The organism is Devosia alba (assembly GCF_039938915.1).
GTDB lineage: Bacteria > Pseudomonadota > Alphaproteobacteria > Rhizobiales > Devosiaceae > Devosia > Devosia alba.
Genome location: NZ_JBDUUI010000001.1, coordinates 229,875 through 286,865, shown reverse-complemented (window position 1 = coordinate 286,865; position 56,991 = coordinate 229,875). Strand labels below are relative to the sequence as shown.

Below are 56,991 nucleotides of genomic sequence, written 5' to 3'. Positions count from 1 at the left end.
TGGCCACGGTGGTGCCGGTTACCGACAATTACTACGCGACCCTGAACAGCGCCGTGTTCACCGACGGCTCGTTTGTCTACATCCCCAAGGGCGTGCGCTGCCCGATGGAGCTGAGCACGTATTTTCGCATCAACGAGAAGAAGACCGGTCAGTTCGAGCGCACGCTGATCATTGCCGAGGCCGACAGCTATGTCAGCTATCTCGAGGGCTGCACGGCGCCGTCGCGCGCCGAGAGCCAGTTGCACGCCGCAGTGGTGGAACTGGTGGCGATGGACAATGCCGAGATCAAGTATTCCACGGTGCAAAACTGGTACCCGGGCGACAAGGACGGCAACGGCGGCATCTACAACTTCGTCACCAAGCGTGGCGATTGCCGGGGCGCCAACTCGAAGATTTCCTGGACCCAGGTGGAAACCGGCGCGGCGATCACCTGGAAGTACCCCAGCTGCATTCTGCGCGGCGACGGTTCGCGCGGCGAATTCTACTCGATCGCCATTTCCAATGGCTATCAGCAGGTCGATAGCGGCACCAAGATGATCCATCTGGGCAAGAACACCTCCAGCCGCATCATTTCCAAGGGCATTGCCGCCGGCTTTTCGGACAATACCTATCGCGGTCAGGTCTCTGCCCATGCCAGGGCCAAGAATGCGCGCAACTTCACGCAGTGCGACAGTCTGCTCATTGGCGATAAATGCGGGGCCCATACGGTGCCCTACATTGAAAGCCGCAATGGCTCGGCGGTGTTCGAGCATGAGGCGACGACGTCCAAGATTTCGGACGATCAGATGTTCTACTGCCAGCAGCGCGGCCTCAATGAAGAAGAGGCGGTGGCGCTGATCGTCAACGGTTTCGTGCGCGACGTGCTGCAGCATCTGCCGATGGAGTTCATGGTGGAAACGCAGAAACTGATCGCCATCAGTCTCGAAGGCAGTGTGGGCTAGCCGAACCACCTGAGAACCGTGGTGAGCCCCTCGGGCCACGAGGTCGGGGACACCAACCTGCCACGGCCTCGTCCTTGCACATGCTCGAGATGAGGCCTTTTGAACAACCATCTGGTCGGCGTCTGGAAGGCGACACCGAACCCAAATTGGAGATGAAGCCATGACCACCCCAATCCTTGAAATCCGCAATCTGCACGCGCGTATCGAAGACCGCGAAATCCTCAAGGGCGTGAACCTGATCATTCCGCCCGGTGAAGTGCACGCTGTGATGGGCCGCAACGGCTCGGGCAAGTCGACGCTGAGCTATGTCCTGGCCGGCAAGGCTGACTATGAGATCACCGAGGGCGAAGTGCTGCTCGATGGCGAAAACCTGCTGGAGATGGACCCGGCCGATCGCGCGGCAGCGGGCCTTTTCCTGGCCTTCCAGTACCCGATCGAAATTCCAGGCGTGGCCACCATGACCTTCCTCAAGGCGGCGATGAACGCCCAGCGCAAGGCGCGCGGCGAAGCCGAAATGTCGACGCCTGATTTCATGCGCGCGGTGAAGACTGCCGGCACCGATCTGCAGATTGATACTGCCATGCTGAAGCGCCCGCTCAATGTGGGCTTTTCGGGCGGCGAGAAGAAACGCGCCGAAGTGCTGCAGATGGCGCTGTTGCAGCCCAAGATGTGCATTCTGGACGAGACGGATTCGGGCCTCGATATCGATGCATTGCAGGTCGTCTCCAAGGGCGTCAACGCGCTGCGCAGTGCTGGTCGCTCGATGCTGATAATCACCCACTACCAGCGGCTGCTCAACTACATCGTGCCCGACGTGGTGCATGTGTTCAGTGACGGCAAGATCGTTGAGAGCGGCGACAAGGACCTGGCCCTGCAACTGGAAGCCAAGGGCTATGCCGACTTCGATGGCGCGGCGGCTTGAGCATGGCACAGGTTTTACCCGTCCGGCTCGGTGCAGCCGAAGATACCTTGATCGCCCAGCTCAACAGCGTGGGCGCGACCGCAGCGGCCGAACGGATTACCGTTGCGGGCCTGCCGACGCGCCGGGTTGAGAGCTACCACTATACCGACCTCAAGATGCTGCTGAAGACGGTGCCGCCTTTGGCTGAACCGGCCAACCAGGCAAGCGCACCGGCCCTGCGTGTGGCGGGCGCCTATCAGTTGATGATTGCCAATGGCGTGATCCAGTCCTCGACCACCGCGCCGGCCGGCGTGATGGTCGGTGATGCCCAGGGCAGCGCGTTGAGCACACGCGATGACGTGCTGGTGCATCTGAACGGCGCGCTGGCCAAGCAGAGCCTGACACTGACCCTTGAGGGCAGTGTTGACCCGGTGATCCAGGTTGATCGTCGCATCGAAGGCGCCGCCGCGCATGTCGCAGATTCGCTGAAGATCTTCGTTGCGGACAACGCTTCGGCCGTGATCCTCGAAACATTTTCGGGTTCGGATGCCGCCCATGTCGGCAACCATGCCACCTATCTGGCGGTCGGCAAGAATGCGGTGGTGACCCACATCACCGTGGATCTGTCGGGCAAGGCAACGTCGCATTTTGCTACCAATGAGTATGACCTTGCCGAGGGCGCCAAGCTGCGCACGCTGACCATCCATGCCGGCGCGGCGCTGTCGCGCTCGCAGGTATTTGCCCGTTTTGCCGGGCAGGGCGCCCATGGCGATTTCACTGGGCTCAATCTGGTCGAAGATGGCCAGCACAACGATATCACCATCGATATCCGGCACGCCGTGGCTCACACCACCAGCCAGGAAATGTACAAGCAGATCGCTCGCGGGCGGTCCAAGGCGGTGTTCCAGGGCAAGATCGTGGTTGAGCGCGACGCGCAAAAAGTCGACGCCAAGATGATGATGCAGGGGCTGATGCTCTCTGACGAAGCCGAGATCCTCAGCAAGCCCGAGCTGGAAATCTACGCCGATGACGTGGTGTGCGGCCATGGCTCGACCTGTGGTGAACTGGATGAGGAATCCATGTTCTATCTGATGAGCCGCGGTCTACCCCAGGCGGAGGCCGAGACCATGCTGGTGCGGGGCTTCATCGAGGAAGTGCTGGACCCAATCGAGGACGAAGCCCTGCACGAGGCCTTGGTGGGCATCGTTGATGGCTGGCTGCTGGGGGCTTGATGACCGTCGATCTGGATAAAGTCCGCGCCGATTTTCCGATCCTGTCGGAGCGGATTCATGGCAAGCGACTGGTCTATCTGGACAGCGGCGCATCGGCGCAGAAGCCGGTGCAGGTGCTTGAGCGGATGGATCATGCCTACCGGCACGAATACGCCAATGTCCATCGCGGCCTGCATACGCTGGCCAACCGGGCAACTGACGCCTTTGAGGCTGGCCGCGAAGCGGTGCGGGCCTTCCTGAACGCCGCCAAAGCCCAAGAGATCATCTTCACCCGATCGGCGACGGAGGCGATCAATCTGGTTGCGGCCTCCTTTGCCGGGCCGCGCATCAGCGAGGGTGACGAGATCGTGCTTTCGATCATGGAGCACCACTCCAATATCGTGCCCTGGCATTTCCATCGCGAGCGCAAGGGCGCGGTGATCAAATGGGTCGATGTGCGTGATGATGGCAGCTTTGATATCGATGCCTTCGAAGCCACGCTGACGAGCCGGACGCGGATGGTTGCGGTTACCCATATGTCCAATGTGCTGGGCACGGTAACGCCGATCAAGCAGGTCATTGAAATCGCCCATGCGCGGGGCATTCCGGTGCTGATCGATGGCAGTCAGGGCGCCGTGCACACCAAGGTCGACGTGCAGGATCTGGACGCCGATTTTTATGTCATGACCGGCCACAAGCTGTACGGCCCCACCGGGATCGGTGTGCTGTATGGCAAATATGATCTGCTGGCCGAAATGCAGCCCTTTCAGGGTGGTGGCGAGATGATCGACACGGTGACACTCGATAGTGTGACCTATAACGAGCCGCCGCACCGGTTTGAGGCGGGAACGCCGCCCATCGTACAGGCCATTGGTCTGGGTGCGGCGCTCAATTACATGAGCGACCTCGGCCGGGGGGCTATTGCTTCCCACGAGGCCGAAATTGCCGCCTATGCCAGTGAACGATTGAGCCGGATCAATTCACTGCGCATGATCGGTACTGCGCCAGGCAAGGGTGGAATCTTCTCGTTCGAGATCAAGGGGGCACACGCTCATGACGTCTCGACGATCCTGGATCGTTACGGCATTGCCGTACGAGCCGGGACCCATTGCGCCCAACCACTGCTCAAACGATTTGGTGTCAGCTCTACCTGCCGTGCCTCGTTCGCCCTATACAATGGCAAGGACGATGTGGACGCGCTGGTGGACGGCATTGAACGTGCCCAGACTTTTTTCGCCTAGCTGCGAGGACATCAAGATATGACCGACGAAGCCAAAATCGCTCCTGCACCAGAACTACCAACGACAGGCGTCACTCCAACCATCGCCGGCGATCTGCCCGAGACCGAGGTGGAGCGCATTACTGCCGATCTGATCGGGGCCCTCAAGACGGTCTATGATCCGGAAATTCCGGTCGATATCTACGAACTGGGTCTGATCTACAAGGTGGATCTGGACGATGACCGCAACCTCGTGATCGACATGACACTGACCGCGCCGGGCTGTCCGGTGGCTGGCGAAATGCCGGGCTGGGTGGAAAATGCTGCCCGCAGCGTTGAAGGTATTCAGGACGTGACCGTCAACATGGTGTTTGATCCGCCGTGGGATGCCACGCGTATGAGTGAAGAAGCACAAGTTGCCTTGAACTGGTGGTAATTTTCGACGTTTGCGCCTATATATCGTGAAACGCCGATAGAAAGTTTCCGCCCATGGCCTTCAAGATCATGTCGTTGAGCGATGCCGCTGCGGCCCGCATCAATGAAATCATCGAAGATTCCGACAAGCCCGTCATTGGGCTGCGGGTCGGCATCAAGAATGCCGGCTGCGCTGGCGTCGGCTACACCATGGACTATGTCGCTGAGCCGGTGAAGGGCGACGACCATATCACCGACAAGGGCGTCAATGTCTGGATCGATCCCAAGGCGACGATGTATCTGTTGGGCACGGTGATGGATTTTGAGAGCGCTAAACTGGGCTCGAGCTTCACCTTCAAGAACCCCAATCAGACCGGGGAATGCGGCTGTGGCGAAAGCGTGCAGCTCAAGGCGGCCGACCTCAAAGCCATCGCTGAGGCGCGCGCTTCGGCTTAGCGGCCGGTTGCACGCCGGGGCGCTATGGCCTAACAGGTCTGGGCACTTCGGCTCCAGCCTCTGAGATCCCCGCATGACTGCTCTGCCCGCGGCATACGCGATCACGCCGCCTTCCCATCCGCTGGTGGGGCGCGTGTCCCCGCCAGGCTCCAAATCTATTACCAATCGGGCCTTGTTGCTGGCGGCCCTGGCCAATGGCACCAGCCATTTGTCCGGCGCGCTGAAAAGCAAGGATACCGAGCTGATGGCTGCGGCGCTGCGCCAGATGGGCGTGCAGGTGGAAGAGCCCGACGCTACCAGCTTTGTCGTCACCAGCACCGGTACCTTGCAGGCGCCAGACGCGCCGCTGTTTCTGGGCAATGCCGGCACCGCCACGCGGTTTCTCACGGCAGCAGTGGCGACCGTGAATGGCACCGTTGTGGTCGATGGCGACGCAGAAATGCGGGTGCGCCCCATCGGGCCGCTGGTTGAGGCGCTGGTGTCGCTCGGCATTGACGCCAAGAGCCCAACAGGCTGCCCGCCAGTGACCATTCGAGGTACGGGCAGCTTTGGCCAGGGACGCGTCGAGATCGATGGTGGGCTGTCGAGCCAATATGTGTCGGCCCTGCTGATGGCGGCGCCGCTGGGCGCCGGACCCGTCGAGATTGCCTTGACCGGCAGCGATATCGGGGCGCGGGGCTATGTCGATCTGACCCTGGCGGCGATGCGCAGCTTTGGCGCCAAGGTCGAGCAGATTGATGCCGGCACCTGGCGGGTAGCGCCAACCGGCTACACGGCGAGCGACCTGCTGATTGAACCGGACGCCTCGGCGGCAACCTATCTGTGGGGCGCAGCAGCGCTGACGGGCGGCAATATCGACCTTGGGGTTGAGGCAGAGGCCTTTACCCAGCCAGATGCCGCCGCACAGGCCGTAATCGCACAGTTTCCCAACATGCCTGCGGTGATTGACGGCTCGCAGATGCAGGATGCCGTGCCGACCCTGGCGGTGTTGGCTGCCTTCAACAATTATCCGGTGCGGTTTGTCGGCATTGCCAATCTGCGGGTCAAGGAAACGGACCGGGTGCATGCCGTAGCGACCGAACTGTCGCGCATTCTACCCGCTCTGGGCACTGAGGAGGGCGACGATCTGCTCGTCGCGTCTGATCCCGATCTGGCCAGCAGGCTGGCGCAGCGCAACAGTGTAGTGAAAATCGAGACCTATCACGACCATCGCATCGCCATGGCGTTTGCGCTAGCGGGTCTGCGGATACCCGGCATCGTGATTCTGGATCCTGCTTGTACCGGCAAGACATATCCGGGTTATTGGGACATGCTGGCCGGCCTGGGCGTGAAGTTGACGCCGGCGAGCTAGTTCAGGCGGCCGACGCACCCTGCTTACGGGTCGGCGTTACGGTGTTGACCAGCTCAGACTCGTTGATCACCCGGTTGCGACCGGCGTGCTTGGCGGCGTAAAGGCATCGGTCGGCGCGCTCGATCAACGAGGCGGCAGTGTCGGTAGGGCGGAAGGCCGCGATGCCAAACGAGGCCGTGATACGGCCCAGTTTCTGATTGGTGGAGCGCTTGAGCAGTTCCTTGGCCTGAAGGGCCCGGCGGATATTCTCGGCAATGATGACGGCGCCTTCGATATCGGTATGGGGCAGAATGGCCACAAACTCTTCGCCACCGTAGCGGGCTGCCAGATCCTTGCCCTTGATGTTGGACTTCAATGTCATGGCGACTAACCGTAGTACCTGATCGCCCGTCTGGTGGCCAAAGCTGTCATTGAAACTCTTGAAATTGTCGATGTCCACCAGCATCAGGCAGAGTGGATCATGGCGCCCCCTCACTTCGGCGATGGCCGCAGCGAGTCCGTCATCAAAGCTCTTTCGATTGGCAATCTTGGTGAGCGGATCGAGCATCGACTCGCGCCGCACATCATCAAGGTCCCGCTGCAGCGCGGCGATGTCGTCGCGGGAGGCCAGCAATTTCTCCTCAAGCGCGCGATTGGTGTATTGCATGTGCCGGGTTTCGGCCAAGAGCTTTTCGGACAGGGATTTCATCGCTGCCGGCGAGATGCCGAGGCTGAGGTCGCCGCTGGCCGATTGCAGCAAGCCTGAATAGGCATTGGCCGTCGTCATGGCCGTGTCGATGGCGCCATGCACTGCCTCTATGCGGGCATGCATGCGCTGTGAGACAGCGGTCATGCGGTCATTGACGTCAGACTTCAGGAACTCGTTGTACAACTGCTCCGCAAGGCTTTCGCTGGGGGAGTCACCGGCACGGAAGATCGCGTTGATGCGATTGTTCAGCGTTGGATTGACGCCGGTAGCATAAGTATAGAACAGTTCGTAAAACTGTGGATAGGGCGGAACAGTGCTGCGCTTGAGTAGGTCAAACGCCGAATTTGCATAGCCCAGCGCTCGTTTGAATTCCTGGTCCGACAACTCGTCCCCCGCGTTCTACCAGCAGCGCCGCAGCGCCCGCAGAATCATTGGCGTTAAATACAGTGAAGCCGTTAATGAACACAACAGCACAGCCGCAATAAACGCGCAGCGGGTAAAGTTACTTACGCGATGGACTAGGGGTCGAGGCGCGCTGAGCGAAGTAAAAAGGCCGGAACCGGACCGTCATTGCCGAATGGCGAACTGCCATCGGTATCTGTATCAGCATCGCGCGTTTCGGCTGGGCGGCGGTTGCGGCCACGCGCGGGGCGGGCTTCGGCTTGCTCTGCTTTGGGCTTTGGCTCCCGGCGCTGTGCCGGCTTGGCTGGCGCAGCAGCTTCTTTGCCCTCAGCTTCTGGCGCAGCCGGTGCGGCTGCTGCTGGCGCCACAGCTTCGGCTGGTGGGCGGGTGCGTGGGCCACCGCGACGCGAGCGCGCTGGACGGGCGTCGCCCGCTTCGGGATCTGCTGCCGCGGCGGCAGCCGGCGCCGACTTGGCGGGCGCGGCATCGGCAGACCCGGCCTTGGCAGGCGTAGTGGCCTCGGCTGAGGGCCGCGTCCGTGGACCACCGCGACGTGAGCGAGCGGGACGAGCGGAACGCTCCTCGCCAGCTTCGGTGGTTTCGGAGTCGGCGGGGGCCGGTGCAGTACGCTTGCCGGTGTCCAGATATTCGATGGGCATGTGGATCAGCTTGAGAATGGCATCGAGATGCTTGCCGTCGGCGGGCGATACCAGCGTGTAGGCCACCCCGGAACGACCGGCGCGACCGGTGCGGCCAATCCGGTGCACATAATCTTCGGCGTGCACGGGCACGTCAAAGTTGAAGACGTGGCTCACGGCGGGGATATCCAGGCCGCGGGCAGCAACGTCGCTGGCGACCAGCAGCGTCAAACGATTGTTCTTGAAGGCGTCGAGCGTCTCGGTGCGGCTCTTCTGATCCATATCGCCATGCAGCGCACCAGCACTGAAGCCATGGCGTTCCAGTGAGCGGGCCAGTGTGGCGACGTCACGTTTGCGATTGCAGAAAATAATAGCGTTGGTCAGGCCGTCAGCCGCAGTGATGCGCTCGCGCAGGGCGGCGCGTTTCTCGTCGGGCTTGGAGCCCACACGGACCAGCTTCTGATCAATGGTTTCGGCCGTTGAGCTCTGGCTGGAAGACTGGATATGGACCGGGTCCTTGAGGAACTTCTTGGTCAGCCGTTCAATCTCTTTGGACATGGTTGCCGAGAACAGCATGGTCTGGCGCCGGGGCGGCAGACGGCCACAAATTCTCTCAATGTCGTCGATGAAGCCCATGTCGAGCATGCGGTCGGCTTCGTCGATCACCAGGATCTCGACGCCGTTGAGCATGATCTTGCCGCGCTCGATCTGGTCGAGCAGGCGGCCGGGGGTAGCGATCAGCACGTCTACGCCGCGATCAAGCTTCTTGTTCTGCTCTTCGAAGGACACGCCGCCGATGATCAGGGCCATCGAGATGCGGTGGTTCTTGCCGTATTTTTCAAAATTCTCGGAAACCTGCGCTGCGAGTTCGCGCGTTGGTTCGAGAATGAGGGTGCGGGGCATGCGCGCCCGGGCGCGGCCGTTTTCCAGCAGCGTCAGCATGGGCAGCACGAACGACGCCGTCTTGCCGGTGCCGGTCTGGGCGATGCCGATAATGTCCTTCTTTTGCAGGACATGAGGAATTGCCTGGGCCTGAATCTCGGTCGGCTTGGTGTAGCCTGCAGCGGCAACTGCATCGGTTACTTTGGTGGACAGTCCGAGCTCGGAAAAATCGTCAGTCAAATTGGGTAATCCACGTCTGAGGCGTCGCCCGGGGCCAGATCCAGTTCGAGACATTCGAACGGTGCGCCGGGGTGGTCAGTTGGGGTGCAGGACCGCGGCTGCGAGACGCATCCACAACTGGGATGGCCACCGGACGGGATGCACGATGTGCATGTTCGACGGAGTGGCCCTGAGGCACTATAGCAAGGGCGGGCATTGTCTATGTGACAGGCCCCAAAAACTTTGCCCCAGCGGCGCGGACCATAGCGCAAAGGCCTTGTCTGTCAACGGTGTTGCGCCGGTTAGCCTTAATTGGCATCTACATCGACCCCGTCAATTCGGCCAAGGCTGTTGTCCATGTCACAATCGCGGCAACAGATTCGCTAAATATCGAGATCGGTGACGAAGGCCGCATTTTCCTGAATGAAATCAAACCGGGCTTCCGGCTTGGTGCCCATCAGCCGATCAACGCTGATGCGGGTAGCGTCCAGATCGTCACGGACCTTGACCTGCAACAGGGTGCGACTCTTTGGCGACATGGTGGTCTCGCGCAAATGGGCGAATGGCATCTCACCGAGGCCCTTGAAGCGCGTGACGTCGACTTTGCCCTTGCCGGTGAACTCGGTTTCCATCAGCTCGAGGCGATGCGCGTCATCGCGGGCATAGAGGGTCTTGCCGCCCTGGCTGATACGATAGAGCGGCGGCAATGCCAGGAACAGGTGCCCGCCGTCGATCAGCTTGGGCATTTCCTGAAAGAAGAACGTCATCAGCAGCGCGGCGATATGGGCACCGTCCACGTCAGCGTCGGTCATGATGATGATCTTGTCGTAGCGCAGATCCTCCTCGCGATAGCGATCGCGGGTGCCGCAGCCCAGGGCCTGGATCATGTCGGAAATCAACTGACTGGCGGCCATCTTCTCGCGACTGGCGCCGGCCACGTTGAGGATTTTGCCGCGCAGCGGCAGCACGGCCTGGCTGGCACGGCTGCGCGCCTGCTTGGCGCTGCCACCAGCGGAGTCGCCTTCGACAATGAACAGTTCGGCGCCCTGCGCGGCGGTCTGGGTGCAGTCAGCCAGCTTGCCGGGCAGGCGCAGTTTGCGCGTTGCACTGGCGCGGTCGATCTCTTTTTCCTTGCGGCGACGCATGCGCTCATCGGCGCGCTCTACAGCCCAGTCGAGCAGCTTGCCGGCCTGGTTGGGCGAGGCGGCCAGCCAGTGGTCAAAGGCGTCACGAATGGCGGTGTCGACGATGCGCGTGGCTTCGCTGGAGGCCAGCTTGTCCTTGGTCTGGCCGACGAATTCGGGCTCGCGCACAAACACCGACAACATGGCGTTGCACTGCGAGAAAATGTCCTCGGCGGTCAGATTGGCGGCAGCCTTGTTCTTGGTCAGGTCGGCATAATTCTTGATGCCGCGCAGCAATGCCGAGCGCAGGCCCGCTTCATGGGTGCCGCCGTCACGCGTTGGCACGGTGTTGCAATAGGATGACACGCCACCATCGCCCAGGGTCCAGGCAATGGCCCATTCGACTGCGCCCTGCGTACCCGGCTTGCCGTGGCTGCCTGCGAACAGGTCGTCGACAATGCGCGTTTCGCCCTCGATGCGCGCGGTCATGAAATCCTTGAGCCCGTTCGGATAGTGGAACACCGCCTTGGCCGGGGCATCATCGGTGACCAGGGTTTCGTCGCAACTCCAGCGCAGTTCGACGCCGGCAAACAGATAGGCCTTGGCCCGCGTCATGCGGAACAGGCGCGCGGCGGAGAAATGTGCCGTCTCGCCAAAGATCTGTGGGTCGGGATGGAACCGTGTGGTGGTGCCACGGCGATTGTTGACCCGGCCCATTGCTTGGATCCCGCCGACCGGTATGCCGCGGGAAAACTGCAGTCTGTAGAGCTGCTGCTCGCGCGCCACCTCGACAACCATGTCGTCGGACAGCGCGTTGACCACAGAAATGCCGACGCCATGCAGGCCGCCCGACGTTTCATACGCCTTGGAGTCGAACTTGCCACCGGCATGGAGTACGGTATGGACGATCTCAAGCGTCGAACGGCCGGGATATTTGGGGTGGTTTTCCACGGGAATGCCGCGGCCGTTATCGGTGATCGTGAGGTACCCATCGGCGCCCAGATGCACCTCGATGCGGCTGGCGTGGCCGGCAATGGCTTCATCCATCGAGTTGTCGATGACTTCGGCAAACAGGTGGTGCAGGGCATTGGCGTCGGTGCCGCCAATATACATGCCGGGGCGACGCCGCACGGGCTCAAGGCCCTCGAGAACTTCAATATCAGCAGCCGAATAGGAACCCGTCGTCGGGGTGACGATTGGCGTTTCAGGGGCCGGCCTGGTGGCCTCGGGCTGACTGGTTGCAGGGTCAGCTGCGCCGAAAAGGTCTTCTGCTTGCGACATGCACGGTCCGTCTCTGGTGCCCGAATCAGGCGTTCTTGAGTTCTATCATATCCGGGGGCCGGGTCGGCACGGGGCGCCGGCGCCGGGGCCGCCCCGATTTGCCCACGAAGCTGAACCGCCGATGAACGCATAGTTCTGGTTCGGTTCAAGGGCAGGGGACTAGACCGGGTGCAATGACGTCAAGTCACCCAGGCACTGGTTCAAGGATTATCCACATGGCTTTCAACGGCACCGCCTTCAAGTCTTTCACGCGCGCCGCCGTGCTGGCCATGGCGCTGGGCGCATCAAGCCTGATGGCCGCCCCCGCTTTTGCCCAGAGCGGATCGACGGGGTTCAGCATAGAATTCAACACGGGCGGCGCCAGCCAGAACTTTGGCGGGCAGCGTCACGACCGGCGTACCGGCTGGGATGATGACTATCGCCAGCGCTGCCTGACCAATCGGGACGTGGCGCGTGCCATCAACGGCTATGGCTATCACCGCGTCGAGATCGTTCGGGAATTGCGCCGTGAGCGGGTGGAGGTAGAAGCCACCAGGGGCAACTGGATCTATGCCATGCGCGTTGACAAGTGCACCGGGCAAGTCGACCAGGTGCAGCGGACCGGACGGGCTTTTGGCGGCGGTCGCCGCGACGATTTCTACAATGGCGGGTTCGATGGCGGGGGCCTCACCAATGGTGGGTTCGGATTCCAGTTCAATTTTGGCAACTGAGGGCGCCCACGGGCGCAGCAAGGAGGCGGTGATGAGACCATTTGCGGCGGTAGTGGTGGTGGCGCTGACGCTGGGCGTTGGTCTGGTAGGACCCGCGCAGGCACAGCGCTTCGGGATATTTTATGGTGACCAGCGGTCGGATTTTTTCCCCGAGCGCATCTCTTGCCTCAACGATTTCCAGATTCGTCAGGCCGTGGCGGAACTGGGTTATCGCGATATCTATCTCAACGTGCCCAATCAGAAGCACATCGAGGTGCGCGCGAGCAAGGGTGATTGGGTCTATCTGCTTGATTTCAATTATTGTTCTGCCCGTATTGAGAGCCGGACAAGGCTGCGCCCTGCGCGCTGACGGCTCAGATCGGGACAGCTCTGTCCCGGAATCGGGCGCCAAGTTTACCCCGTGTTTGCTTCTTGAGAGCACTTTCTTAATCGCACACTGCTAGATCAATCGTCATACGGTTTTTGTTTGGAGTGTCCGTATGCGAGCCACTCGAGGTCTAAGTTCTGCGTTTCAGAATTCGGCTGGTTCGGTTGCTATAGGCGTTTGGCCGCAAGCCGGGTTTATTGGTATTGCGTACCGGCTGGCCAAGCTCTCTGTCCCGCGTTTTGGGGCGATTTTTGTAGTCTCCACCTTGTTTTATCTGGTCTGATCGGCAGCGAATTGATTTTCGCGGCCGGCAAGGCTATTTTGATGACCGTTCTGAGATTCACATCAAACAGAAGGAGGGCTGCATGACCGTTATCGAGCGTCACCGACAGTGTGGCCCCGTCTTCGCCCTGTGGCAGCAGCTGCAGGGCTGACCAGGATCTGGTTCGGACGCTTTTCGATATCCCCCAAATCTGGTTTGCCCTTCATGGCGGTCGTCTGACCGCTGTCTGATGGCATTTGGCGCGCTTTTTCTCGCGACGCCGCTCCAGTGAGATACCAAAATGGGTTCGATCAGCCTCCGCAATGCCGGCCTTGTGGCCAGTGACGCTCTATTTTCCAACCTGAATTTCGTGATCGGCGCGGGCGACCGTGTTGGTCTGGTGGCCGGTAATGGCCGGGGCAAGACAACCCTGTTGCGGGCCATGGCCGGGCAGGGTGAACTGAGCACGGGCGAACTGGTGCGCTCGCGCGGCCTGCAGGTGGGCTATGTCGAACAGGACATGCCGCCGGCCAGTATGGGGCTGACCCTGTATGAGATGGTGCTGGCAGCGTTGCCGGAAGCCGAGCGGGCCAGTGAGAGCTGGCGCGTCGATGTTGTGCTTGATGAGTTCGAGACCCCAGAGGCCTTGCGGCATCGTCCGCTCAGCCAGCTCAGTGGCGGCTGGCAACGCATTGCCCTGATTGCGCAATGCTGGGTGCTGCAGCCCGATGCCCTACTGCTGGATGAGCCGACCAATCACCTGGATCTGGGCAAGCTGTTCCAACTGGAAAACTGGATCAATCAGGCTGCGCGCAATATTCCGGTGGTGATCGCGAGCCACGACCGGCAGTTTCTCGACGCCACGACTACGCGGACCCTGTTCCTGCGGCCCGAGGTGTCGCCGCTTTTCGCCCTGCCGTACAGCAAGGCCCGCCTGGCATTGGCCGAGTTGGACGAGGCGGCCGAGCTCAAACGCGAGCGTGACCTCAAGGAGGTCAGCAAGCTGCGCAAGCAAGCGGCCAAGCTGACCAATATCGGCATCAATTCGGGTAGTGACCTACTGGTTGTCAAATCCAAATATTTGCGGGAGCGGGCCGAAAAGATTGAGAGCACTGTCCGCTCGGTCCACAAGGACCGCAGCGGCGAGATCCGGCTGGGTAATAGCGGCGCACAAGCCAGGGTGATGCTGGCCTTCGACAATGTGACGGTCAGCAATCCGGTGGGTGAAAAGCTGTTTGTCATCGACAAACTGCATGTGTTTCAGGGCGACCGATTGGTGGTCCTGGGCCGCAATGGCGCGGGCAAGTCGCAATTCATGGGACTGCTGCACCGGACCATCAACGGGCAGGAAACGCCGGGTATCCGCGTCAGTCCGCAGATTGTGCCGGGCTATATCGATCAGGCGATGTCGTTTCTGCCCGACAGGATCTCGCTGCTTGATTACATCACCAGCCGGTTTGATGTCGGGGATCAACGCAGCATGAGCCTGCTGGCTGCGGCGGGGTTCGCGCCCGAGAGGCAGGATCGGCCAATCGGTACCCTGTCATTGGGTCAACGGGCCAGGCTAGGTCTACTGGCGCTGCGCCTGCAGGCACCCAATTTCTATCTGCTGGATGAGCCGACCAACCATGTCGACATCGCCGGTCAGGAGCAGTTGGAAGCCGAAATCCTCTCCCATGGCGCTAGCTGCGTGCTGGTGTCGCATGACCGCAGTTTTGTGCGTGGACTGGGTGAGCGCTTCTTGCTGATCGACAAGTGCAAGTTGGTCGAAGTCGAGACCCCCGAACTATTCTTCTCGAGCATGGCGCAGGAAACAACCCTATAGAATTATCCGACGTGTCAGGCAATTAGCTAGATCTGGTAGGTAAGTCTTTATCATTTTGACTGCAGTCTTGTGTTGTTTGCCCGGGGGAGGTTTTCGATGTCTGTGCTGTCAGATGTACGACGCCATGACGATGTGCGCTATATTGGGGCATTGACGGGCTGCTACACTCTGGCGGAGCGGCGAGAGACTGCGCAAGATGCGGTGCCGGTCTATGCCTGCCGTCTCTGTTCGATCTCTCCGGTCCAGGCGGTCATTGTTGCGCCGGTGATTGCACAACAAGCAGAGCCAGTATCGATGCATTTTCAGGATTTCGGGGTGTTGCGCGGGCCGGTGGTCCGACCGACAAGGACCGGCTTCGTGCTTGACCTCGAACTGGACGAAGCTGAACGTGCCAAACTGGCCGCGAAAATTCGTTGGAAAAAGAACAGCGGGCGCAGTCAGTTGATCGACAAACGTGAGTTCAAGCGTGTGTTGCCCCGACACCCGAGGACAGTAATGACGATGGCGGATGGCAGCATGACGCCATGCTTTGTCATCGACATATCGCAATCGGGTGCTGCAGTGTCGTCGAGCATTCTGCCGGCCAAGGGAACGCCGCTGGCGATCGGTGGCTTGCTGGGCCGCGTTGTACGGCGGCTCGATGTTGGCTTTGCGGTAGAGTTCATTGCTGTTCAACCGCTGGAGGGCCTGGAAGCCCGAATGGCGATGCATAGTCCCGGCCTCGTGACCTAAGCAGAAAACCTTATCTAGTCGCGTCAGCAAGTTTTAACGAAATCTCCCTAGTCTTTGTTGGTATTCTGATTGCTTGCAGGCGTAGGCCCGCTTTCATTTGAATATTTCTCATGTCTTGGCTCTTACTGGGGCGTGGGGGAGGGACCTATCCATGTCGCTAGACGTAGATTGCGCGGACGTATCGTCGCGCTCCAATTTTGACTGGCACGACGTGCGCTTCATTGGTGCCATCGGGGGACGCTACGCCATGGCCAGTCGCCCGCACCGCGGTGCGCACAAGGCGCCGGTCTATGCTTGCCGCCTCTGTTCGGTATCGACCCGGCTTGCTGTCGTGGTCGGGCCGGTGGTGGGCCGACCGGGTGAAGATATCATTGCGCACTTTGATGGCTTTGGCTTGCTACGCGGGTGTATCACCCGCCAATTGCCTAGTGGTTTCGTCATGGATTTGCGGTTGAACGCGACAGGGCGCGAGAAGCTGGGCCGCAAGATCGTCTGGCACAAAAAACACTTCTACGAACAGTTGGAGGACCGGCGCGAGCATAAGCGCATCCAGTTGCGCGAGCCGCGCACGGTCGTCACGCTGGGCGATGGCACACAGATGCCCGGTTTTGTGATCGATGTGTCGTCCTCAGGCATAGCCTTGTCGACCCGATCCGCTCCGCCGCTGGGGACGCCGCTGGCTGTCGGGCGGCTGGTGGGCCGGGTGGCGCGCATTCTTGAGGTCGGGTTTGCCGTCAAATTTCTCGCCTCGCAGGATATTGACGAGATCGAGACGCTGATCGTGCCGCCCCAACTGGCGCCAATCACTGCCGCAGACGGCGATCGCGCCTGAACGGCTAGCGTGGTGGGGTGACCCACCTGGCGCTGGCGAGTGGGCCCTCAGGCGATGGCGCCCTCAAACTCCCCTGCGGCCATGCCGGGCAAGGCATGCATGTCGCGCGCATAGCGGGCCGGCGATACGCCGACTTCGCGCGTGAAAGCCACGCTGAAGGCGCTTGACGATCGATAGCCCACCTGCCGGGCAATTTCGCCCACGCTCGCTTCCCGCTTGCGCAGCAGGTCCTTGGCCAAAGCCAACCGCCAGACCTTCAAGTATTCCATCGGCGCCATGCCCACCGCGCTCTGGAACCGCTCATGGAATCCCGAGCGGGACAAAGCCGCCTGGCGCGCCAGTTCGACCACCGTCCAGCCGCGCTCGGGCCTTGCATGCATGCCCCTTATGGCAACGGCTAGCCGATCGTCCGACAGGCCCCGCAACAATCCCGGCGCATCGCCCAGCTCGACCGTCGACCGCAGCGCTTCGATCAGCAGAACTTCCAGCAAATGCTGCAACACCACTTCGCGCCCCGGCTTGCTACCCCCGGCCTCGTCACCCAGCAATTGCATCAGCATGGCCAGGCGATACTCGCCCCGCACCACCACCAGCTCAGGCAGTAGAGATGAGAGCAAGGTCGCATCGTCGGACTGGAATATGCAGTATCCCACCAAGGCCCGCATATCGACCGGCCCATCAACACTACCGACCCGATAGCCACCTCCCGGCAGGATCACAGGATCGATCACCATGTCATTGTCACTGCTTGGGACATCACTCCACATCATGAAGTCCTGCGCCGAGGGGATCAGAATGAAATCCCCTGCATTGACGATGACCTCGCCGCTTTGATGATCCCGGTAACGCAGGCTCCCTTTGAGCACCGCGACATAATAGGGGTTTGGCGATTGTGTCCGTCTCACCCGCCACGCCCCTGATCCGGTTACACATTTGGAGAACGGCGCGCCGGGCTGCAGCAAGCCAACGATCTGCGCCAGGGGATCAGTCATTCTGGACTCATTCGAAATTATCCTGGACTTTTGGATATAGAACGTCCAGCTGCTGATGACCACCTCCTGTTTGGCCAATCAAGAACAGGATCATGCCATGACTGAAGACTCACGCATCGCACTCGTCACCGGCGCCAATCAGGGCATCGGGCTGCAAATCGCCACCGATCTCGCTGCCAAGGGCCTGACAGTACTGCTCGCCTCGCGCAACCTTGACCGGGTCACCGCAGCCGCCCAGACCATTGCCGGGGATGTTCATCCCCTCCAGCTCGATGTCACCGACCCGGCCTCCATCCGGGCCGCGGTGGCGCAGGTCGAGCAGCAGTTTGGCCGCCTCGACATTCTCATCAACAATGCCGCCATCTCCCGGGCCAATGGCCAGGAAAGCGAGACCATGCAGGACTACATCCAGCGCTCGCGGGCCACGCTGATCTCGGTTGATGAAGTGCGCGCCATCTGGGAGACCAATGTGTTTGGTGTCCTGGCCGTCACCCAGGCCTTCGTACCCCTGCTGCGCACGTCGACAGGCGCCCGGATTGTTAACATTTCGAGTGGACTCGGTTCGCTCACCGTCAACGCCACGCCGCATCCCTACCGAGCGACCTTCAACCCCGGCTACGGCGCCTCCAAGACCGCGCTAAACGCCATTACGCTGGCCTTTGCCATCGATCTTGAAGCGGAGGGCATTGCCGTCAACGCCGTGACCCCCGGCTTCACCAGCACTGCGCTCAACAATTACGAAGGCACCGAAACCGTCCAGCAGGGCGCCGCCGAAGCCGTCCGCGTCGCCCTCATGGGCAGCGACGGCCCGACCGGCACCTTCACCGCGTCGGTCAACGAAACCCATCCCTGGTAGCCGCCTCCATTATCACAAACAAAAAGGGCGCCTGGCGGCGCCCTTTCTTCGTTCAGACCTGTTCGGCTTAGGCCGAATAGTACATTTCGTATTCGACCGGATGCGGGGTCTGCTCGAACTTGACGACTTCGGTCATTTTCAGCTCGATATAGCTGTCGATCTGGTCCTTGTCGAAGACGCCACCGGCCAGCAGGAACTCGTGATCGGCTTCCAGGGCACCCAGTGCTTCACGCAGCGAACCGCAGACATGGGGGATTTGCATCAGTTCCTGGCGCGGCAGTTCGTACAGATCCTTGTCCATCGGGTCGCCGGGGTGGATCTTGTTCTTGATGCCGTCGAGGCCAGCCATCAGCATGGCCGAGAAGGCCAGATATGGGTTGGCCAGCGGATCGGGGAAACGGATCTCGATGCGCTTGGACTTGGGTGACTGGCCGAACGGGATGCGGCATGAGGCCGAGCGATTGCGGGCCGAATAGGCCAGCAGCACGGGGGCTTCAAAGCCGGGGACCAGGCGCTTGTAGCTGTTGGTGGTCGGGTTGGAGAAGGCGTTGATGGCCTTGGCGTGCTTGATGATGCCGCCGATATAGTACAGCGCATCCATGCTCAGACCAGCATACTGGTCGCCGGCGAACAGCGGCTTGCCGTCCTTCCAGATCGACTGGTGGCAGTGCATGCCTGAACCGTTGTCACCGAAGACCGGCTTGGGCATGAAGGTCACGGTCTTGCCGTAGGCATTGGCGACCTGGTGGATGACATATTTGTAGATCTGCACGTCATCGGCAGCCTTGATCATCGGCGCAAACTTGATGCCGAGTTCGTGCTGGGCCGAGGCCACTTCGTGGTGGTGCTTTTCAACCACAACGCCCATGTCGGCCATTGCGGCCAGCATTTCGCCGCGGATGTCCTGTGCGCTATCGAGCGGCGGTACCGGGAAATAGCCCTTCTTGAGACCGATATGGTGGCCGCTATTGCCGGCTTCATAAGCGGTGTCATTGTTGGACGGCAGTTCGGGATGGTCGACTTCAAAGCCCACCTTGAACGGGGTATTGGAGTACTTCACGTCGTCGAACATGAAGAATTCCGGCTCGGCACCGAACACGACGGTGTCGCCGATGCCGGTCGACTTCAGATAGGCCTCGGCCTTCTTGGCCGTGGTGCGCGGGTCGCGGCTATAGGGCTGGTAGGTCAGCGGCTCGAGAATGTCGCAGTTCACCACCATGGTGGACGCGCTGAAGAACGGATCGATGTAGTGCGAATTGGGATCGGGCATCAGCACCATGTCGGACTCGTTGATGGCCTTCCAGCCACCGATAGAGGAACCATCGAACATGGTGCCTTCTTCAAACAGGTCTTCATCGACGATGGAAACGTCGAGCGTGACGTGCTGCAACTTGCCGCGCGGGTCGGTGAAGCGCAGGTCGAGATACTTGATGTTCTCGTCCTTGATGCGCTTGAGGAGGTCAGCTGCGGTGGTCATTAGGTCTTCCCCTGTCTGGATCGGAATGCTTGGGTTGATATGGCGGCGCGTCGCGGTCAGGGCAGGGCCCTAGAGCGCGTCGTCGCCGAATTCTCCGGTGCGGATGCGGATGGCTTGCTCGATCGAATAAACGAAGATCTTGCCGTCGCCGATGCGCCCGGTCTGGGCGGCGCTGCGGATCGCTTCAATGGCCTTTTCGGCGAGTTCATCGGGGCACACGACCTCGACTTTCACCTTGGGGAGGAAATCCACGACATACTCAGCGCCACGATAGAGCTCGGTATGACCCTTCTGACGGCCAAAGCCCTTGGCTTCGGTCACCGTGATGCCCTGGAGGCCAACTTCCTGCAGCGCCTCTTTGACTTCGTCGAGCTTGAACGGCTTTACGATAGCCTCGATCTTCTTCATTTGAGCCTCCACGGGTCATTTGGGCGGGTACGCCAGAGCAGTATGCACGGCTTGTGCCAGCTCGGTTTGTCAGTTCAAACAATAGCATAAACAATGTGTTATGACGACCTGATCCCTTCGGGCCCGCGGCTGCGGCCATAGTGAATGATTAAAATCTAGGCAGCGTGGGTGTTTCGCGAGCAAAGCTGCGCCATTTCACCCGGTCGTTGCCGCCGGCCGCCGTTACATTGTGCATATTGGTGAGCGGTGCCAGGTGGCTTTGCCGCACTTTGGGCTCGCGGGACCGCAATCCGCGCAAATCGAGCAGCAAGGCTTTGACTGGCTTTGTGTCTTCCTATAGATGCAAGCCAACCCGGCCAACGGGTCCTTCAGCGGGTGTGGCGGAACTGGTAGACGCACTGGATTTAGGTTCCAGCGCCGCAAGGCGTGGAGGTTCGAGTCCTCTCACCCGCACCAAATGGGATCTGGCCCTCTAGAGATAATGATTACGGGATTGATCCGAATGCAGGTTACCGAGACCCTCAATGAAGGCCTGAAGCGCAAGTTGAGCGTTACCATTCCGGCTGCCGACTTGAATACACGTCTGGACGTCAAGCTCGAAGAGCTCAAGGGCCAGGCCAATATCAAGGGCTTCCGTCCCGGCAAGGTGCCGATGGCGCACATCAAGAAGATGTATGGCCGTTCGGCGATGTCCGAGGTGATGACCGACGCGATCAACAACACCGTGTCCGAGACGCTGGACAAGCGCGAAGAGCGCGCTGCGGCGCAGCCCAAGGTGGATCTGCCCGACGATCAGGCCGTGATCAACGACGTGCTGGACGGCAAGGCCGATCTGGCCTTTGAAGTTGAATATGAAGTGCTGCCACCCGTCACGTTGATGGACCTGAAGGGCGTGGCGCTGACCAAGCCGATCATCGACATCAGCGATGACGAAGTGACGGCCGAAGTGAACCGTGTGTTTGCCCAGAACCGTGGCTATACCGACAAGGGCGACGACGCCGTTGTGGAAGATGGTGATCGCCTCGGCCTGTCGTTTGTCGGCAAGATCGATGGCAAGGAATTTGACGGCGGCAAGTCCGACCATGCGCATCTGACCGTGGGCTCGAAAGAGTTCATCCCCGGCTTTGAAGAGCAGTTGATCGGCTTCAAGAAGGGCGAGACGCGCGACATCGAGGTGACCTTCCCCAAGGATTACCAGAGCGACGAACTGGCCGGAAAGAAGGCGGTTTTCACCGTTACCGTGCTGCATGTCGATGGTCCGAACGCCGGCGAACTGAATGACGAGTTTGCCAAGAGCCTGGGCATGGATGACGTGGCCGCGCTGCGCGAGGCCGTAAAGACACAGATGGAATCGGCGCTGGCGTCGATGAGCCGTCAGCACATGAAGCGTCAGGTGCTTGACGCTCTCGATGATGGCCACAAGTTCGACGTACCGGCACAGCTGGTCGAGGCCGAATTTGCCACTATCTGGCAGCGCGTCGAGCATGAAGTGCAGAGCCACGGCAAGTCCTTTGAAGACGAAGGCACTACCGAGGAAGCGGCGCGCGCCCAGTATCGCACCATTGCCGAACGCCGCGTGCGTCTGGGCCTGGTGGTTGCCGAAATCGGCAACAAGAACGACGTCAATGTGACTGAGGAAGAGCACCAGCAGGCGCTCATCGCCGAGGTGCGCCGTTTCCAGGGCCAGGAACAGCAGGTTTATGACTACTACCGTCAGAACCCGCAGGCACTGGCTGGTCTGCGTGCGCCGGTGTTCGAGAACAAGGTCGTTGATTTTGTCATCGAGCAGGGCAAGATCACCGACAAGAAGATGACCCGTGAAGAATTGGCCAAGCTGATCCAGGCCGACGAAGACGATGTTCCCGAAGAGCATCACCACTAGATTGCTTAGAGCGATCACTGCACGGCCGCCCAGAAATGGGCGGCTTTTTGCTTTCTGGGTGTAGTTGAGTTTACCGCATGGTGAGCTTGTCGAACCGCGTGGTGACCGGGCACAATGCCACCACCTCGTTCTTTGACAGGCTCAGGATGAGGTCTGTTGAGAGATTTCCATGACCGTTGCTCCCGCTGATATTCTTCTCACCCCGCAACAGATGGGTGAGGCCGACCGGCTGGCGGTGCAGGCCGGCAGCCGGTCACTCAAGTTGATGGAGGCCGCGGGCCAGGCGGTCGCGGAGGCCGTGCATGAGCACTTCTATCAGCGCTCGGTACTGGTGCTGTGCGGGCCGGGCAATAATGGCGGCGATGGCTTTGTGGTGGCGCGGCTGCTCAACCAGAAGGGCTGGCCGGTGCAATTGCGCCTGGTGGGTTCACCCGAGGCGCTCAAGGGTGATGCAGCGGCCATGGCCAGGCAGTGGACGGGCCGGCTGGCCGCGCCGACCCTGCAGGACATCGAGGATGCCGATCTGATCATCGACGCCCTGCTGGGTGCCGGTCTTGACCGCGATGTCGAAGGCGCATTTGCCGAGATTATCGAGGCGGTCAATGCCAGCACAAGGCCGGTGGTGAGCATTGACATGCCTTCGGGGCTTGATGGCGCCACCGGTGCCGAGCGCGGCCCCACCATGATCGCCGAGCTCACCGTGACCTTTTTCCGCCTCAAGCCGGGGCACTTGCTGCAGCCGGGCCGGGAGTTGTGCGGCGAGGTCGTGCTGGCCGATATCGGTATTCCGGCAAGTGTGCTCGACCTGATCGATGCGACTACCTGGCAGAATACGCCAGCGCTATGGTCGGTACCGGTGGCCGATAGCGCTGGCAACAAGTTTGACCGTGGCCATTGCGTGGTGGTGTCGGGCGGGCCGTTGCAGACCGGCGCGGCGCGGCTAGCGGCCATGGCGGCATTCCGGGTGGGTGCCGGGGTGGTGACGCTGACAGGCAGTGAGGCGGCGCTGATGGTGCATGCCAGCCACGTTACAGCGGTGATGCTCAAGCCCGCGGAGGATCGCGCCGCGCTGGCCGCGCTGCTAGCCGACAAGCGGATGAATGCCGTGGTGATCGGGCCCGCCGCGGGCGTTGGGCCAAAGACGCGCGACAATGTCCTGGCGGTGCTGGAATCGGGCGCGGCCGCCGTGCTCGATGCCGATGCGCTGACCAGCTTTGGTGGCGATGTTGACGCCATGGCGGGCGCCATCAAGGCGCAGGGACGGACTGTGGTGCTGACCCCCCATGAAGGCGAGTTCGAGCGCATGTTCGGGACGGTGCCAGGCAGCAAGCTGGAGCGGGCGCGGGCGGCAGCTGTCCTTTCCGGTGCTATCATCGTGCTCAAGGGCAGCGATACGGTGATTGCCAGTCCCGACGGGCGAGCCGCGATCAATGCCAACGCGCCGGCCTGGCTGGGCACGGCGGGCTCGGGTGACGTGCTGGCCGGTATGGTGGCCGGTTTGCTGGGGCAGGGTATGGACGGCTGGGAAGCTGCCTGTGCAGCTGTCTGGCTGCACGCCGAAGCCGCCAACCGGTTTGGCTCTCCGGGGCTGATCAGCGAAGATTTGCCCCTGCTGGTGCCGGGTGTGCTGGCCAGTCTTTGATACCGGTCGCGGACCAAACCGCTGCTTGAAAAAAGCTGGCTGAGCGCGGAAGGTCGCCGCCGCAATGCAATGGGCGGGTTGCCCTTGCTGGAAAAACCGCTAGTGGAGTGGCAACGAGCCATGGAGTGCCGATTTTGAGCGAGCTGACCCTGACCCAAGCCATCGACAATATCTATGCGTCGATCAAGAACGACAATGACGAACTGGAAAGCCATATTGCTGCGCTCAAGGCGGCCATGGCGCGTGAAGGCGTGAAGGAAGCCGTCTTCGAGCCCGCCAAGCTGGCGCAGTCCAATCGTCAGGGCCGCAAGATCATGCAGTCCTATTTCAAGAAAAAGGGCGTGGCCGTCAGTTTCTCGGCCTAATTCGGTTTCGGTTGAGCGTTGTGGCCCATCGCTGGTGATTCCGCTGAGCTGCAAGGCTCACCGGGTAATCACCGCAAGAGCCAGTTTTGGTTTGCATTTTCCGCAACGCGCAATTAACCCCGCGCCATGAGAATGGCCGACGCGGCGTCCGGCCTATTGAAGCGCGCCGCATTGCCGCCTATCTGTGCCCGTACCGCACAGTGATGCGGCGGCTGCAGGTGCGCAGTCGCGCTGATTCGAATTGACACGATCCCCGGGGCTACAATTTCTGGTCCGGGTGGCCACCGTGTCCCAACCAACGACAATGCTAGCCAGTCTCGAACTGGCGCAGCAAAGGGGCAGTACATGCGGGATCCGCACGATATCTACATGAATACGCTCGTTCCGATGGTGGTGGAGCAATCCAACCGCGGCGAACGCGCTTTCGACATCTATTCGCGCCTGCTGCGCGAGCGCATCATTTTCGTGACTGGTGTGGTCGAGGACAATATGGCGTCGCTGATCGTGGCGCAGCTGCTTTTCCTCGAATCAGAGAACCCGAAAAAGGAAATCGCGCTCTATATCAATTCGCCTGGTGGCGTGGTGACCTCTGGTTTGTCGATTTATGACACCATGCAGTTCATCCGTCCGGCCATCGCCACCATGGTGATGGGGCAGGCCGCTTCGATGGGCTCGCTACTGTTGGCCGCCGGTGAAAAAGGTATGCGTACCAGCCTGCCAAACTCGCGCGTCATGGTTCACCAGCCCTCCGGCGGGTTCCAGGGTCAGGTCACCGACATCATGATTCATGCCAAGGAAGTCGAGGGTTTAAAGCGACGCCTTAATCAGATTTATGAGAAGCACACCGGCCGCACATACGAGGAAATCGAGAACGCTCTCGAGCGTGATCGCTTCCTGTCACCCGAGGAGGCCATGACCTTTGGCCTGATCGATAGCGTGCACGACAAGCGCATCGTGCCCGAGACCGCGAGCTAATTGGCTGCGTTAAGCACAATGCTGATGCGCCGTGGACTGTGATCCATGTGCGATTGCACCAAGCCGGATCGGTCTTTAGGATCGGTTCGGCTTAGACTTTCTTTAGGCCCAGGCGTTACCCTTGAGGATACGCTTGGTTTTGGGGGCGCTCTGCCCCCGGGAGTGAACAGATGTCCAAAGAGACGACAAACGGCGAAACCTCAAAGAACACGCTTTATTGCTCGTTCTGCGGGAAATCCCAGCACGAGGTTCGCAAGCTGATCGCCGGCCCAACCGTTTTCATCTGTGATGAATGCGTCGAGCTGTGCATGGACATCATCCGCGAAGAGAACAAGACCTCGATGGTCAAGTCCTCCGAGGGCGTGCCGACACCGGCAGATATCTGCAAGGTGCTCGACGATTACGTCATCGGCCAGTTCCGCGCCAAGCGCGTGCTCTCCGTGGCCGTCCACAATCACTACAAGCGCCTGCACCACTCGTCCAAGAACCAGGATATTGAACTTTCCAAGTCCAACATCCTGCTGATCGGCCCAACCGGTTCGGGCAAGACGTTGCTGGCGCAGACCCTGGCACGCATCCTTGATGTGCCCTTCACCATGGCCGATGCCACCACGTTGACCGAAGCCGGCTATGTCGGCGAGGATGTGGAAAACATCATCCTCAAGCTGCTGCAGGCTGCCGACTACAATGTTGAAAAGGCCCAGCGCGGCATCGTCTATATCGACGAAGTCGACAAGATCAGCCGCAAGTCGGACAATCCGTCCATCACCCGCGACGTTTCGGGCGAAGGCGTGCAGCAGGCACTGCTCAAGATCATGGAAGGTACCGTTGCCTCGGTGCCGCCCCAGGGTGGTCGCAAGCATCCGCAGCAGGAATTCCTGCAGGTGGATACGACCAATATCCTGTTCATCTGCGGTGGTGCCTTCTCGGGTCTGGAAAAGATCATCTCGGCGCGCGGCGAAGGTTCGGGCATCGGCTTCTCGGCCGTGGTCAAGGACCCCAATGATCGTCGCGTGGGCCAGATTCTGGCTGACGTTGCCCCCGAGGATCTGGTCCGTTTCGGCCTGATCCCGGAATTCATCGGCCGTCTGCCGGTGCTCGCAACGCTGGAAGATCTGGATATTTCCGCGCTGATCGAAATCCTGACCTCGCCCAAGAACGCGCTGGTGCGCCAGTACCAGCGGCTGTTCCAGATGGAAGACGTGGAACTGACCTTCAAGGACGAGGCCCTCAAGGCGATCGCCGAGAAGGCCATTGAACGCAAGACCGGTGCGCGCGGCCTGCGTTCGATCATGGAAGGCATCCTTCTCGACACCATGTACGACCTGCCCTCGCTCGAAGGCGTGGAAGAAGTGGTGATCAGTGCCGAAGTGGTGAACGGCAAGGACGTGCGTCCGCTGTACATCTACTCCGAGCGCAAGAAGGAAGACCTGCCCGCCGGGGCATAGGTTTTTCGTAGACAGAATTGAAAGCGCCGGGCCCTTGGGTCCGGCGTTTTCTGTTTGGGCGGTTTCAGGCGGCCGCTTGCGGCTGTGGCCCCACATAGACCGAGCTGGGCCGGATCAGCTTGCCGGTTTCGGCCTGCTCGCGGGCATGGGCGACCCAGCCGCCGACGCGACCCATGGCAAAGACGCCGGTGAAGGCCGCGCGCGGGAAGCCGAGGGCTTCGAGCAGCAGGGCGGTGTAGAATTCCACATTGGTGTCGAGCGGTCGGTCGGGTTTTTTGGCCTTGAGCTGGGCCAGGGCGGCGGTTTCGACCGCTTCGGCAAGGGCCAGTCGGGCCGGGTCGATGGCGCCGGCACTGGCGAGGCGGCGCAGGGCGGCCTTGAGGGCATCGGCGCGCGGGTCGCGGACGCGATAGACGCGGTGGCCAAAGCCCATCAGCCGATGGCCGCGCGCCAGTTCGGCGGCAATCCAGGCCGGCGCCCGCTCGGGACTTGCCGCGGCGTCAAGCATGTCGAGCACCGGGCCGGGGGCACCACCATGCAGCGGGCCCTTGAGGGCGCTGAGTGCGGCCAGTACCGAGGAGGTCAGCCCGGCCTGGGTGGAGGCCACGACGCGGGCTGCAAAGGTGGAGGCGTTGAGGCCATGGTCGGCGACGGTGACCAGATAGCAATCGAGCGCGGCGGCCTGTTGCTGGGTGGGCATGGCGCCGGTCAGCATGCGCAGGGCATCGGCGGCGTGGGGCAGCGATGGGTCCGGTGCAAGGGCGGCCTGGCCTGCCTTGAGGCGCAACAGGGCAGGGATGAAGACGGCAGGGGCCGCAACCAGGCGCAGGGCGCTCTGCAGATCATCACCGTCGGCGAGGCGAGCGAGCAAAGCACGCATGCCATCGACCGGTGGCAGGGCGACCAGCGCGGGGTCGGCGGCGGCGAGATGCTCGAACACCGCCAGACGGGCCGTCCCAAGGGCGCCGGGCATGGCGCCGGACAGCGGAAAGAAGCCGTCAAACAGCAGGCCAAGCACATCTTCGTAGGTGCTGGTGGCGACCAGATCATCAAGTGAGACCCCACGCACGACCAGGCGGCCATTCTTGCCGTCGACATCGGACAATACCGTCTGGGCGGCGACGACATCTTCAAGGCCAGCGTTCATCTTGTTCTCCTATGGTTGTTGCCCGCCAAATTAGGAGCGTCTAGATTGACGTCAATCTTGACCAATTGGATCAATGTGTAGCGATGGACTGGCTGACTGCCCCAGAGGCCCTGACATTGTTGGGGACCCGGCCCCAGACGCTATACGCCAATGTCAGCCGAGGGCGGATCAAGGCGAAGCGCGACCCCGATGACAGCCGCAAGAGCCTCTATCGCGGCGATGATGTGCGGCGGCTGGCCCAGCGCGCGGCGGGACGGCGACGGCAGGAAGCCGTGGCAGCGGAGGCGATCCGCTGGGGCGAGCCGGTGATGCCCTCAAGCCTGTCGACCATTGTCGACGGCCGCTTGCTGTATCGCGGTCAGGATGCGGTGGAACTGGCCGAGCATGGCACGCTGGAAGGCATGGCTGCGCTGCTGTGGGGGGCCGAGCCGTTTCAACTGCCGGTGCGGACCCGCGGCGCGGCACCATCGCTGCAGGCCGCGTTTATGGCGCTGGCCGAACGTGCGGCCAATGATGCACCCAGTATTGGCCGCTCCGAGCTGATCCTGCGGGTGGAAGCCATTTCGGTATTTGCCAGCGTCGCCAGCGCTTTGGCGGGCGGGCGATCGGCAACCGATCCGTTACACGTGGCGTTGGCCCTGGCTTGGGACCGAGTGGGAGCCGCCGATATCATCCGCCGGGCGCTGGTCTTGCTGGCCGACCACGAACTCAATGCTTCAACCTTTGCCGCGCGGATCACCATTTCCACGGGCGCGCCCTTGTCGGCCGGGGTGCTGACGGGGCTGGCGACGTTGAGCGGGCCGCTGCACGGCGGTGCCAGCGTCGCGGCGCAGGCTCTGGCGGGGCAGGCCAAGAGCCTGGGGGCCGAGGCGGCAGTGCTGGCGCGGCTGGGGCAGGGCGTGAAACTGCCGGCCTTCGGCCACCCGCTCTATCCCGATGGCGACATTCGCGCGGCGGCGCTGTTCGGGCGCTTTACGCCCCCCGAACATTATGCGGCGCTGCATGCGGCGGCCTACAAGATTACCGGCGAGCGGGCCAATATCGATTTTGCGCTGGCGGCGCTGAGCGAGGCCCATGATCTGCCCCATGAGGCGCCCATGGTGCTGTTTGCGCTGGCGCGCAGCGTTGGCTGGCTGGCGCATGGGCTGGAGCAGGTCAAAGGCGGCCAGCTGATCCGGCCGCGCGCGCATTATGTCGCGGCCGCTGCCGACCACTAGAGCGGTCAATGCGACCTCAAATGCCGCGGACGGTGGCGTCCACGCCTGTGCGCACGCTCTGGCGTGGCATGATCTGGCGACCGAATAGACTGGCCGTCAAATCCACCAGCAGGCGTGCGCTCATGCTGGCATTGTCGAGATAGGGATTGAGCTCCACCAAGTCGAGCGAACCCATGGTGCCGCTGTCGTGGATCATTTCCATCACCAGATGCGCCTCGCGGAAGCTGAGACCGCCTGCGACCGGGGTGCCAGCGCCCGGGGCGATGGCAGGGTCGATGACATCGACATCGAGACTGACATGCAAATGACCGCCGACCGCCTCCACGCGAGCCAGCACCTCACGCATCAGGGCGACCACGCCCATTTCGTCAATGCGCCGCATGTCGATAACCTCGACGCCGCGATCTTCCAGCAACTGGCGCTCGGGACGGTCAATCGAGCGGGCGCCGAACACGGTGACATGGCGCGGATCAATCGTGCCGCGCCAGGGGCCGGAGAATTCCGGTCCGAAATCGGGTTCGCCGCAGAGCAGGGCCAGCGGCATGCCGTGGATGTTGCCGGTCTCCGAGGTGGCGGGGGTGTTGAAATCGCCATGCGCATCAACCCACAGCACGAAGAGCGGCTTGCCCGTCGCGTCGCAGTGCTGCGCGACGCCCGACAGGGTGCCGATGGAGAGGCTATGGTCGCCGCCGATGAATACCGGCAGGCGCCCCGCGCCAAGCGCTGCCGCGGCCTGTTGGCTGCTTTGGGCCGCCATGGCCAGCACAGCAGCCTGGCGGCGCTCTGGCAATTGCCAGACGGTGTGGGGTGTAGCGGCGGCAGCGATGTCGCCGTGATCGGTGACGGCGTGACCGAGGCCCGATAGCACATCGGCGAGCCCGGCAATGCGCATGGCGTCTGGACCCATGGTGCAGCCGCGCCGCGATGCGCCAGCGTCGCAGGCAATGCCGAACAGGTCGATGGCGAGAAAGTCCGGCTGGCTCATGGCATGGTCCTGCTCTGGTCGGGGTGGTGGGAACGGCGACGTCGACCACACTATGCAGGAGAGGAGGGCGCGGGAGCCAGCCCGTTGGCAGGGTTATCCGCCGTGCTGCGTGATAGCGGTACACAAACCCGCCAGCGCGCTTGATCTTGTGGGCCAGCATGCGCATCTAACGGTGCATGGGGCACGGTATCCGGTCGCGCCCGCATCCACCCTGCAGTCAAGGCACACCGGTGTTTCCGGCCCAATTGCATATCTTGTGTGCATGTTGACATTAACCGTCAGTTTTCCGGCACAGTTGACTTGCGGCAGCGGTAGATGGACCTATTTATTAACTGGAATCAGCCCAGCCTCAATGTCTGGAGCTGTCTACTACTACGGGCGCGCACCTCTCTTCCTCTCCCCGCGCGCCCCGGAAAGGATACGAGATGACGGACGTTATTCCCACAGGCGGCGAAGCAAGCCGGGATCGCGTTTACCCGGTACTCCCGCTGCGCGATATCGTGGTGTTCCCCGGCATGATCGTGCCGCTGTTTGTCGGCCGCGAAAAATCGGTCAAGGCAATTGAGGAAGTCATGCGCGACGACAAACACATCCTTGTCGTAACCCAGAAAAATGCCCAGGACGACGATCCGGCTCCCGATCAGATCTACGACACCGGTACCATTGCGACGGTATTGCAGTTGCTCAAGTTGCCGGACGGCACCGTCAAGGTGCTGGTCGAAGGGCTGCATCGCGCCACCATTGATCGCTATTTGCAGACCGAAGACTATTTCGAGGCTGAGGGTTCCATCCTGCCTGAGCCGGCTGAAGACGCGGTCGAGATCGAGGCGCTGTCGCGTTCGGCGCTGGCCGAGTTCGAAAACTATGTGAAGCTGAACAAGAAGATTTCAGCGGAAGTGGTTGCGGCTGTCGGGCAGATCGAAAATCACTCCAAGCTGGCCGATACCATTGCCAGCCATCTGGTGATCAAGATCGCCGAAAAGGAAGACCTGCTGTCCTGCGTCTCGGTGATCGAGCGGTTCGGCAAGATCCTTGGCCTGATGGAAGGCGAAATCGGCGTGCTGCAGGTGGAAAAGCGCATCCGTGGCCGCGTCAAGCGGCAGATGGAGAAGACCCAGCGCGAGTACTATCTCAACGAGCAGATGAAAGCGATCCAGAAGGAACTGGGTGACGGTGAAGAGGGCTCCAACGAGATCGCCGAGATCGAGGAGCGCATTGCCAAGACCCGCCTGTCCAAGGAAGCCAAGCTCAAGGCGGAAAGCGAGCTGAAAAAGCTCAAAGCGATGAGCCCGATGTCGGCTGAAGCCACCGTGGTGCGCAATTATCTTGATACATTGCTCGGCCTGCCTTGGGGCAAGAAGAGCAAGGTCAAGCGCGATCTGGTGCTGGCCGAGAAAGTGCTCGACGAAGACCACTATGGCCTCGAAAAGGTCAAGGAACGCATCCTTGAGTATCTGGCCGTGCAAGGTCGTACCGGCTCGCCAAAGGGCCCGATCCTGTGCCTCGTCGGCCCTCCGGGCGTCGGCAAGACCTCGCTTGGCAAGTCGATTGCCAAGGCGACCGGTCGTGCCTTCGTGCGCATGGCGCTGGGCGGGGTACGGGACGAAGCCGAAATCCGCGGCCATCGCCGCACCTATATCGGCTCCATGCCCGGCAAGGTGATCCAGTCGCTCAAGAAGGTGGGCAAGTCCAACCCGCTGTTCCTGCTCGACGAGATCGACAAGATGGGCCAGGACTTCCGGGGCGATCCGAGTTCAGCACTACTTGAAGTGCTCGATCCGGAACAGAACCACACCTTTGCCGATCACTATCTCGAGGTCGATTATGATCTGAGCGATGTGATGTTCGTCACCACTTCGAACACGCTCAACATTCCCGGCCCGCTGATGGACCGCATGGAGATCATTCGCTTGTCCGGTTACACCGAGCAGGAGAAGCATGCGATCGCCAAGCAGCACCTGATCCCGGAAACGCTCAAGGAAAACGGCCTCGCCCATGGCGAGTTCGAACTGAGCGACGAGATGCTGACGGCCTTGATCCAGCGCTACACCCGTGAAGCAGGTGTCCGCAACCTCAAGCGCGAAATCAGCAAGCTGATGCGCAAGGCGGTGACCGAAATCGTCAAGACCAAGGTCAAGAAAGTGGTCATCGACGAAGAAAAGCTGACCAAGTTCCTGGGTGCCGACATCTACACCCATGGTGAGATCGAAGCCGAGGCACAGGTCGGTCTGGTGACCGGGCTGGCATGGACCTCAGTGGGTGGCGAGCTGCTGACCATCGAAGGCGTGATGACGCCGGGCAAAGGTCGGATGACCGTGACCGGCAACATCAAGGAAGTGATGAAGGAATCGCTGACGGCGGCCACGGCCTATGTCCGGTCCAAGTCGATCGAGTTCGGCATCAAGCCGCCCATGTTCGACACGCGCGATATCCACGTGCATCTGCCCGAAGGCGCAACGCCCAAGGACGGTCCATCGGCGGGTATCGGCATGGCGACGGCTATTGTCTCGGTGATGACCGGCATTGCCGTGCGCAATGATGTCGCCATGACTGGCGAGATCACCCTGCGTGGCCGGGTGCTGCCGATTGGTGGCCTCAAGGAGAAGCTGCTTGCAGCGCTCCGTGGCGGCATCAAGACAGTGCTGATCCCTGAGGAAAATGTCCGCGATCTCGCCGAGATCCCGGACATCGTGAAGGAAGGCATGGAGATCATTCCGGTCAGCCGGATGGACCAGGTGATCAAGCATGCGCTGGTCAGCCAGCCTGTGCCGATCGAGTGGGACTTTGAAGCTGCGGCTGCCGCTGCGGCCGCCAAGGTCGATGCGCCGACGGACGACACTACGACCGGCCTGCCGCATTAGGCCGGGCGATGTAATGAATGCAAACGGCGGTCCGCAAGGGCCGCCGTTTTTGTTTGAGCGCTTGATGGAGATCAAATTCACTGCCGCGCTCCCGACTTACGCTCGTTCGACACGGAAGTCGGAGACATGTGGTGACGCAGGCGGTGGGAGATTATGCCGATACGGCGGTCATTGACTGGCTGCTGGCTGGCGATGTCGCCATAGCCTTTCAGGCCCGGCGCGACCTGCTGGACGATAAGGACCAGCAGTTGCAGGCTCGGATAGCAGGTGAGGGGTGGGGTAGGCGCTTTCTTGCCGCACGTCATGCTGACGGCAGCTGGGGGCAGGGGTTCTACCAGCCCAAGTGGATCAGCTCGCATTATACGCTGCTCGACCTCAAGACGTTGGAGATCGACCCGCACAACGAACGAATTCGGCAGAGCATTGCCAAGATCGCTTCTGAGGAGAAGAGGCCCGATGGCGGAATTGGCCCGGCCCGGTCGATCCCGGTGAGCGATGTCTGCGTCAATGGCATGTTTCTCAACTATGCATCCTACTTCCAGAGCCCGGAGACCGATCTGCAGTCCATCGTCGATTTCATCCTTGCGCAGCGGATGGACGATGGCGGGTTCAACTGCCGCAGGAATATGTCGGGCGCGCAGCACAGCTCATTGCATTCCAGCCTGTCGGTGGCTGAGGGAATTCAGCAATACGCCATGAGTGGCTATGCCTATCGGCTGCCTGAGCTGGTTGAGGCGGCAGCGTCGGCACGCGCGTTCATGCTCCGGCACCGCCTGTTTCGCTCGCAACGCACTGGTGAGATCATAAGTCCGCAAATGTTGCGCTTTGCGTTCCCGCCGCGCTGGAGGTTCAACATTCTCCGCGCGTTGGACCATTTTCGGGCCGCCGGTCAGCCCTGGGATTCCCGCATGTCGGATGCACTGGTGATCGTGGCCTCAAAGCAGCGGTCGGATGGAAGATGGCTCTTGCCGGCGGCACATCCCGGCCAGGTCCATTTCCAGATGGAACAGGTTGGGCTGCCCAGCAGATGGAATATGCTCCTGGCACTACGTGTCCTACGCCGGTTTGGTGCCGAGATGGTGGCAACCCCCCAGGCGGTGTGACCGGATGAGCAACGGCAGTCCGAAAGGGCCGCCGTTTTCTTGGTCAGTGCGGTAGGTTCGCCGAGCGTTATCCCGCCATGCGCTCGAACCTCTGCACCGACGGATCGATCACACCCCAGGCATGACCACGCATGCTGTAGGTCAGGGCCTGTGGGTTGAACTGACCGGGATCATCCAGGGCACTGGCATGGACCGCGATCAGGTCCGGCATGGCGGTGAAGGTCAGGTATACCGGCGTGCCACAATTGGGACAGAAGGCATGGAGCTTGTCATGCCCGCTGTCCGCAGTGACGCGCCATTCCGACGCCTGGCCGGTGATCCGCATGTCGCTCCGGCGCGGAAAGGTGAGGTAGGAGCTGTGGTCGGTACCACTGCGCTTCTGGCAATCCAAGCACTGGCAGTGGTTTTGGAAGATGGGCCGCTGACCTGTCTCGAAACGGATCGCGCCACAGGCGCAGCCGCCAGCATAGGATATTGTCATAGGTTGGGGCGCCTTGCGTCATACAACCGGCCCGGCCAGCTCTGGCAGATCCGCCTTGCCGGTTTCGATCAACTGCTTGAGGCTGCCCTGGATCAGTGCGGTCCAAGCGTCCGTACAGGTGTCGTAGCACTCTACCTCGGGCTTGAGGCCGACATGGGTAAAAGTGACTTCGGTCCGGCTACCGGTGCCGACTATGTCGAAGGCGATCGTGGTGCCGGTCCATTCGGAACGATCCTTGAGGAAGCTGAGGTCGGCGTCCAGGACATCCCAGGCGACGCATTGGCCTGGCACAAGTTCGGTGACCTCCTGCCGCGAATAATGCAGGTCCTGGTAGCGATAGGTGAACACATCGCCGAGTGCGGCCGTATCTCCCTCGAAGGCGCCGCTCCACCAAGCGCGGGGGTTGATAATGGCGGCAAAGGCGGCCTCCGGGCTCTGGTTCACCCTGAATGTGGTTGTGTAGCTTTCGGTCGTCGTCATGGGTTGCTCCCTGGCTCGTTGTGGCCGGCGCGCACCTGTCCATGCCCTGGGTGAGCACTGACTGCGGCCGGATAGAAAGTTGATTGCGCTACTGGCGGCCGTCAGGCGGCCTTGGGTTTGGCGAAGACGTCGAGCGCACGGCCCGTCTCGAGGAAAGACTTCAGACTGGAAAGGACCAGCGGCCAGCCCTTGCTGACGCCCTTGGCCATGCCGCCGCCGGCCAGCAAGTCGTCATGGGCGACGGTGAGCCGTACCATGTCCTCATATTCCTCGATGTCGAATGTCACGCGGCTGTAGCTGTCGGGGTCTGCTTCCTGCGACGCATTCGTCCAGGTCATGACAAGACGTTTGGGTGGGGTTACCTCGACCACCTTGCCGACCAGCTCGACGGTGCGATCGTCATTGGCGCGGATATGTTCCCAGCGGGACCCGGGCTTCCAGTCCGACACATTCTCATGGCCCCAGTAGCGCCTTGCCAGGTCTGGTCGGGTAATGGCTTCGAACACCTTCTCCGGGGTCGACTGGATATAGGTAACATAGACAAAGCTGATGGTTTCTTTGGCGGTCATTCCTGGTTTCCTTCGAGTTCCGTCTTCAGGTCGTGCAGCGCCTTAAGTCGCTCAAGTTCGAATTTGCGTACCCAGCGCTCGTAGATGTCGTGCAGGGGCACGGGGTTGATGAAATGCAGCTTCTCCCTGCCGCGCTTCGCCGTGCTCACCAGATTGGCGTCTTCCAGCAAGGCGAGATGCTGCGTTGCCGATTGCCGCGTCATCGCCAGATTTTCGCAAAGCTGGCTGAGCGTCTGGCCATTTTTCTCGTGCAGAAGGTCGAGCAGCCTCCTGCGGGTCGGGTCGGCCAGAGCCTTGAAAACCTTGTCTGCGTCCATCGTTCTCTCAAATCTGCAATAGAATATGCAGGCAAATGATTGCATGTCAAGGGCAGGCATCTGCCTGCCTTTTTTTTACCGGTACGACGCGAAGGGTGGGGGCGCAATTGCTCCAGCCGAAATTTGTCAGCACCGGTCGCTATTGTGGTAGCGGCACGTGTTGGAACAAAAAAGGAACAAATCTTGTAACGGCGCTGTGAAGTGGTTACAACCTTGTGCCCGGAACGGCGGAACTGAGGAGGAACGAAGCTTGAACAGAGCCCTTGTCGTCATTCTGACCGCCGTCACGCTTGATGCGGTGGGGATCGGCCTGATCTTTCCCATTCTGCCGGCCCTGCTGCGCGATGTCGGCCATATCAGCGAAGTGGCGACCCTGCTGGGCATCATGCTGGCGCTGTATTCGGCCTGCCAGTTCCTGTTCTCACCCATTCTGGGCGTGCTCAGCGACCGTTTTGGTCGGCGTCCGGTCCTGTTGATCTCGCTGGCCGGCGCGGCGATCGACTATCTTGTCATGGCCCTGGCGCCCGAATTGTGGATGCTGGTACTGGGGCGCGCCGTTTCCGGGGTGACCAGTGCCAATATGGCCGTGGCGACGGCCTATATCACCGATATTTCCAGCGAAGGTGAGCGGGCCAAGCGCTTTGGGCTGTTTCACGCCATGTTCGGCATTGGCTTCATCATCGGGCCGGTGCTGGGCGGGCTTTTGGGCGACTACTGGGTGCGGGCGCCCTTTGTGGCGGCAGCGCTGCTCAATGGCCTCAATTTCGCGCTGGCGCTGTTCGTGCTTCCCGAATCGCGACCGGGCCAGCCTGGCGCCCGGTTCGACCTCGATACTCTGAACCCGTTCAAGCCGCTGCGCTGGGCATTCTCCTTCGCGGCGCTGATTCCCCTGATGGTGATTTTCGTCATCATGAATTTCGTCGGCACCATGTACGGCACGATGTGGGCGCTGTTCAGCGAGGACAGCTTCCAGTGGAATGGCCTGACCATCGGCCTGTCGCTCGGGGCTTTTGGGGTATTCCATGCTGGCGCACAGGCGTTTCTTACCGGCCCGGCCGTGGCCATGCTGGGGGAGCGCTGGGCGCTGATTATAGGCATGGGCTGCGAACTGACGGCGCTGATCGTGCTGGGTTTTGCGACGCAGGGCTGGGTATTGTTCGCGCTGGCGCCACTGTTTGCCCTAGGCGGTATCGGCATGCCGGCCCTGCAATCGCTGGTGACCACACAGGTGGGGCCGGACAAGCAGGGCCAGCTGCAAGGCGTGCTCGCGAGTCTGGTGAGCCTGGCCGCGGTGGGCGGGCCACTGTTCTTCAGCTTCGTGTATTTCGGCATCAGAAACGAGTGGCCGGGGCTAATCTGGATTGTCGGAGCCGCGATCTATCTGCTGGCCCTGCCGCTGATGCTGGGAATCCGGCGGCGCCCGATTGTGGCACCAAAGGTCGGTGCATAACCTTGATTTGGGCGGAAATCCCCCGGAAAACCTGCCCAAACTGACATTGCGGACTTGTGGGACGGGTATTTCCGGTCCATTAACAGTTCTGCACCGTCCGGCCTCGCCAAAAGCCCGGAAATCCTTGCGTTTCACTCAGAATCGACCAAGGGTTGCCGTGTTTTAATATTTGCCAGCGAGGGCGGGCAATTCACTCTGAGGAAACGCAATGAACAAGAACGATCTGATTGGCGTTGTCGCCGACAAAGCGACGATCACTAAGGCACAGGCCGGTGAAGCGGTTGACGCAGTGTTCGCCGCAATCACCGACACACTCAAGGCCGGCGACGAAGTCCGTCTCGTTGGTTTCGGCACTTTTGCCGTGTCGCAGCGCAAGGCCTCGACCGGCCGTAACCCTGCTACTGGCGCCGAGATCCAGATCCCGGCTTCCAACCAGGCCAAGTTCAAGCCCGGCAAGGGCCTGAAGGACGCGATCAACTAAGTTCAGTCATCTTGACTGATGCTGTGATCGGCCCCGAGCGCCTTGCGCCGGGGCCTTTTCATGTCCAGCGCATTTCATGGTTGACGATAGCGGGCAGGGACCGTAATCAGGGCCACCTTGCAACGGTCGACGCGACCGAAGCGGGCGATTAGCTCAGTTGGTAGAGCGCTTCGTTTACACCGAAGATGTCGGCGGTTCGAGCCCGTCATCGCCCACCATTCTTCCCCCGTTCGCAGAAATGGCATTCACCGTGCACAATCTGCCAACCGATCGGCCCGATATGGTGCCGGCGGTCGAAGGGGGTGTGATTCTAAAATTTCAGATTAAAAAACCATCGTTAACGGCTGATAGCGTGTCCTTTTTCCACAGTGGACGACCCATTCTCGAAAATGTCGCAGCAATCTGGATTTGCTTGCTTGACTTGACCCGAGGGGGTCGGTAAACGAACCCCACGTTGCGCAGATGACCAGTTCATCCGCCGCTGCGGGAGTAGCTCAGTTGGTTAGAGCGCCGGCCTGTCACGCCGGAGGTCGCGGGTTCGAGCCCCGTCTCTCGCGCCACCCTTTTCCCAGGGTTTGCGCGTTTCACTCCCAGAAAGTTTCAACTTTTGGTCAGACCGAGTTTCAACTTCTTGAACTCGTCGTGTTTCTCGTTCAAAGGTTTGCGCCCGTTCTTGTGCGCTGCCTCGGCTACTCGAACCGCTGCCGCATAGACTGCATCTACGTTTCGAAGCTTTCGGTTCTGGTCGATCGAGTTCTCCATCTCATACAGAACAAGGCCCTGCGAGTTGAAATAGGCACGCCGCTGATGACGGGCTGCTGGCGTAAGGTAACGACAATCGATAGCAGATAATTGCGTTTCCGAAGCCGCCGCTATTGTGCGCTCGATCCCAATCCTGCCGGTTCGGATGGCGGCCTTGCTACGGACTTGGCGTCTTCTGACGTATTGTTGCTGCTCTAAGGACTTCTGGCGGAAGCAACCTTGCGTTGATCCCATGCATGGTCCTTCCGGCTGCCCTTGGTGCCCAAAGCACCAAGCAGCCACATGTGACGCACCGATGGAAGTCAACATTCTTAGGGCCCCAAGCGTAGCTGTCCGTGGTACCGGAACCCGGCATCCCCTGGATCTCGTTCACCTCGTAGTACGCCCAGAGCACGCCGTACCGTCGACACAAGCTGCAGTGACATTCGACGACCTCTGTCGGTGGGCGGACCAATGTGAGTTCGATGCCACCGCAGTGGCAACCGGCACGCACAGGTGTTGTTTGAGAGCTCACGTTGACCTTCATCGTCCTACTTTCGGAACACGTTTGTCGCAAATGTCGAGATGGCCTGCACCGTCGACCACCAGCATCGGGACGTCGAGCCTATCGTTGTGACTGTTGAAGAACACGGCAGTGACACTGCCTCACTCGCGCACAGCTCGGCGCTAAACGCTCACGCCGAAAAGACGACCAATGAGCGCGGTGACAGCCATTGCGGCCGCGCCCCAGAACAGGACGCGTGCGGTGGGGCGCAGCTTTGGGGCGCCACCCGCTTGAGCACCCAGCGCGCCCAGCCCCGCCAGGCAGATCAGGGTTGTGACCACCACTACTGGAATAATCGTGCCCGCAGGCGCCAGCACGGCCGCGATCAGCGGCAAGGCGGCGGCGATGGTAAAGGTCAAGCCCGAGGCCAGTGCCGCCTGCAGGGGATTGGCACTTATGGACTTCCGACAGGCCAAGCTCGTCTTGCACATGGGCACTCAGAGCGTCTCTTTCGGTCATTTCCCTGGCGACCAGCGCCGCTGTGGCCGGCGATAGCCCGCGCGACTCGTAGATCGAAGCGAGTTCGGCCTCTTCCTCGACAGGCGTGTCTATCAAAGCCTGTCTTTCGCGCGAGATGTCGGCGCGTTCGATGTCGGATTGCGAGCTGACCGAGACATATTCTCCTGCCGCCATGGACATGGCACCGGCGGCCAGCCCCGCCACGCCGGCGATCAACACGGCACCAGGACTTGGATCGGCAGCTGCCACGCCAACGATTAGCGAGGACACCGAGACGATACCATCGTTGGCGCCCAGCACGGCGGCCCGCAGCCAGCCGGCGCGGTTGATGAAGTGGATCTCCTCATGGGCAGATTGGTAAGGAAGGCTCATGTCGTTCTACCTTGAGTTCTGCGCCCGTTTGGATGCGCCATGGGCAGTTTGATACTCAGCGTCGTGTTTTGGGAAGCACCAACACGACTTCAAAGCCATCAATCGCACCGGGGGCGGGAGAATGAAGGGATAAGGCACCGCCGGCCTGCTCGATGATCGACCGCGCAATGGATAGGCCGAGGCCACTGCCGTCCGCCGTGGTGGCGCCGCGCATGAAGGGCTGCCCGAGACGGCTCAGTTCAGCTGCCTCGACCAGCTTGCCGGCATTGCGAACACGCACCGTCCCGTTGTCGTACAGAATATGCACCGGATGGGTCGGTGCCCCATGCTTGAGCGCATTTTCGATCAGATTGCGCAGTGCGATGGCGAAGGCATCGGGATCCATGGGCGCCATGAGATTGGCGGTTGCGGTATCGATCCGTACCCGGTCATGCCAGATCGTGGTGGCATTGATGTCGTCAACCACCATGGTCAGCACGGGCCGCAGATTCGTTTCAAGGTCAGAACGGGCGAACCCGGCCTCGATGCGAGCCATTTGCAGCAGTTTTTCCGACAGTGTGGCCAGGTGCTTCAGCGACCTTTCGATTTCTGCAAGCCGCGCTGCGCCCGGGCCGTGGCCTAGCTCCGCGGCCAGCTGCTGGGTCTGTGCCAGGGCACCGGCGATCGGGGTTCGCAGTTCGTGGGCGCTTCGGGCCGCAAAGGAACGCTCGGCATCGAGAGCTGACTTCAAGCGGGACATCAGGGCGCCGATAGCCTCGGCAATCGGGGCGAGCTCGGCTGGATGGCCGTCCGATTGGAGTGGCTGCAGGTTCCGGCTGTCCCGCTTGGCAATATCGCGGCGCAGCGCCTCAAGCGGCCGGAGCGCCAGGCGCATGGCCAGCCAGACACCGCCGGCCATCAGGGGCAGAAGGGCGAGCAGGGGAAATCCGAGAGCGTAGATGGCGTCCATCAGCCCATTGAGGCGCCGGTCGCTGGTTTCGACAACGCGGATGGAAAAGCCGCTGCGATCCCTCAGGCCGAAGCTGCGCTGACCATCGATATCGGCGAAGCCATCCGGCAGGTCAGCGGGCACAACGAGGTCATCCGCGTGTTGATCGCGCAGCACGATATCGCCCAGACTATCGAATACGATGTAGGTGAAGCTGGAATCGTGCGGCACGGGCCTGACGCGCTCCTCGTCACCGCCCGGCTCTTCGCGGTCGCCGTCGCTGGCTTCCTCTCTGTCGGTGCCGACGACCAGGCGCCCGCCTTCGCGCCGTTCGCGCAGGTCGTGCACGGCAAGTGGCAGCAGCCGCTGAGCGCTCTGCTCCAAGCTGTCGTCATAAGCCTCATTGAGTTCGTGCTGCATGACGCCGACCGAAATGGCCGCTGCGCCGATCCACAGCAAGGCCATGCCGGCGGTGAGGCCGAGCGCCAAGCGGAGGGCAATCGAGGGGCGCCGCTTCATGCATTCACCTGATAGCCGAGTCCGCGAATAGTCTGGACGAAGTCTCGCCCCAGCTTCTTGCGCAGCCGGCTGACATAGACCTCCACCGCATTGCTCTCCACTTCTGCGCCAAAGGCATAGAGCGAGTCCTCGATCTCCGACTTGGTGACGATACCGCCGCGGCGCGCCAGCAGGCGCTCGAGTACCGCCCATTCCCGCGCCGTCAGACTGGCTTTTTCGCCGGCAACGCTGACGGCGCGTCGCCCCAGGTCGATGGTCACACCGGCAGAGGTGATTTCGGGCGCAGGGTTGCCGCCATAGCGGCGGGCCACCGCGGCGATGCGGGCCCCCATCTCGGCCAGATCGAACGGCTTGACCAGATAGTCGTCGGCGCCGGAATTGAGACCCTCTATGCGGATGGCGACCTGATCCTGCGCCGTAGTGATGATTACCGGCACCGCATTGCCGGTCGACCGCAGTTCCTTCAGCAAATCGAGACCACGGCCATCGGGCAGGTTGAGGTCGAGCAGCACCAACTCGTAGGGAACGCTGGCAAGGGCCAGCCTTGCATCGTCGAGCCGTCGCATCCAGTCGACCGCATGGCCGGTGGACAACACATGATCGCGGATGGCGCCGCCCAGCACATGGTCATCTTCGATCAACAGGACTCGCATGGTTGGGCTCCCCGGCACCGCATAGCGGCCTAACCTTACACCAGGCTGAACAAGAAACCTTGCCTGCTTCAGGCTGCCGTCAGCTTGGCATGATGCAAGTGCGGCATCGACCAAATGGATCAGGAGTCCGATCATGAAGAAACTCGCTACCATGCTGATGCTGGCAACAGCCCTCGTTGCCCCAACTGTGGCCATGGCCCGGGATGTCACCATCGAAACGAGCCTGGTGCAGTATTCCGGACCCGCAGCCTATCTGGCGGTGTATCTGACCAATCCGGACGGGAGCTACAATTCCACCCTTTGGGTTTCGGGCCAGAAATCAAAATACTATGGCGACCTGCGCGGCTGGGCCCGCGCTGCGTCCACCGCCGGATCACTCAACCTCGATGGCGTCACCGGCGCCAGCGTCGGCGGCGGCCAGACGTTGACCGTCCATGCCAACCTCGCCGACACACTGCTCGACGCTGGCTATCAGATCCACGTCGATAGTGCGGTCGAGCATGGCGGCCAGTATGCCGACGATGCGGTGATCGCGCTCACGTCCACGTCCGCCACGGCAACCGGCACGGGCTACGTCGACACCATCTCCCTCGGTCTCTAGCGAGGTATGTCCATGCGCCGCTTCCACTCTTTTGCAGGTCTTGCTGCTGCCTTGCTCGTCATCTTCATGGCGACTACGGGCTTCGTGCTCTCGCTGCAGCCAATCGCTGATGCCGTCACCACGATCCCGGCGACTGGCAGCCTCAGCGTTGCGACGGTGGCCGATCGAGTGGCGCAGGATCTGCCCGGGGTCGAGCGGCTCGTGCGTTCGGCATCGGGGCAACTTGTCGCCTATACGCTGGACGACGGGGTTCGCAGCGCTGTCGTGGTCGATCCCGATAGCGGCGCTGCCGTGGGCGCCTATGCGCCATCGGCGTTCTTCAGTTTCATTACCGATCTGCATCGCTCCTTCCTGCTCGGCAGCTTCGGGCATGGCATGGCCGGGCTTGCCGCCCTTGCCATCCTGGCGCTCGCTGTCAGCGGCATGCTGCTGCTGGTCGCCAAAATGGGTGGCTGGCGCAAGCTCTTTGCCAGTTCGCGCGGCACCGGCTCGCAGCGGCTGCACACCGATCTGGCCCGCATCGGGGTGGTCGTGCTGCTCCTGACCTCGCTGACCGGCGCCTATATGTCGGCGGTCAATTTCGAGCTGCTGCCCGAGAGCGCTGGCGAGATGTTCTCGTTCGCCCCTGCAAGCGCTGGTGAGGGTGCTGCCCCCATCGCGTCCCTCGATGCGCTCGCCGCTCTCCCGCTCTCCGACCTGCGCGAACTGAGCTTTCCGGCGGTTGGCGACGCGAGTGACGTCTTCACCGTGACCACCAGTGCCGGGCAGGGCTATGTCGATCAGGGCACGGGGGCGATGCTTGCGTTCACGCCCAATAGCGTCTGGCAACAGGCCTATGAGTTCATCTACTTGCTGCACACCGGGCAGGGGGCGCCTGTCATCGCGCTGCTGGTTGGCCTCGGCGCGCTGACCGTGCCGCTGCTGGCCGTGACCGGCACCATCATCTGGTGGACCCGCCGCCGCAGCACGCCGCACATCGCCGGCAATGCGCCCTGGCGCGCCGCCGATACGATTGTCCTTGTCGGCAGCGAGGCGGGCAGCAGCTGGGGCTTTGCCGCAACCCTGCATGCTGCCCTGACCCAGCAGGGCCAGCGCGTCCATGTGGCCGCCATGAACGACCTGCGCGGCAGCTATCCCCAAGCCGCCCGGCTGATCGTGCTAGCGGCCACCTATGGCGACGGCGCGGCACCGGCCTCGGCGCGCCAGTTCCTGGCCAAGCTCGAGCGTTTTGCCTCGACGCCCAGTTTTTCCGTGCTGGGGTTTGGCGACCAGAGCTTTGCGCATTTCTGCGGCTTTGCGGCCGAGGTCGATGCTGCTCTCGCGGCCAAGGGCCTGCGCCGTCTGGTCCCGTTCACTGGCGTTGATCGCCAGTCGGCAGGAGACTTCGCTGCCTGGGGCAGCCTGCTCGGCCAGCAGCTTGGCATGTCGCTGGTGTTGAGCCACGTCCCCAAGCTGCCACCGACAAGCAGGTTGGTGCTGGCCGAGCGGACCCTTTATGGCATGGAAGTCCAGGCCCCCGTGGTGGTCCTCAAGTTCAAGGCCCCCAAGCCCAATGGGTTCTTGGGTGGCCGGCTGCCCCGCTTCAACGTCGGCGACCTGGTGGGCATCGTGCCGCCTGGCAGCGACGTGCCGCGTTACTACTCCCTGGCCTCGGCATCAAGCGATGGCATGCTGGAAATCTGCGTGCGCAAGCAATCGGGCGGGCTGTGCTCGGAGTTCCTCCATTCGCTGCCGCCCGGCGGCGAGATCGACATCTTCATCCGGTCCAATCCGGACTTCCGGCCCGACGGCGGGCGCCGGCCGCTGATCCTGATCGGCGCCGGAGCCGGGGTCGCCCCGCTGGCGGGGTTTGTGCGCCACAACCGCAATCGCCGCCCCGTGCACCTGTTTTTCGGCGGACGCGATCCAGCGTCGGACTTCCTCCATCGCGACGACCTTGAGGTCGCGCTGGACGATGGGCGCCTGGCATCGCTGAACGCGACTTTCTCCCGTGTTCTGGGCGGCGGCTATGTGCAGAGCCTGCTGACGGACGAGGCGGAGACGCTGCGCCGGCTCGTCGGGCAGGGGGCGCAAATCATGGTGTGTGGCGGTCGTGACATGGCCGATGGCGTACGGGCGGCGATCGACACTTGTTTGGCGCCGCTGGGCCTCAGCGTGGATGCCCTAAAGCAGAAGGGAATGTACCTTGAAGATGCGTACTAAGCGAAGCGAATGGCCGCATCCCGACCCGATAGCCTTGCCGCTTATCCGGCAGGTGGTCAGCGGCCCGACGATGGGAACGCGCTATTCAGCAGTGTTCTACGCTCCTGCCACTAGCGACCTGCCAGGGCTGCGCCATGGCTTGCAAGCGGCGGTCGATGCAGTGGATGCCCAGATGTCGACCTGGAAGCCGGACTCCGACCTGATGCGCCTGAACCGCGCGCCGACAAAGGCCTGGTTTGCCGTGCCCAGCCAGCTTGGCAGGGTATTGGCCGCAGCGATCGATATTGGTCGCCAATCGGACGGTGCCTTTGATATCGGCGTCGGTGATCTCGTTTCGGCATGGGGATTTGGCAGCGCCGGGAGCCAGGGTGACCAACCCCGCTGCGCCGCCCTGCGGGCAGAACCGAGAGTGCCTGCCCATCGGTGCCTGGAGTTGGACGGTGCGCTCGACCGCGTTCGCAAGCATGCCGAGATCACGCTCGATCTTTCCGGCATTGCCAAAGGCTTTGGCGTCGACGAGCTGGCCCGCGTGCTGGTGGCGCACGGCATTGACCATTTTCTCGTTTCTATAGATGGCGAATTGCGCGCGAGTGGGGGCAAGCCCGACGGCTCGCCTTGGCGCGTGGCCGTCGAAAAGCCCATCGTTGGGCACCGGGCGGCGCAGGGCGTTATTGAGCTCACCAATGGCGCCGTCGCTACATCGGGCGACTACCGGCACTTCGTCGATAGTGATGGCATACGCTATGGCCACACCATGGACCCGTGCTCTCAGGCGCCGCTCGCTGACGGGCCGGCCGCCGTAACGGTCCTCGCCGAGACCTGCATGGCCGCCGATGCCTGGGCCACGGCACTGCTCGTCCTGGGCCCGGCTGCCGGCGGCGCGACCGCGTCCCGGCAGGGTCTTGAGGCCCTGTTCATCGAACGGCCACACATCCTGCCATCCCACCCGACCAAAGACCCCATATCCAAGGAGGATAGACCATGAAATCGCAGACTATTGGACTTGCCATCGCCCTGTGCAGCCTGGGCGCCGTGCTGCCCGCCAGTGCAGCCGAAATGAGGGACCAGCTGACGCCGGATCTCATCTACAATCACTGCCAGACGGCTGGTGTGGGCAGCCACACCGAAGGTACGTTCATGCTGCCGAGCGGCCGCGTCACCGGCACGGTGCTGTGCACGGCGGCCGATCTTGCTACCGTCAATATGCCCGCGCCAGCGCGAGGGGATGATGACGACGACGACGACCATCGCGACCGCCATCAAGACGACGGTGACGCGCGTGGAGACGATGACGACTGAGTCAGCCAGTTGGCGCGCGGATTGCAACGCGCGCCATTTCTGTCGTTGCGCAGATTGGAACTGACTTCCAAAAGCCGACATGGATGCGCCACGTTTCACAATCTATCCGTACCTCGTGATAGACAGGCTTGCATTCAACAACGGTCAATGCCTATGGTGCGCCCATCCACAGGGGTGCTCCGTAGGTCGGGGCTGAGATGAGGGCGGGAAGCCTTCGGACCCTATAGCTGATCTGGGTAATACCAGCGGAGCGAGGCGGTCGATGTTTTCTGGCGCACAGATTTCCCTTTATCCCATGGCCGACGATTTCGTCGACGTTATCATGAGCGCATTGGGTGCGCTCGATCCCTATCGTGACCAGCTGCGCATCGAGACCGACGACGTCTCGACGCTGCTGGTGGGTCCGCCTGAAGTGCTGTTCCGGGCCATGCGCGATCTCTTCAGCGCTGCGGCCCGTACCGGCACGCATTGCGTGTTCTCGGCCACCATTTCGCGCGGCTGCCCGGGCGAGTCGGACGACGCTATTTGCACCTCATCGCACTTTGATGGCCCGCTCGCCCCTCTTGCCGAACGGCAGGAAAGCGCCCTTGCCGCCGTGCGCAAGGCCCCGGATATGGACGTGTTTGCCGTGGGCCAGCTCTCGCTTTACGTGCTGGGGCAGGGCAACCATATGGACGAGATCTATGGCTGCATCGACTTCCTCAAGCAGTCGGGCACGTTCGATAAATCCAAGCATTTCGCGACCAAGCTCAAGGGCGATACAGGGGCCCTGTTCGCCACCCTGGAGCAGGCCTTCTGCCACTTCGGACCGCCCGAGGGCCATGTCACGATCGATCTGACGGTTTCGGCCAATAGTCCCAGCGCCCGCTGACGGAAGGTCGATTCATGTCGAACGCCTCCGCCATGCCGCGCCTGTTCGCGCGCATTTTCAACCATGCCGGCCCAGCTGTGGCGTCGGTGTCGGCGCTTGTCCTGGGCTGGGAAGCCTATGTGCAGCTCTCGGGCATTTCCCCTACAGCACTGCCCGCGCCATCGCGCGTTCTCGCCCAAGGCTTCGAGAACCGTGAGGCACTGGCCGGACACACGCTGGCGACGCTTCAGGCGACACTATTTGGGTTCGCCTCGTCGCTCAGCGCGGCGTTCATGTTCTCGACATTGATCGATTTTTTCAGGTCGCTCCGAAGGGCGCTATTTCCCGTCTTCATCATTACCCAGACCCTGCCTCTGGTGGCCATCGCGCCGCTGATCGTCCTGTGGTTCGGCTTCGGCCTGACTCCAAAGATCGTGCTGGTTGCGCTGGTAACGTTCTTTCCTATGCTGGTCGCGCTGGCGCAGGGTTATGAATCGACGGACCGGGACTTGTCGGAATTGCTGGCCTCTATGGGCGCCTCTCGCTGGCGCATTTTCATCATGGCGCGCCTGCCATCGGCCCGGCCCTACTTCTTCGCTGGCCTGCGCATCTCGATCACCTACGCGGTGGTTGGAGCGATATTCGCCGAATATGCGGGCGCCGCACGGGGTCTCGGCATTTACATCCTCAATGCCAAGAACAATTTCCGACCCGACCTAGTGCTTGCAGCAGTGTTCGTCAGCTCAACGCTGACGCTGCTGCTATTCGGGGCGACCGTTTTGATTCAGCGCGCCTCGATGCCCTGGCTGCGTCTTTCGGAGCCCACCCGATGAGCCGGCCATGCCTTGAACTCCACCGCTTGCGAAAAAGCTTCGGCGCTGTCGACGTTCTCACCGATATCAGCCTGACGGTGCTGCCCGGCGAGTTCGTCTCGATCCTCGGCCCCTCGGGGGCTGGCAAATCGACAATCCTCCAAATGCTCATTGGCGCGACGGACCCTGACATGGGTACCATGCTGCTTAATGGTGCGCCGCTCGTGCCGAAGCGCGATCGCTTCGCCTTCATGCCGCAACGCGATGCGCTGATGCCGTGGCGCCGGATCATCGACAATACCACGCTCGGCCTCGAAGTTGCGGGCCTGAGCCGCGAGGCTGCACGTGCGGAAGTTACGCCGCTTTTCGCCGAGTTCGGACTGGCCGGTTTTGAACAGCATTATCCTGCCCAGCTATCGGGCGGCATGCGCCAGCGCGCCGCCTTGCTGCGCACGGTGGTGCAACAGCGCCCCATGCTGCTGCTTGATGAGCCCTTCGGCGCTCTCGACGCGCTGACCCGCACGCAGATGCAGCGCTGGCTTGCCAAGATGTGGAGCCGGCACCACTGGACCGTGCTGCTCATCACCCATGATGTACGCGAAGCGGTGCTGCTGTCCGACCGCATCTATGTGCTGTCATCCCGGCCGGCCCATGTCGTCCATCAGTTTCGTGTCCCGCGCGATCATCCCCGCCAAGGCGTCGGATCGCCCGCGCTTGCGGCGATCGAAGCTGAAATCTTGCAGACCCTATTACATCCGGAGGACTAATCATGCCGCTTTCCCGCACCATAATGGCGCTCGGCCTCGCAATCGGCCTAGCCGCAACGCCAGCCCTTGCCCAACCCATTCCCGTTACTGTCGCCTTGGATTGGACGCCCAACACGAACCATGTCGGGCTTTTCGTGGCTCAGGCCAAAGGCTTCTATGACGAGGCCGGTCTGGACGTTGAAATCCTGCCTTATTCGGATACTTCCGCCGGTACACTGGTTGCCAATCATGTGGCAGATTTCGGGATACTGGGCTCGATTGGCCTTTTTACCCAGCGCACGGCGGGTGCCGACCTCGTTGCGACCTATGCCCTGGTCCAGACCGAAACCGGCCGCCTGGTCTTCAACGCCGATCGGCAGGATATCCAGTCTCCAAGGGACCTTGATGGCAAAGTCTATGGCGGCTTCGGCAGCGCATGGGAAAATGCGCTGATCGGCACGATTATCCGCCATGACGGCGGGACGGGCGATTTCGAAACCGTCACCCTCGGCACCTCCGCCTACGAAGCCCTGGCCAATGGCGCGGTCGATTTCACCCTCGAAGTCTATACTTGGGAAGGCGTCAAAGCAGAGCGCGACGGCCCGGCGCAACGCGCTTTCCGCTATGCCGATTTCGGCGTACCCGACCAGCACACCAATTTCATCGGCACCAGTAGCGCCTACCTCGCCGACAATGCCGAAACGGCAAAAGCGTTCATCGCCGCCAGCCAGCGCGGCTATGAATACGCCGTCGCCAACCCAGACGAGGCCGCCGGTATTCTGGTGACAGGCAATGCCGATGCAGCACTTGATCGGGACTTCGTGCGGGCATCGCTGCAGGCCCTGATCGACGGCCACTATCTGAAGGCAGAAAATGGCGCCATCGGCACCATCGATCCCGCCAAGATGGATGCGGTCGGCACCTTCCTGTTCGAGACCCACATTCTCAAGGACGGCAATGGTGCGGCCGTAGCGGTGAAGCCCGACTTCACCACCTACTATTCCAACGCTTACCTCGACTCTGCACCATGACGAAAAGCCGGCGCATGGGGCTCAACGCTGTCATCTTCGGCCTGGGCAGCCATGAGGCCGGCTGGCGCATGCCCGAAAGCAATGCCGTTGCCTCGACCGACCTCGACTATTGGATCGATGTTGCACGTCGCGCCGAGAATGGTGGCTTCGATGCCCTGTTCCTCGGCGACGTACTGGCCCTCCAGCAAAGTGCCGACCGGCACCTGTCCGATGCCATGGATCCGCTGGTCATTCTGTCTGCCCTTGCGGCGGTGACCACCCGCATCGGGCTGATCGGCACGGCCTCGACGAGCTTTGATCATCCGTTTCATCTGGCCCGGCGCTTCGCATCGCTCGATCACATCACCAAAGGACGGGCAGGATGGAATATCGTCACCTCATCCAATCCGCTCGAAGCCTATAATTTCGGCCTCGATGCCATGCCCGATCATACCGAGCGCTATGCCCGCGCCGCCGACGTCACAGAAGCCGTGCTGGCCCTCTGGGACTCCTGGCAGATAGATGCCCGCATTGCCGACAAGCAGACGGGCATCTATCTCGATCCTCTAAGAGTACGATGCGTAGATCACGACGGTCCTTTCGTGCGCAGCCGCGGACCGCTCAACGTCCCACGCTCGCCGCAGGGTCGCCCGATCCTCGCGCAAGCCGGCGCCTCCGAAGCCGGACGCGATTTCGCCGCCCGTTATGCCGATATGGTTTTCACTGTGCAGTCTGACCTTATGGAGGCCCAGGCATTTTACCGGGACATGAAAGGGCGCGCCGCCAACCATGGTCGAGCGCCAGAAAGCCTCATGATCTATCCCGGCATCGTACCGATCGCAGCGCCCACGAGACATCAGGCCGAAGATAGGCTGGCGCAGATGAATGGCTTCATGATCGTAGAACACGTCCTGGCCAAACTCTCAGAGTTTTTGGGCGTCGACCTGTCGCAAGCCGACCTCGATGACACGTTGCCCGAAACCATCGGTGCCAATGCGGCAAAGAGCCAGTCGAGCCAAAGCCGCGTCGCGGTTCTGGTCGGCATCGCCCGGCGCGACAGACTGAGCTTGCGGCAGTTGTTGATGCGTTTGGCTAGCGGAAGGGGCCATTTGCTTGCAGTGGGCACCGGAGCGGACATCGCAGATATAATGCAGGACTGGTTCGACAACGGCGCTGCTGACGGCTTCAACGTCATGGCCCCGGTCATGCCAGGCGATCTGGCACGGTTTATCGACTTTGTAATTCCCGAACTCGCTGAAAGAACGCTGTTTGTAGTGGACCACCAGCCCACTCTTCGCCAACGCCTGCGCTTGCCCGCAACCCCAGGCATCGTGTGGTCTCAATAGGCTTCAGCAAAGCTCCTCGCCCGGTCGTTTGGAGTCCTTTGGCGCCTTTTCGAGAACGGACCTCCGCCAGGTGCCGTGAGAGGCAGCCAAAATCCGACGATCAAATCCATCTGCCGACAGCCTGCGCGCTGGTGCTGTGAAAACTGTCTCCGTGCCATCGTGACGATGGCACGGAGCGACAACAGGTTATTCGGCTGCGGCAACACGCTCCATACCGGCACCTGAAGGCAGGTCGTACATGCCTTGGCTCAGGCCGTTGAGGTGGTTGATCACTTCATCGGACGGCATGACGTTGGCGTATTTGGCATGCATGTCGCACAGGTTGATGGCGTGGTTGGCCTGGGCACGGTCAAAGCAACCGTCTTCGACCACTGTGACGCGGTAGTTGAGCGAGAAGGCGTCCAGCACGGTGGCGCGGACGCAGCCAGAGGTGGTGGTGCCAGTGACGATCACGCTATCGCAGCCCAGCAGCTGCAGGTAGGAGACCAGGGGTGTGCCGGCAAAGCCCGAGGGCTTCTGCTTGTGGATGACGATGTCGCGCGGACCGGGTGCGATTTCGGCAACGATCTCATTGCCGTCCAGCCCGTCGCTGGTGAGTAGGGGTGCCGTCGAATGGGCCTCGTCCTGGCGGCGCGAACTCTTCCAGGCCCAAGAGCCGGCGTCCCACTTGTCAGCGCGCTGGGTGCCGGTGGTGTAGATCACCGGGATGCCCTTGCCGTGGCAGGTGTCGATGAGCTTTTCTAGCACCGGCATGGCGTCCCACGCATATTCGCCGCAGGACGTGCGCCACTTCTTGATGCTTTCCAGGATCGGCGTCGGCTTCTCGTCGCAGAAGGCGTAGTTGACGTCGATGACCAGCAGGGCAGGGCGCTTGCCCCATTCGGCCAGCGAGCCAAAGCCCGAGGAGGCAAAAACCGCCTTGTCTTCTTCACTCAGATACTTGTCCCAGATACGGTCCGTCATGGTCAGAGGTCTCCTAGGTTCGAGGGGGTGGGTGTGCTCGTGAGGTCGGGTGATCAGCAGGCGCCGTCCGCCGAGCACGAAGACGGCGCCAAAGGCAACAAGAAGCAGGGCATTGATGAAGAGGCCGCCGTCGTAGCCGAGCTGGCCGACATCGACGAGGGTGCCGATGGCAAGGGGCCCGACGAGGTAACCCAGATCGCCGGCAAAGCGCAGCATGCCCATAGCCGAGCCCTGCTGGCGGGCGGGAACGACGTCGACTGCATAGGCGCCGATGGCGGGACCGCCGATGCCGGTGGCAAGGCCGATGGCGATCATGCCGGCGAACAGCATTGCGGCGCTGTCGGCCATGGCGATGCCGGCCAGGGCGGCGGCCGTGGCGAGCAGCGAGAAGGCGATGATGGAAGCCCGCGGCAGGCGGTCGACGATATAGGCCGCGACCGGCAAGGCGACGAGATTGGCCACGGCGGAAAGCGACATGGCGAGGCCGAGCTGGTCGGGCCCGATGCCATAGCGCTGGTCGGCCAGCAGCGGGATCATTTGCCATTGTCCGGCGGTGCGGGTGAGAAAGAAGCCGAAATTGGCGAGCAGGACGCAGAGGAAAGGCAGGATCAGCAGCAGACCAAGCATGCCGCGCGATCCGGATTGCTGGGGGTTGTCGCGCTGGCTCGCGGTCTCCTTGAAGAGGATCAACGGCAGCAGGCCGGTAACGAGACCGATGACAGCGGCGACCCAGAAGGGACCCGATAGGCCAAAGAGATTGGCGGCGAGGCCGCCGACGCTGGGACCGAAGGCGCCGCCAACGAGGGTGGCGCCCTGGAACATCGACATGACCTTGCCGCGACTGCGGCGATCGCTGTTCTGGGCCAGGTAGATCATGGCGGCGGTCATGAACAGACCCGAGCCGATGCCTTGCATGACGCGGCCGGTTAGCAGCATGGCGTAGCTGGGCGCGAGGGCGCCGAGGACGGCACCGAGCGAGCAGAGCAGCAGGCCGAAGCCGAGCAATGGGCGGATACCGACGCGCGAGGCGAAATGGCCGGCTGGCAGGTCGGCGGCGAGGCGGCCGGCGGCGAAGACGGTTATCATCAGTCCGATCTGCCAGTCGGGGACGGCAAAGCTCTGGGCATAGATGGCCATGACCGGCGTCAGCATGCCGAAGAGCATCATGTGGCCGGCCACCGCCACCAGGGTAATGGGCAGGTATGGCATGGCCTTGAGGGTCTCACGCCACGTGGCCGGATTGACCGGGATATCGCCAAAGAGCGCGTTCATCCCCTACTCCGCCGGTTCGACGGGCTTGCCCGGCGCTTTGAGCGGACCCTGGTGCATGGTGTAGGCGGAAAAGCCGACTACCGTGGCGACCAGCACGGCACCGCCGCTATAGAAGGCGGCGGTGAGGCCGAAGAGCTGACCCAGAATGCCGAACATGGCAGGGCTGAGAACCTGCGAGAACCGATTGGCAAGCAGGCGCAGGCCCATGAGCTTGCCGCGCTCATTCTCGCCCACCGCATCGACCATGATCATGATGCTGACCGGCAGATTGAGGCCGACCGCGCCGCCGATGATGGCGGCCAGGGCCAGCATGGTGACTGGATCACCCACGGCCAGCGGCGTTAGCACCACGCCGACGGCGGCAATGGCGCTGGCGCAGAGCAGGATGACTTCAAGCGAATAACGCTTCATGAGCCCGCTGAGGGCGAAGCGGGACAGCATGCCCGCCAGGCCCTTAAGCGAAATGGTGAGGGCGATGAGGAAGGTGGCAAAGCCGTTCTGCGCCAGGTAGAGCGGCAGGAAGCTCATGTAGAGTGCCTGAATGTACATGACGAGGAAAGTGCCGGTGAGCCCGAATTGCACTGGACGCGAGCCGGCAAGACCAATGCCACGCTTGTAGCTCGTGAGTATTCCGGACGGGCTGAAGACCTCGCGGACCCGGACATGGCTGGCATCTGGATGGGGGTAACGCCCACTCAGCCAGAACAGGGCCAGCATGAAAAGGATGCAGGCGGCGAGGGATGCGACGAAAGCGGCGCGATAGCCGTCATTGGGCAGGGCAAAGGCTGAAGCGATCAGGCCGCCGATGATGGGGCCGAGCATGCCACCGCCCGACATCCACATGGAATATTGCTTGATGGCGTCGTTGCGCCTGTCGCGATCCCCCTGGGCAACGAGAACCTGGAACGAGGAGGCCATGATGATGACCGAAGCGCCGATCAGCACCTGGGACAGGGCCAGCAGCGGAATGCCGGTGGCAAAGACCGTGCAGACCAGCGAGGCCAGCAAGAACCAGGAGCCGTATTTCAGCATCTTCATCGGCCCGATGGAGTCGATGAGCTGACCGGCAGGCATGGCGATGACGATGGGCAACAGCGCCTTGAGCGTCACCATCAGGCCGACGGCGAAGGTGGAGGCGCCCAGTTCGGTGGCATAGAGGGCGAAGAAGGGGTTGGCGAGACCCTGGATGGTGAAGAACACACCGCCGCCAATGACACCGAAGCGGGCGAAGCGCGCCGCGGGGTCACCAGACGCAACGTCAGCTGGCATAATGGCAGGCTACCTGTCTTGCGAGGTCATGGGTGGGCAGCGCCGGTTTTTCCGCGCGGCAACGATCGGTCGCCATAGGGCAGCGCGAGGCAAAGGCGCAGCCGGTCGGCAGGTTAAGGGGGCTGGGCAGTTCACCCTGCAAAGGCGTGCTGGTGCGGCGGCTTTCAATGGCCGGATCGGGCACCGGCACGGCGTCAATGAGCGCCTTGGTATAGGGATGGCGCGGATCGGCGAAGACCTCCTCGGCGGCGCCGTATTCGACGACCTCACCCAGATACATGACGGCGATGCGGTCGGCGATGTAGCGCACGGTCAGCAGGTCATGGGAGATGAAGACAAAGCTGATACCCAGCTCCTGCTTGAGATCGACCAGCAGGTTGATGATCTGGGCGCGCACCGAGACATCGAGCGCCGAGGTCGGCTCGTCGGCAACCACGACAGATGGATTGAGCGCCAGGGCGCGGGCCACCGCGACGCGCTGTCGCTGGCCGCCGCTTAGCTGGTGCGGATAACGCTCGGCGAAGGCTGGGTCGAGGCCGACCTGGCTGATCAGGCGCCGTACGGCCTCCTTGCGTTCCGGCTTGCTGCCGCGCGCCCTGACCACCAGTGGTTCGGCGACGATGTCGCCAATGGTCATCTTGGGGTTGAAGGAGGAAGCGGGGTCCTGGAACACCATCTGGGCCAGGCCAGCGATGAAGATGTCGCCCGAGGTCGGCTTTTCGAGACCGAGCAGCAGGCGGGCGATGGTGCTCTTGCCACAGCCGCTCTCCCCGACGATGCCGAGGGTTTCACCCTTGTGGACGCGGAGGTTCACGCCGTTGACGGCGCGGACGACCATCTTGCGTGAGGTGTCGAACTGCTTCCACAATGCGTTCAGTTCGACCACCACGCTGCCATCGGGCTCGAAGGGCTTGTTGGGGCGGTCGGGCCGCTCGGCCTTCAGGGTTGCTCCCTCGCCCAGCCCATGCGGGACCCAACACGCCGCCGTATGGTCAATGCCGCACTGGCTGAGACGGGGCGCCTCGACGCAGCAGCGATCATGGGCGGCAGCGCAGCGCTCCTTGAAGGCGCAGCCGGTGATGGGAAAGCGCATGTCGGGCGGCAGGCCGGGGATCTGCGGCAAACGCTCTGACTTGAGCATGGCGGTGCTCGGAATGGTGCCGAGCAGGCTCTGGGTATAGGGGTGTGCGGGGCTGGCGAAGATATCCTCCACCCGCCCGAACTCGACGATGCGGCTAGCATACATCACCGCCACCTTGTGGGCGAAGCGTGCCACGAGGCCAAGATCGTGGGTGATGAACAGCATGGCTGCGCCGGATTCCTCGGTCAGCGTCTTGAGTACCTCGACGATCTGGGCCTGGATGGTGACGTCGAGGGCCGTGGTGGGCTCGTCGGCGATGACCAGCTGCGGTCGGCTGGACAGGGCCATGGCGATCATGACGCGCTGGCGCATGCCGCCACTCATCTCGAATGGATAGGCCTCGATGCGGCGCTCGGGTTCGGGAATGCCGACCTTTCCCAGCCACTTGATGGCCTCCTCGCGCGCCTGCTCGCGGTTGAGCCGCAGGTTGCGCATGATGGGCTCGATCATCTGTTTGGAAATACGCATGACCGGGTCAAGCGAGGACATGGGATCCTGAAACACCGTGCCGACCAGCCGGCCGCGGATGGCGTTGAGCTGGCCTTCGCTCAGCCGCGAGATATCGCGACCATCGAGCAGCACTTCGCCGCCAGCGACCTTGCCGGGGTGCGTCAGTAGCCGCAGGATGGACATGGCCATGGCGCTCTTGCCCGAGCCGCTCTCGCCCACCACCGCCACGCGCTCGCCGCGTTCGATGGCGAAGGAGACGCCATCGACCGCCTTGACCGTTCCGGTGCTGGTCTGGAACTCGGTGTGCAGGTTGCGCAGTTCGAGCAGGGTCGTCTTGACCGGAGCCTGATAGTTCATCTGTGTTTCCTCCGGTTAGCGCGAACGCGGGTCGAGCAGCTCGCGGACACCGTCCGAGAGAAAGTGCAGGCCGACGGCGATCAGCAGGATGACCACGCCGGGCAGGGTCGAAATCCACCAGGCCTGCTCGAGATAGGTCTGACCATCGCGCACGATGTTGCCCAGCGATGGCTGCGGCGGCATGATGCCGAGCCCCAGAAAGCTCAGGCTCGCTTCGACGAGAATGGCGTTGGCCGCAGCGATGCTGGCGGCCACCAGCATGGCGGCAAGTGTGTTGGGCACGATGTGGCGGGTCATCAGCCAGTATTGCGAGGCGTCCACGGTGCGCGCCGCATCGATGAAGGCGCGGGAGCGCAGGCTGAGCACCTGGGAGCGCTGCAGGCGGATGAAGCGCGGCACGTCCGCCAGAGAGATGGCGAGGATGACGGGCACGATCCCTGTCCCCATCACCGAGACCAGGCCAATCGCCAGCAGCAGCGAGGGAAAGGCGAGGAAGATGTCGACGACCGTCATGATGGCTCGGTCGATCATGCCGCCGTAAAAGCCGGCCAACGTGCCCAGCACCATGCCGAACACCAAGGCGATGGCGGCGACGCTGAAGCCGACCAGCGGCGAGATCTGCACGCCGGCCAGGGTGCGACTGAAGATATCGCGGCCCATCTTGTCGGTGCCGAAGACATGTTCGATGGAGGGAAACTGCATCATGGCGCGCAAATTGGTTTCGAGCGGTTTCTGCATGGGCAGGACCGGCGCGAAGATGGTGAGCAGCAGGATGGGCACCAGCAACACCAGGGCCAGGCGCACCTTTGGGTGGGACAGGAACCGGTGCCGGGCAATAGCCGAGC

At 61.9% G+C, this 56,991-nt stretch carries 51 protein-coding genes, 3 tRNA genes, 1 pseudogene and 1 riboswitch (2 of these 56 running past the window's edge); of the genes and pseudogenes, 35 read left to right on the top strand and 20 right to left on the bottom strand.

Going from position 1 to position 56,991, the window contains the following annotated elements:
• The 7 genes from sufB to aroA form a co-directional block, all read left to right on the top strand.
• On the top strand, positions 1-941 hold the 3' portion of the coding sequence (gene sufB / locus ABFY71_RS01355; protein ID WP_347944347.1) for a Fe-S cluster assembly protein SufB. 562 nt of this gene lie to the left of the window's left edge; the window shows 941 of its 1,503 coding nt (coding positions 563-1,503); the start codon falls outside the window, past its left edge; its stop codon occupies positions 939-941.
• 172 nt (positions 942-1,113) lie between these two features.
• On the top strand, positions 1,114-1,863 hold the full coding sequence (gene sufC, locus ABFY71_RS01350; RefSeq protein ID WP_347944521.1) for a Fe-S cluster assembly ATPase SufC: 750 nt from the start codon (positions 1,114-1,116) through the stop codon (positions 1,861-1,863).
• A 2-nt stretch (positions 1,864-1,865) separates the two neighbouring features.
• Complete coding sequence (sufD, locus tag ABFY71_RS01345) at positions 1,866-3,074, top strand: Fe-S cluster assembly protein SufD (protein ID WP_347944346.1); 1,209 nt, start codon at positions 1,866-1,868, stop codon at positions 3,072-3,074.
• A complete protein-coding gene (locus ABFY71_RS01340) occupies positions 3,074-4,294 on the top strand; it encodes a cysteine desulfurase (RefSeq protein ID WP_347944345.1) in 1,221 nt (406 codons plus the stop codon). Before sufD ends, ABFY71_RS01340 begins: the two co-directional genes overlap by 1 nt.
• An 18-nt stretch (positions 4,295-4,312) precedes the next feature.
• Complete coding sequence (locus tag ABFY71_RS01335) at positions 4,313-4,708, top strand: SUF system Fe-S cluster assembly protein (protein WP_305577859.1); 396 nt, start codon at positions 4,313-4,315, stop codon at positions 4,706-4,708.
• A gap of 53 nt (positions 4,709-4,761) precedes the next feature.
• Positions 4,762-5,142, top strand: a complete 381-nt coding sequence (locus ABFY71_RS01330; RefSeq protein ID WP_347944344.1) for a HesB/IscA family protein — start codon at positions 4,762-4,764, stop codon at positions 5,140-5,142.
• A 73-nt stretch (positions 5,143-5,215) separates the two neighbouring features.
• Positions 5,216-6,493, top strand: coding sequence for a 3-phosphoshikimate 1-carboxyvinyltransferase (gene aroA, locus ABFY71_RS01325; RefSeq protein ID WP_347944343.1), 1,278 nt, complete (start codon positions 5,216-5,218; stop codon positions 6,491-6,493).
• 1 nt (position 6,494) lies between these two features.
• On the opposite strand, the gene ABFY71_RS01320 is transcribed toward aroA, so the two are convergent.
• The 3 genes from ABFY71_RS01320 to parE form a co-directional block, all read right to left on the bottom strand.
• The gene (locus ABFY71_RS01320) at positions 6,495-7,565 is read right to left on the bottom strand and encodes a GGDEF domain-containing protein (RefSeq protein ID WP_347944342.1); all 1,071 of its coding nucleotides are present in this window, start codon (positions 7,563-7,565) and stop codon (positions 6,495-6,497) included.
• A gap of 134 nt (positions 7,566-7,699) precedes the next feature.
• Positions 7,700-9,343 (bottom strand): DEAD/DEAH box helicase, encoded by a 1,644-nt coding sequence (locus ABFY71_RS01315; protein ID WP_431021490.1) that lies wholly within the window; start codon positions 9,341-9,343, stop codon positions 7,700-7,702.
• 362 nt (positions 9,344-9,705) lie between these two features.
• Positions 9,706-11,727: a DNA topoisomerase IV subunit B gene (gene parE, locus ABFY71_RS01310; protein ID WP_347944340.1), complete on the bottom strand. Its 2,022-nt coding sequence runs from the start codon at positions 11,725-11,727 to the stop codon at positions 9,706-9,708.
• A 215-nt stretch (positions 11,728-11,942) separates the two neighbouring features.
• On the opposite strand from parE, the gene ABFY71_RS01305 reads away from it, so the two are divergent.
• From ABFY71_RS01305 to ABFY71_RS01285, 5 genes are all read left to right on the top strand, one after another.
• Entirely contained in the window at positions 11,943-12,437 is a 495-nt protein-coding gene (locus ABFY71_RS01305; RefSeq protein WP_347944339.1) for a hypothetical protein, read from the top strand.
• Positions 12,400-12,786, top strand: coding sequence for a hypothetical protein (locus ABFY71_RS01300; RefSeq protein WP_347944338.1), 387 nt, complete (start codon positions 12,400-12,402; stop codon positions 12,784-12,786). Before ABFY71_RS01305 ends, ABFY71_RS01300 begins: the two co-directional genes overlap by 38 nt.
• Positions 12,787-13,367: 581 nt before the next feature.
• Positions 13,368-14,891, top strand: coding sequence for an ATP-binding cassette domain-containing protein (locus ABFY71_RS01295; RefSeq protein ID WP_347944337.1), 1,524 nt, complete (start codon positions 13,368-13,370; stop codon positions 14,889-14,891).
• A 96-nt stretch (positions 14,892-14,987) separates the two neighbouring features.
• Positions 14,988-15,623 carry a PilZ domain-containing protein gene (locus ABFY71_RS01290; protein ID WP_347944336.1) on the top strand — a complete coding sequence of 212 codons (636 nt, stop codon included), beginning with the start codon at positions 14,988-14,990 and terminating at the stop codon, positions 15,621-15,623.
• Positions 15,624-15,774: 151 nt separating this feature from the next.
• Positions 15,775-16,455, top strand: coding sequence for a PilZ domain-containing protein (locus tag ABFY71_RS01285; RefSeq protein WP_347944335.1), 681 nt, complete (start codon positions 15,775-15,777; stop codon positions 16,453-16,455).
• Positions 16,456-16,502: 47 nt separating this feature from the next.
• Here ABFY71_RS01285 and ABFY71_RS01280 read toward each other — a convergent pair whose 3' ends face one another.
• Positions 16,503-17,447, bottom strand: a complete 945-nt coding sequence (locus ABFY71_RS01280) for an AraC family transcriptional regulator (protein WP_347944334.1) — start codon at positions 17,445-17,447, stop codon at positions 16,503-16,505.
• Between the two features lie 97 nt (positions 17,448-17,544).
• Between ABFY71_RS01280 and ABFY71_RS01275 the strand changes: the two genes are divergently transcribed.
• A complete protein-coding gene (locus tag ABFY71_RS01275) occupies positions 17,545-18,303 on the top strand; it encodes an SDR family NAD(P)-dependent oxidoreductase (protein ID WP_347944333.1) in 759 nt (252 codons plus the stop codon).
• Between the two features lie 67 nt (positions 18,304-18,370).
• On the opposite strand, the gene glnA is transcribed toward ABFY71_RS01275, so the two are convergent.
• Both glnA and ABFY71_RS01265 read right to left on the bottom strand, forming a co-directional pair.
• Complete coding sequence (gene glnA / locus ABFY71_RS01270; protein WP_347944332.1) at positions 18,371-19,780, bottom strand: type I glutamate--ammonia ligase; 1,410 nt, start codon at positions 19,778-19,780, stop codon at positions 18,371-18,373.
• A gap of 69 nt (positions 19,781-19,849) precedes the next feature.
• A complete protein-coding gene (locus ABFY71_RS01265; RefSeq protein WP_305578142.1) occupies positions 19,850-20,188 on the bottom strand; it encodes a P-II family nitrogen regulator in 339 nt (112 codons plus the stop codon).
• A gap of 371 nt (positions 20,189-20,559) precedes the next feature.
• On the opposite strand from ABFY71_RS01265, the gene ABFY71_RS01260 reads away from it, so the two are divergent.
• The 6 genes from ABFY71_RS01260 to clpX all read left to right on the top strand — a co-directional run bounded on the left by ABFY71_RS01260 (position 20,560) and on the right by clpX (position 26,500).
• Positions 20,560-20,644: transfer RNA gene (locus tag ABFY71_RS01260), tRNA-Leu, on the top strand.
• A gap of 46 nt (positions 20,645-20,690) precedes the next feature.
• Complete coding sequence (gene tig, locus ABFY71_RS01255; RefSeq protein WP_305578144.1) at positions 20,691-22,070, top strand: trigger factor; 1,380 nt, start codon at positions 20,691-20,693, stop codon at positions 22,068-22,070.
• 169 nt (positions 22,071-22,239) lie between these two features.
• Complete coding sequence (locus tag ABFY71_RS01250; protein WP_347944331.1) at positions 22,240-23,712, top strand: NAD(P)H-hydrate epimerase; 1,473 nt, start codon at positions 22,240-22,242, stop codon at positions 23,710-23,712.
• Positions 23,713-23,846: 134 nt separating this feature from the next.
• Entirely contained in the window at positions 23,847-24,077 is a 231-nt protein-coding gene (locus tag ABFY71_RS01245) for a hypothetical protein (RefSeq protein WP_305576290.1), read from the top strand.
• 345 nt (positions 24,078-24,422) lie between these two features.
• Positions 24,423-25,052 carry an ATP-dependent Clp protease proteolytic subunit gene (locus ABFY71_RS01240; RefSeq protein ID WP_305576288.1) on the top strand — a complete coding sequence of 210 codons (630 nt, stop codon included), beginning with the start codon at positions 24,423-24,425 and terminating at the stop codon, positions 25,050-25,052.
• 170 nt (positions 25,053-25,222) lie between these two features.
• On the top strand, positions 25,223-26,500 hold the full coding sequence (gene clpX / locus ABFY71_RS01235) for an ATP-dependent Clp protease ATP-binding subunit ClpX (RefSeq protein ID WP_305576285.1): 1,278 nt from the start codon (positions 25,223-25,225) through the stop codon (positions 26,498-26,500).
• Positions 26,501-26,564: 64 nt separating this feature from the next.
• Here the strand turns inward: clpX and ABFY71_RS01230 are convergent, their stop codons facing one another.
• The gene (locus ABFY71_RS01230; RefSeq protein ID WP_347944330.1) at positions 26,565-27,647 is read right to left on the bottom strand and encodes a citrate synthase/methylcitrate synthase; all 1,083 of its coding nucleotides are present in this window, start codon (positions 27,645-27,647) and stop codon (positions 26,565-26,567) included.
• An 83-nt stretch (positions 27,648-27,730) separates the two neighbouring features.
• Between ABFY71_RS01230 and ABFY71_RS01225 the strand changes: the two genes are divergently transcribed.
• Positions 27,731-28,864, top strand: a complete 1,134-nt coding sequence (locus ABFY71_RS01225; protein ID WP_347944329.1) for a citrate/2-methylcitrate synthase — start codon at positions 27,731-27,733, stop codon at positions 28,862-28,864.
• Positions 28,865-28,880: 16 nt separating this feature from the next.
• Here ABFY71_RS01225 and rocF read toward each other — a convergent pair whose 3' ends face one another.
• A complete protein-coding gene (rocF, locus tag ABFY71_RS01220) occupies positions 28,881-29,849 on the bottom strand; it encodes an arginase (RefSeq protein WP_347944328.1) in 969 nt (322 codons plus the stop codon).
• Between the two features lie 425 nt (positions 29,850-30,274).
• Between rocF and lon the strand changes: the two genes are divergently transcribed.
• On the top strand, positions 30,275-32,710 hold the full coding sequence (gene lon / locus ABFY71_RS01215) for an endopeptidase La (RefSeq protein WP_347944327.1): 2,436 nt from the start codon (positions 30,275-30,277) through the stop codon (positions 32,708-32,710).
• A gap of 131 nt (positions 32,711-32,841) precedes the next feature.
• A complete protein-coding gene (locus tag ABFY71_RS01210; RefSeq protein ID WP_347944326.1) occupies positions 32,842-33,813 on the top strand; it encodes a hypothetical protein in 972 nt (323 codons plus the stop codon).
• 67 nt (positions 33,814-33,880) lie between these two features.
• Here the strand turns inward: ABFY71_RS01210 and ABFY71_RS01205 are convergent, their stop codons facing one another.
• From ABFY71_RS01205 to ABFY71_RS01190, 4 genes are all read right to left on the bottom strand, one after another.
• On the bottom strand, positions 33,881-34,294 hold the full coding sequence (locus tag ABFY71_RS01205; protein ID WP_347944325.1) for a GFA family protein: 414 nt from the start codon (positions 34,292-34,294) through the stop codon (positions 33,881-33,883).
• Between the two features lie 18 nt (positions 34,295-34,312).
• Positions 34,313-34,774 (bottom strand): SRPBCC family protein, encoded by a 462-nt coding sequence (locus tag ABFY71_RS01200; RefSeq protein WP_347944324.1) that lies wholly within the window; start codon positions 34,772-34,774, stop codon positions 34,313-34,315.
• 101 nt (positions 34,775-34,875) lie between these two features.
• A complete protein-coding gene (locus ABFY71_RS01195) occupies positions 34,876-35,343 on the bottom strand; it encodes an SRPBCC family protein (protein WP_347944323.1) in 468 nt (155 codons plus the stop codon).
• Complete coding sequence (locus tag ABFY71_RS01190; RefSeq protein WP_305576267.1) at positions 35,340-35,660, bottom strand: ArsR/SmtB family transcription factor; 321 nt, start codon at positions 35,658-35,660, stop codon at positions 35,340-35,342. Before ABFY71_RS01190 ends, ABFY71_RS01195 begins: the two co-directional genes overlap by 4 nt.
• Positions 35,661-35,910: 250 nt before the next feature.
• On the opposite strand from ABFY71_RS01190, the gene ABFY71_RS01185 reads away from it, so the two are divergent.
• From ABFY71_RS01185 to ABFY71_RS01170, 4 genes are all read left to right on the top strand, one after another.
• Complete coding sequence (locus tag ABFY71_RS01185) at positions 35,911-37,110, top strand: TCR/Tet family MFS transporter (RefSeq protein ID WP_347944322.1); 1,200 nt, start codon at positions 35,911-35,913, stop codon at positions 37,108-37,110.
• A 208-nt stretch (positions 37,111-37,318) separates the two neighbouring features.
• Complete coding sequence (locus tag ABFY71_RS01180) at positions 37,319-37,591, top strand: HU family DNA-binding protein (RefSeq protein ID WP_305576265.1); 273 nt, start codon at positions 37,319-37,321, stop codon at positions 37,589-37,591.
• Between the two features lie 142 nt (positions 37,592-37,733).
• Positions 37,734-37,809 (top strand) — tRNA-Val (locus ABFY71_RS01175).
• A 265-nt stretch (positions 37,810-38,074) separates the two neighbouring features.
• Positions 38,075-38,151 (top strand) — tRNA-Asp (locus tag ABFY71_RS01170).
• Positions 38,152-38,510: 359 nt separating this feature from the next.
• On the opposite strand, the gene ABFY71_RS19410 is transcribed toward ABFY71_RS01170, so the two are convergent.
• From ABFY71_RS19410 to ABFY71_RS01150, 4 genes and pseudogenes are all read right to left on the bottom strand, one after another.
• Complete coding sequence (locus tag ABFY71_RS19410; RefSeq protein WP_488645802.1) at positions 38,511-38,879, bottom strand: GFA family protein; 369 nt, start codon at positions 38,877-38,879, stop codon at positions 38,511-38,513.
• Positions 38,880-39,019: 140 nt separating this feature from the next.
• Positions 39,020-39,728, bottom strand: a pseudogene (locus tag ABFY71_RS01160) (VIT1/CCC1 transporter family protein).
• A gap of 55 nt (positions 39,729-39,783) precedes the next feature.
• Entirely contained in the window at positions 39,784-41,175 is a 1,392-nt protein-coding gene (locus tag ABFY71_RS01155; RefSeq protein WP_347944320.1) for an ATP-binding protein, read from the bottom strand.
• Complete coding sequence (locus tag ABFY71_RS01150) at positions 41,172-41,828, bottom strand: response regulator transcription factor (RefSeq protein WP_347944319.1); 657 nt, start codon at positions 41,826-41,828, stop codon at positions 41,172-41,174. The genes ABFY71_RS01155 and ABFY71_RS01150 overlap by 4 nt, the downstream gene beginning before the upstream one ends.
• A 133-nt stretch (positions 41,829-41,961) precedes the next feature.
• On the opposite strand from ABFY71_RS01150, the gene ABFY71_RS01145 reads away from it, so the two are divergent.
• The 9 genes from ABFY71_RS01145 (at position 41,962) to ABFY71_RS01105 (ending at position 50,694) form a co-directional block, all read left to right on the top strand.
• Positions 41,962-42,429: a DUF2271 domain-containing protein gene (locus tag ABFY71_RS01145; protein ID WP_305576256.1), complete on the top strand. Its 468-nt coding sequence runs from the start codon at positions 41,962-41,964 to the stop codon at positions 42,427-42,429.
• A gap of 12 nt (positions 42,430-42,441) precedes the next feature.
• Entirely contained in the window at positions 42,442-44,631 is a 2,190-nt protein-coding gene (locus ABFY71_RS01140) for a PepSY domain-containing protein (protein ID WP_347944318.1), read from the top strand.
• Entirely contained in the window at positions 44,621-45,616 is a 996-nt protein-coding gene (locus tag ABFY71_RS01135) for an FAD:protein FMN transferase (RefSeq protein ID WP_347944520.1), read from the top strand. The genes ABFY71_RS01140 and ABFY71_RS01135 overlap by 11 nt, the downstream gene beginning before the upstream one ends.
• A complete protein-coding gene (locus tag ABFY71_RS01130; RefSeq protein ID WP_347944317.1) occupies positions 45,613-45,930 on the top strand; it encodes a hypothetical protein in 318 nt (105 codons plus the stop codon). Before ABFY71_RS01135 ends, ABFY71_RS01130 begins: the two co-directional genes overlap by 4 nt.
• A gap of 160 nt (positions 45,931-46,090) precedes the next feature.
• A riboswitch (TPP riboswitch) is annotated at positions 46,091-46,202 on the top strand.
• Entirely contained in the window at positions 46,193-46,801 is a 609-nt protein-coding gene (locus tag ABFY71_RS01125) for a YkoF family thiamine/hydroxymethylpyrimidine-binding protein (RefSeq protein WP_347944316.1), read from the top strand. (Overlaps the previous riboswitch by 10 nt.)
• Positions 46,802-46,815: 14 nt before the next feature.
• Positions 46,816-47,613 (top strand): ABC transporter permease, encoded by a 798-nt coding sequence (locus tag ABFY71_RS01120; protein WP_347944315.1) that lies wholly within the window; start codon positions 46,816-46,818, stop codon positions 47,611-47,613.
• Positions 47,610-48,359 carry an ABC transporter ATP-binding protein gene (locus ABFY71_RS01115; RefSeq protein ID WP_347944314.1) on the top strand — a complete coding sequence of 250 codons (750 nt, stop codon included), beginning with the start codon at positions 47,610-47,612 and terminating at the stop codon, positions 48,357-48,359. Before ABFY71_RS01120 ends, ABFY71_RS01115 begins: the two co-directional genes overlap by 4 nt.
• Before the next feature lie 2 nt (positions 48,360-48,361).
• On the top strand, positions 48,362-49,369 hold the full coding sequence (locus ABFY71_RS01110) for an ABC transporter substrate-binding protein (RefSeq protein WP_431021489.1): 1,008 nt from the start codon (positions 48,362-48,364) through the stop codon (positions 49,367-49,369).
• Positions 49,366-50,694 (top strand): LLM class flavin-dependent oxidoreductase, encoded by a 1,329-nt coding sequence (locus tag ABFY71_RS01105; RefSeq protein ID WP_347944313.1) that lies wholly within the window; start codon positions 49,366-49,368, stop codon positions 50,692-50,694. The genes ABFY71_RS01110 and ABFY71_RS01105 overlap by 4 nt, the downstream gene beginning before the upstream one ends.
• A gap of 186 nt (positions 50,695-50,880) precedes the next feature.
• Here ABFY71_RS01105 and ABFY71_RS01100 read toward each other — a convergent pair whose 3' ends face one another.
• The 4 genes in view from ABFY71_RS01100 to ABFY71_RS01085 are tightly spaced (at most 15 nt apart) and all read right to left on the bottom strand, a layout consistent with a single transcriptional unit that may run on beyond the window.
• Positions 50,881-52,929 carry an MFS transporter gene (locus tag ABFY71_RS01100; RefSeq protein ID WP_347944312.1) on the bottom strand — a complete coding sequence of 683 codons (2,049 nt, stop codon included), beginning with the start codon at positions 52,927-52,929 and terminating at the stop codon, positions 50,881-50,883.
• A 3-nt stretch (positions 52,930-52,932) separates the two neighbouring features.
• Positions 52,933-54,198, bottom strand: a complete 1,266-nt coding sequence (locus ABFY71_RS01095) for an MFS transporter (RefSeq protein WP_347944311.1) — start codon at positions 54,196-54,198, stop codon at positions 52,933-52,935.
• The gene (locus tag ABFY71_RS01090) at positions 54,188-56,146 is read right to left on the bottom strand and encodes a dipeptide ABC transporter ATP-binding protein (RefSeq protein ID WP_347944310.1); all 1,959 of its coding nucleotides are present in this window, start codon (positions 56,144-56,146) and stop codon (positions 54,188-54,190) included. Before ABFY71_RS01090 ends, ABFY71_RS01095 begins: the two co-directional genes overlap by 11 nt.
• Positions 56,147-56,161: 15 nt before the next feature.
• A protein-coding gene (locus tag ABFY71_RS01085) for an ABC transporter permease (RefSeq protein ID WP_347944309.1) crosses the window boundary here: on the bottom strand, positions 56,162-56,991 show its 3' portion. It continues 58 nt past the right edge of the window; the window shows 830 of its 888 coding nt (coding positions 59-888); its start codon lies beyond the right edge, outside the window; its stop codon occupies positions 56,162-56,164.

Coding starts and splice junctions, on each gene's coding strand:
- sufD (WP_347944346.1), top strand. CDS start 1,866: ATGGCACAGGTTTTACCCGTCCGGCTCGGTGCAGCCGAAGATACCTTG.
- ABFY71_RS01340 (WP_347944345.1), top strand. CDS start 3,074: ATGACCGTCGATCTGGATAAAGTCCGCGCCGATTTTCCGATCCTGTCG.
- ABFY71_RS01335 (WP_305577859.1), top strand. CDS start 4,313: ATGACCGACGAAGCCAAAATCGCTCCTGCACCAGAACTACCAACGACA.
- ABFY71_RS01330 (WP_347944344.1), top strand. CDS start 4,762: ATGGCCTTCAAGATCATGTCGTTGAGCGATGCCGCTGCGGCCCGCATC.
- aroA (WP_347944343.1), top strand. CDS start 5,216: ATGACTGCTCTGCCCGCGGCATACGCGATCACGCCGCCTTCCCATCCG.
- parE (WP_347944340.1), bottom strand. CDS start 11,727: ATGTCGCAAGCAGAAGACCTTTTCGGCGCAGCTGACCCTGCAACCAGT.
- ABFY71_RS01305 (WP_347944339.1), top strand. CDS start 11,943: ATGGCTTTCAACGGCACCGCCTTCAAGTCTTTCACGCGCGCCGCCGTG.
- ABFY71_RS01300 (WP_347944338.1), top strand. CDS start 12,400: ATGGTGGGTTCGGATTCCAGTTCAATTTTGGCAACTGAGGGCGCCCAC.
- ABFY71_RS01295 (WP_347944337.1), top strand. CDS start 13,368: ATGGGTTCGATCAGCCTCCGCAATGCCGGCCTTGTGGCCAGTGACGCT.
- ABFY71_RS01290 (WP_347944336.1), top strand. CDS start 14,988: ATGTCTGTGCTGTCAGATGTACGACGCCATGACGATGTGCGCTATATT.
- ABFY71_RS01285 (WP_347944335.1), top strand. CDS start 15,775: ATGTCGCTAGACGTAGATTGCGCGGACGTATCGTCGCGCTCCAATTTT.
- ABFY71_RS01280 (WP_347944334.1), bottom strand. CDS start 17,447: ATGACTGATCCCCTGGCGCAGATCGTTGGCTTGCTGCAGCCCGGCGCG.
- ABFY71_RS01275 (WP_347944333.1), top strand. CDS start 17,545: ATGACTGAAGACTCACGCATCGCACTCGTCACCGGCGCCAATCAGGGC.
- glnA (WP_347944332.1), bottom strand. CDS start 19,780: ATGACCACCGCAGCTGACCTCCTCAAGCGCATCAAGGACGAGAACATC.
- ABFY71_RS01265 (WP_305578142.1), bottom strand. CDS start 20,188: ATGAAGAAGATCGAGGCTATCGTAAAGCCGTTCAAGCTCGACGAAGTC.
- tig (WP_305578144.1), top strand. CDS start 20,691: ATGCAGGTTACCGAGACCCTCAATGAAGGCCTGAAGCGCAAGTTGAGC.
- ABFY71_RS01250 (WP_347944331.1), top strand. CDS start 22,240: ATGACCGTTGCTCCCGCTGATATTCTTCTCACCCCGCAACAGATGGGT.
- ABFY71_RS01240 (WP_305576288.1), top strand. CDS start 24,423: ATGCGGGATCCGCACGATATCTACATGAATACGCTCGTTCCGATGGTG.
- clpX (WP_305576285.1), top strand. CDS start 25,223: ATGTCCAAAGAGACGACAAACGGCGAAACCTCAAAGAACACGCTTTAT.
- ABFY71_RS01230 (WP_347944330.1), bottom strand. CDS start 27,647: ATGAACGCTGGCCTTGAAGATGTCGTCGCCGCCCAGACGGTATTGTCC.
- ABFY71_RS01225 (WP_347944329.1), top strand. CDS start 27,731: ATGGACTGGCTGACTGCCCCAGAGGCCCTGACATTGTTGGGGACCCGG.
- rocF (WP_347944328.1), bottom strand. CDS start 29,849: ATGAGCCAGCCGGACTTTCTCGCCATCGACCTGTTCGGCATTGCCTGC.
- lon (WP_347944327.1), top strand. CDS start 30,275: ATGACGGACGTTATTCCCACAGGCGGCGAAGCAAGCCGGGATCGCGTT.
- ABFY71_RS01205 (WP_347944325.1), bottom strand. CDS start 34,294: ATGACAATATCCTATGCTGGCGGCTGCGCCTGTGGCGCGATCCGTTTC.
- ABFY71_RS01200 (WP_347944324.1), bottom strand. CDS start 34,774: ATGACGACGACCGAAAGCTACACAACCACATTCAGGGTGAACCAGAGC.
- ABFY71_RS01195 (WP_347944323.1), bottom strand. CDS start 35,343: ATGACCGCCAAAGAAACCATCAGCTTTGTCTATGTTACCTATATCCAG.
- ABFY71_RS01190 (WP_305576267.1), bottom strand. CDS start 35,660: ATGGACGCAGACAAGGTTTTCAAGGCTCTGGCCGACCCGACCCGCAGG.
- ABFY71_RS01180 (WP_305576265.1), top strand. CDS start 37,319: ATGAACAAGAACGATCTGATTGGCGTTGTCGCCGACAAAGCGACGATC.
- ABFY71_RS19410 (WP_488645802.1), bottom strand. CDS start 38,879: ATGAAGGTCAACGTGAGCTCTCAAACAACACCTGTGCGTGCCGGTTGC.
- ABFY71_RS01155 (WP_347944320.1), bottom strand. CDS start 41,175: ATGAAGCGGCGCCCCTCGATTGCCCTCCGCTTGGCGCTCGGCCTCACC.
- ABFY71_RS01150 (WP_347944319.1), bottom strand. CDS start 41,828: ATGCGAGTCCTGTTGATCGAAGATGACCATGTGCTGGGCGGCGCCATC.
- ABFY71_RS01145 (WP_305576256.1), top strand. CDS start 41,962: ATGAAGAAACTCGCTACCATGCTGATGCTGGCAACAGCCCTCGTTGCC.
- ABFY71_RS01140 (WP_347944318.1), top strand. CDS start 42,442: ATGCGCCGCTTCCACTCTTTTGCAGGTCTTGCTGCTGCCTTGCTCGTC.
- ABFY71_RS01135 (WP_347944520.1), top strand. CDS start 44,621: ATGCGTACTAAGCGAAGCGAATGGCCGCATCCCGACCCGATAGCCTTG.
- ABFY71_RS01130 (WP_347944317.1), top strand. CDS start 45,613: ATGAAATCGCAGACTATTGGACTTGCCATCGCCCTGTGCAGCCTGGGC.
- ABFY71_RS01125 (WP_347944316.1), top strand. CDS start 46,193: ATGTTTTCTGGCGCACAGATTTCCCTTTATCCCATGGCCGACGATTTC.
- ABFY71_RS01120 (WP_347944315.1), top strand. CDS start 46,816: ATGTCGAACGCCTCCGCCATGCCGCGCCTGTTCGCGCGCATTTTCAAC.
- ABFY71_RS01115 (WP_347944314.1), top strand. CDS start 47,610: ATGAGCCGGCCATGCCTTGAACTCCACCGCTTGCGAAAAAGCTTCGGC.
- ABFY71_RS01110 (WP_431021489.1), top strand. CDS start 48,362: ATGCCGCTTTCCCGCACCATAATGGCGCTCGGCCTCGCAATCGGCCTA.
- ABFY71_RS01105 (WP_347944313.1), top strand. CDS start 49,366: ATGACGAAAAGCCGGCGCATGGGGCTCAACGCTGTCATCTTCGGCCTG.
- ABFY71_RS01100 (WP_347944312.1), bottom strand. CDS start 52,929: ATGAACGCGCTCTTTGGCGATATCCCGGTCAATCCGGCCACGTGGCGT.
- ABFY71_RS01095 (WP_347944311.1), bottom strand. CDS start 54,198: ATGCCAGCTGACGTTGCGTCTGGTGACCCCGCGGCGCGCTTCGCCCGC.
- ABFY71_RS01090 (WP_347944310.1), bottom strand. CDS start 56,146: ATGAACTATCAGGCTCCGGTCAAGACGACCCTGCTCGAACTGCGCAAC.